General features: G+C 40.2%; 31 protein-coding genes. 22 read left to right on the forward strand and 9 right to left on the reverse strand.

Annotated features, from left to right (window positions below):
• Positions 1–99: 99 nt before the first annotated feature.
• A complete protein-coding gene (locus H7T93_RS07635) occupies positions 100–2907 on the reverse strand; it encodes a KxYKxGKxW signal peptide domain-containing protein (RefSeq protein ID WP_048790898.1) in 2808 nt (935 codons plus the stop codon).
• A gap of 258 nt (positions 2908–3165) precedes the next feature.
• Positions 3166–6438, reverse strand: coding sequence for a KxYKxGKxW signal peptide domain-containing protein (locus H7T93_RS07640; RefSeq protein ID WP_201041731.1), 3273 nt, complete (start codon positions 6436–6438; stop codon positions 3166–3168).
• 329 nt (positions 6439–6767) lie between these two features.
• On the opposite strand from H7T93_RS07640, the gene pdxS reads away from it, so the two are divergent.
• Both pdxS and pdxT read left to right on the forward strand, forming a co-directional pair.
• Complete coding sequence (pdxS, locus tag H7T93_RS07645; RefSeq protein ID WP_002883851.1) at positions 6768–7640, forward strand: pyridoxal 5'-phosphate synthase lyase subunit PdxS; 873 nt, start codon at positions 6768–6770, stop codon at positions 7638–7640.
• A complete protein-coding gene (gene pdxT / locus H7T93_RS07650; RefSeq protein ID WP_201041732.1) occupies positions 7641–8234 on the forward strand; it encodes a pyridoxal 5'-phosphate synthase glutaminase subunit PdxT in 594 nt (197 codons plus the stop codon).
• A 165-nt stretch (positions 8235–8399) separates the two neighbouring features.
• On the opposite strand, the gene H7T93_RS07655 is transcribed toward pdxT, so the two are convergent.
• From H7T93_RS07655 to H7T93_RS07670, 4 genes are all read right to left on the reverse strand, one after another.
• Positions 8400–9599: a hypothetical protein gene (locus H7T93_RS07655; RefSeq protein ID WP_048790901.1), complete on the reverse strand. Its 1200-nt coding sequence runs from the start codon at positions 9597–9599 to the stop codon at positions 8400–8402.
• A 365-nt stretch (positions 9600–9964) separates the two neighbouring features.
• Positions 9965–12412: a glucosyl transferase gene (locus H7T93_RS07660; RefSeq protein ID WP_201041733.1), complete on the reverse strand. Its 2448-nt coding sequence runs from the start codon at positions 12410–12412 to the stop codon at positions 9965–9967.
• A 724-nt stretch (positions 12413–13136) separates the two neighbouring features.
• Positions 13137–16829: a KxYKxGKxW signal peptide domain-containing protein gene (locus H7T93_RS07665; RefSeq protein ID WP_201041734.1), complete on the reverse strand. Its 3693-nt coding sequence runs from the start codon at positions 16827–16829 to the stop codon at positions 13137–13139.
• A 57-nt stretch (positions 16830–16886) separates the two neighbouring features.
• Entirely contained in the window at positions 16887–18752 is a 1866-nt protein-coding gene (locus H7T93_RS07670; protein ID WP_201041735.1) for a KxYKxGKxW signal peptide domain-containing protein, read from the reverse strand.
• A 1012-nt stretch (positions 18753–19764) separates the two neighbouring features.
• Between H7T93_RS07670 and H7T93_RS07675 the strand changes: the two genes are divergently transcribed.
• The 9 genes from H7T93_RS07675 to H7T93_RS07715 all read left to right on the forward strand — a co-directional run bounded on the left by H7T93_RS07675 (position 19765) and on the right by H7T93_RS07715 (position 37543).
• Positions 19765–24462: a glycoside hydrolase family 70 protein gene (locus tag H7T93_RS07675; RefSeq protein WP_201041736.1), complete on the forward strand. Its 4698-nt coding sequence runs from the start codon at positions 19765–19767 to the stop codon at positions 24460–24462.
• A gap of 481 nt (positions 24463–24943) precedes the next feature.
• Entirely contained in the window at positions 24944–26929 is a 1986-nt protein-coding gene (locus H7T93_RS07680; RefSeq protein WP_201041737.1) for a KxYKxGKxW signal peptide domain-containing protein, read from the forward strand.
• 820 nt (positions 26930–27749) lie between these two features.
• Positions 27750–32483, forward strand: coding sequence for a glycoside hydrolase family 70 protein (locus tag H7T93_RS07685; RefSeq protein ID WP_201041738.1), 4734 nt, complete (start codon positions 27750–27752; stop codon positions 32481–32483).
• 230 nt (positions 32484–32713) lie between these two features.
• Positions 32714–33451, forward strand: a complete 738-nt coding sequence (locus H7T93_RS07690) for a YhfC family glutamic-type intramembrane protease (RefSeq protein ID WP_145517234.1) — start codon at positions 32714–32716, stop codon at positions 33449–33451.
• A complete protein-coding gene (locus H7T93_RS07695) occupies positions 33438–33713 on the forward strand; it encodes an autorepressor SdpR family transcription factor (RefSeq protein ID WP_045768468.1) in 276 nt (91 codons plus the stop codon). The genes H7T93_RS07690 and H7T93_RS07695 overlap by 14 nt, the downstream gene beginning before the upstream one ends.
• A complete protein-coding gene (locus H7T93_RS07700; protein ID WP_070847240.1) occupies positions 33703–34290 on the forward strand; it encodes a DUF1648 domain-containing protein in 588 nt (195 codons plus the stop codon). Before H7T93_RS07695 ends, H7T93_RS07700 begins: the two co-directional genes overlap by 11 nt.
• A gap of 211 nt (positions 34291–34501) precedes the next feature.
• Positions 34502–34831: a bacteriocin immunity protein gene (locus H7T93_RS07705; RefSeq protein WP_014632901.1), complete on the forward strand. Its 330-nt coding sequence runs from the start codon at positions 34502–34504 to the stop codon at positions 34829–34831.
• A 242-nt stretch (positions 34832–35073) separates the two neighbouring features.
• Positions 35074–37089: a M13 family metallopeptidase gene (locus tag H7T93_RS07710; RefSeq protein WP_201041739.1), complete on the forward strand. Its 2016-nt coding sequence runs from the start codon at positions 35074–35076 to the stop codon at positions 37087–37089.
• A 133-nt stretch (positions 37090–37222) separates the two neighbouring features.
• Entirely contained in the window at positions 37223–37543 is a 321-nt protein-coding gene (locus tag H7T93_RS07715) for a hypothetical protein (RefSeq protein WP_037602257.1), read from the forward strand.
• Positions 37544–37782: 239 nt separating this feature from the next.
• Here H7T93_RS07715 and H7T93_RS07720 read toward each other — a convergent pair whose 3' ends face one another.
• Complete coding sequence (locus H7T93_RS07720) at positions 37783–41289, reverse strand: KxYKxGKxW signal peptide domain-containing protein (RefSeq protein ID WP_201041740.1); 3507 nt, start codon at positions 41287–41289, stop codon at positions 37783–37785.
• A 366-nt stretch (positions 41290–41655) separates the two neighbouring features.
• Positions 41656–42921 carry a threonine/serine ThrE exporter family protein gene (locus H7T93_RS07725; RefSeq protein ID WP_002891300.1) on the reverse strand — a complete coding sequence of 422 codons (1266 nt, stop codon included), beginning with the start codon at positions 42919–42921 and terminating at the stop codon, positions 41656–41658.
• A 327-nt stretch (positions 42922–43248) separates the two neighbouring features.
• Between H7T93_RS07725 and dhaK the strand changes: the two genes are divergently transcribed.
• The 6 genes from dhaK (at position 43249) to H7T93_RS07755 (ending at position 48111) form a co-directional block, all read left to right on the forward strand.
• The gene (dhaK, locus tag H7T93_RS07730; RefSeq protein WP_002891299.1) at positions 43249–44238 is read left to right on the forward strand and encodes a dihydroxyacetone kinase subunit DhaK; all 990 of its coding nucleotides are present in this window, start codon (positions 43249–43251) and stop codon (positions 44236–44238) included.
• 31 nt (positions 44239–44269) lie between these two features.
• On the forward strand, positions 44270–44845 hold the full coding sequence (gene dhaL / locus H7T93_RS07735; RefSeq protein WP_004182241.1) for a dihydroxyacetone kinase subunit DhaL: 576 nt from the start codon (positions 44270–44272) through the stop codon (positions 44843–44845).
• A 3-nt stretch (positions 44846–44848) separates the two neighbouring features.
• Positions 44849–45223 (forward strand): dihydroxyacetone kinase phosphoryl donor subunit DhaM, encoded by a 375-nt coding sequence (gene dhaM, locus H7T93_RS07740; protein ID WP_049545759.1) that lies wholly within the window; start codon positions 44849–44851, stop codon positions 45221–45223.
• Between the two features lie 13 nt (positions 45224–45236).
• Positions 45237–46220, forward strand: coding sequence for a Gfo/Idh/MocA family protein (locus tag H7T93_RS07745; RefSeq protein WP_201041741.1), 984 nt, complete (start codon positions 45237–45239; stop codon positions 46218–46220).
• A 152-nt stretch (positions 46221–46372) separates the two neighbouring features.
• Positions 46373–47464: a glycerol dehydrogenase gene (locus H7T93_RS07750; RefSeq protein WP_004182244.1), complete on the forward strand. Its 1092-nt coding sequence runs from the start codon at positions 46373–46375 to the stop codon at positions 47462–47464.
• A gap of 302 nt (positions 47465–47766) precedes the next feature.
• Positions 47767–48111, forward strand: a complete 345-nt coding sequence (locus H7T93_RS07755; RefSeq protein WP_201036507.1) for a hypothetical protein — start codon at positions 47767–47769, stop codon at positions 48109–48111.
• Between the two features lie 221 nt (positions 48112–48332).
• Here the strand turns inward: H7T93_RS07755 and H7T93_RS07760 are convergent, their stop codons facing one another.
• Complete coding sequence (locus H7T93_RS07760) at positions 48333–49817, reverse strand: DUF1846 domain-containing protein (protein ID WP_201036508.1); 1485 nt, start codon at positions 49815–49817, stop codon at positions 48333–48335.
• Between the two features lie 221 nt (positions 49818–50038).
• On the opposite strand from H7T93_RS07760, the gene H7T93_RS07765 reads away from it, so the two are divergent.
• The 5 genes from H7T93_RS07765 (at position 50039) to H7T93_RS07785 (ending at position 55362) form a co-directional block, all read left to right on the forward strand.
• A complete protein-coding gene (locus H7T93_RS07765) occupies positions 50039–51298 on the forward strand; it encodes an ABC transporter permease (protein ID WP_201036509.1) in 1260 nt (419 codons plus the stop codon).
• 15 nt (positions 51299–51313) lie between these two features.
• Positions 51314–51946, forward strand: coding sequence for an ABC transporter ATP-binding protein (locus H7T93_RS07770; protein WP_175062974.1), 633 nt, complete (start codon positions 51314–51316; stop codon positions 51944–51946).
• Between the two features lie 13 nt (positions 51947–51959).
• A complete protein-coding gene (locus H7T93_RS07775) occupies positions 51960–53336 on the forward strand; it encodes an ABC transporter permease (protein WP_048790035.1) in 1377 nt (458 codons plus the stop codon).
• A gap of 71 nt (positions 53337–53407) precedes the next feature.
• Positions 53408–54061 carry a response regulator transcription factor gene (locus tag H7T93_RS07780; protein WP_175062973.1) on the forward strand — a complete coding sequence of 218 codons (654 nt, stop codon included), beginning with the start codon at positions 53408–53410 and terminating at the stop codon, positions 54059–54061.
• The gene (locus H7T93_RS07785) at positions 54058–55362 is read left to right on the forward strand and encodes a sensor histidine kinase (RefSeq protein WP_175062972.1); all 1305 of its coding nucleotides are present in this window, start codon (positions 54058–54060) and stop codon (positions 55360–55362) included. Before H7T93_RS07780 ends, H7T93_RS07785 begins: the two co-directional genes overlap by 4 nt.
• Positions 55363–55478 lie beyond the last annotated feature (116 nt).

A 55478-nucleotide genomic window follows, 5' to 3' on the forward strand; every position in this document is an offset into this window, starting at 1 on the left:
TTTAGGAGATTATGAAAAAGAAAAGTTTTAGGATGGTTATAGTATATAAAGCAAAGCCTAAAGTTTTCTTAAAGTAGAAGAAATATCTTGTTCTTCACTTTAATTCATTTTCTCAGTCGCTACACCATTTTCATCAATGACATAAGTTTTGCCATCTTTTTCTAGTGTTGCTTTGGTTGTGATTGGAGAACCGTACAAATCTTTCCCTAATGAGGTTGATTTTTCAAAGTGATAGAGCTTACCGTCAATTTCCTTCCAAGTTGGTTGGTAGGAAGATATTATCTGAGGCTCAAGATAGCAGAGATAGCCTTTATCAGTGCGGTAGAATCCTGTTCGAACGATTCCATTTTCGTCTGAAATGTAACCGGATTTAGTTTCATTACGTAATAATTCTGCGTAAGAACCGAAAAGATAGGTCTTTCCATCTATGGTTTCTGTTTTATTGATATAGCGATATTGGTTGCTTGGATCTAGGTAATAAGTCTTACCGTCAATTTCTCTCCACCCGGTTAATAGTTTTCCTTCTGAATCGGCAAGATATATTTCACCAAATAATTTAGCTGAACCATCAACTAGGAGTTGCCCATCTCGAGTGAAGTAATAATAATTTCCGTCGATTAGAAGCAACTCTTCTTTAGCTTGAAGACCATTTTCCTTAAAGTAAACACGGTGATTATCTAGTGTATACCAGCCAAAAACTTGAGCTCCATCATTGCCAAAGTAGAGCTTAGAATAGTAATTGTACGGATAGAATGCATTACGGAGGAGTTCACCATTGTTTTCAGCGAAATAGTAGTACTTCCCATCTATAAGGATACGCTTACCTTTTATTTGCTTACCACTGCCATCAAAGTAGAGTTGGACACCGTTAATGGTTTGCCAGCCAGTAGCTAATTGGCCCTTATCTTTGAGATAAGTCCAATCGCCATCCTTGTCCTGAACAAAGGTGTTGCGTAGAGATGATGTGACATGTCCTTCTTCATCAATGTTATAGGTAACACCACCAAGCTCAATGGTACGGTTAGTCCATAAAGCTCCGCTATCTTTATCGAAGTAGTAGGTATCCCCATCGATGTCAACCAAAGTTCCTTTGGCTTGCTTGCCATCTTTATCAAAGTAGAGTTGGACACCATCAATGGTTTGACGACCTGTTAGGAGTTTCCCATCTTTGTCGTAGTAGTACCAGTTCCAAAAGTCGTCGCGAATAAACTGATTTTTAGGTGTAACTTCAGTTGAGATTCCCTTGTCATCAAAGGAATAGACTTTGTCATCAACTTTCAAAGTTGTATTAGAGACAATAATTGTAGGACGCATACCAGCAGTAGGTTCGACGTAATCTCCATCTGTCAATCGGTAACGTTGCCCATTGATTTCCTCCCATGAAGGCTTAGTGACACTTTTTACTTCTGGTTGAAAGTAGTGGAGTTGACCATCAATACCTCGTTGGAATCCTTTTAAGACAATTCCGTTTTCATCAGTGCCATAGATTCCATTAAAAATACCTTCATTGTTATAGACAACAGGTGCAAAGTAGGCTTTAAGGCTATTTTTTTGGACTACACTATTAATGACAAAATAATCTTTATTTTCAAAAGTGATAATACCGTTTAGGACAACTCCATTTTCAGAAAAAATGTATTCCTTACCATCAATTATATGTCTACCGGTTTGAATGACGCCGTCAGCATCAGTGTGGTAAGTTGTTTTACTAGAGAAAAACATAGAAGGTCTTTCAACGATGCCATACGTGTTCTTAACCAATTGACCGTCATAATCAAACAAATATTTCTTCCCATCAATGGTTACGACATCGTTTTGAGCTCTCAGGCCGTCTGATTGGAAGTAGTAGCGTTTGTTATCGATTGTATGCCAACCTGTAACGGGAGCACCGTCCTCTCCTAGATATTCAAAGAGGTGCGTATACATTGGATTGGTCCTATAACCATTAAAGATGATATGTTCATACCATTGATTAGTCATTAAGGCACCATTATGATAGGCAAAATAGTAGTGCTTGCCGTCGATTTCTTGTTTTTGTCCTTTGACTTGTTTACCATCTTTATCAAAATAAAGGATGACACCATCAACATTTTGCCAACCCGTCAATTTTTCACCATTGGCAGTGTAGTAATACCAGTCTTGTTGGTTATCAGATTGGAAATGACCACCAGTTACAACCTGGGTTGGTAGTTGCGTTTTTTCGGTAAGGATGCCATCAGCATCTGCTAAATAGGTTTTACCGTCTACCTCAATGCTTGTATCAGTTACTTTACGCCCATTATCTTTGTCGTAGTAGTAGTCTTTGCCATCAATGGTCACCTTTTCACCTTTTGCCTGGATGCCATTGTCATGGAAGTAGAGGTTAAAGCTGTCGATGGTTTGTGGGCCTGTTAGTTTGTGGCCTTCGCTGTCTAGGTAATACCAGTTGCCTTGGTCATCAGAAGTGAACTTGCCACCTTGGGAAGGTGTTTCTTGTGAAGGAGTTACGTTATCGCTTTTTTCAGATGTGGTTTCAACACTTCTATCGGTTGTAGCTGTCTCACCAGATTGAGCGGGTTTAAGCTTTTTATCAGTCTCGTCAGCAGGCTGTGTAGCAGTTGTTTCTGTTGGCTGAGTAGCGACATTCGTAGATGTAGTGTCAGAAGATACTGCTTCACTAGAAGCTTTCTCAACAGTAGTGCTTGTTGGAGCTACTTCGGTTCTTGTTATAAGGCTAGCACTTGTCTCAAGATTGATGTCAGAGACGACATTTTCAGGACTGTTAACAGCAGTCGTTTCTGGTTTGACTTCATCAGCTCCGACCTGTCCTAGTCCAATTAGTGAAGCTCCGATAGCCAAACTTGAAGCAGCGATTGTAATCCAATGTTTCTTAACTTTATGAAGCTTGAAACGAACTTTGTTTTCCATAAATTTCCCCCTTATTATGGTGACTTGGCATACTCACATCGTGAAAGAATCAACGAGATTAATACCAAAGATTAATTTATGATTATATCTTACCCTTATTTTCTAACAAACTCAATAGAAAACGCATACATAATTATAGTTTCAATAAATAGTGCAATAGAGACGTTTGAGAGAAGTAGATGTTTACACAAAAAAATCCAGGACCTGAGCCCTGGATTTAGGAGATTATGAAAAAGAAAAGTTTTAGGCTTTTACCCTTTAATTCACTTTCTCAGTTGCCACACCATTTTCATCAATGACATAAGTTTTGCCATCTTTTTCAAGGGTTGCATTGGTTGTGATTGGAGAACCGTTAAGGTCTTTACCTAATGAAGTTGATTTTTCGAAGTGATAGAGCTTACCGTCAATTTCCTTCCAAGTTGGTTGGTAGTAAGAGATTACTCTTGGCTCAAGATAGCAGAGGTAGCCTTTATCAGTACGGTAGAATCCTGTTCGAACGATTCCATTTTCATCCGAAGCGTGTCCGTAGTTAGTGTCATTTCGTAACAATTCTCCGTAAGAACCGAAAAGATAAGTCTTTCCGTCTATGGTTTCTGTTGTGTTAGAGTAGCGATATTGTTTGCTTGGATTTAGGTAATAGGTCTTACCGTCAATCTCTCTCCAACCGGTTAATAATTTTCCTTCTGAATCTGCAAGATATAAACTATTATATGATTTAGCGGAACCATTAACAAGAAGTTGGCCATCTTGATTGAAATAATAATAATTTCCGTCAATTAAAAGGACATTATCTTTAGCTTGTAGACCGTCTTCCTTAAAGTAAACACGGTAATCGTTTATTGTGTACCAGCCAAAAACTTGTGCTCCATCATTGCCAAAGTAGTGAATATATGAATTAAAGGAATGGAATGCATTACGGAGAAGTTCGCCACTGTTCTTATCGAAATAGTAGTATTTTCCATCTATAAGGATACGTTCACCTTTGATTTGTTTTCCAGTGCCATCAAAGTAGAGTTGGACACCGTCAATAGTCTGCCATCCAGTAGCTACTTGCCCTTTATCCTTGAGGTAGGTCCAGTCACCATCCTTATCTTGAACAAAGGTATTTCGAAGTGACGATGTCACACGTCCTTGATCATCAATTTCGTAGGTCATTCCATTGAGAGTTAGACTACGATTGGTCCACATAGCCCCACTATCCTTGTCAAAGTAGTAAGTGTCACCATCAATGTCAATCAAAGTACCTTTAGCTTGTTTACCGTTAGCATCAAAGTAAAGTTGAACACCATCAATGATTTGACGACCAGTTAGGAGCTTGCCATCAGCATCGTAATAGTACCAGTTCCAATTGTCATCACGAACAAATTGGTTTTTGGTCGTAAACTCAGTTGCAACTCCCTCATTATCAATTGTGTAGGTCTTGTCATCGACTTTCAAAGTATCATTAGTGAGGATAATAGTGGTGTACATACCAGCATGGTGTTCAGGAAGATACCATTTTGTTAGACGATAGCGCTTACCATCGATTTCTTTCCATGTAGGTTTATTAACACTTTTTACCTCAGGTTGGAAGTAGTGCAGTTGACCATCTAAGCCTCGTTGGACACCCTCTAGGAGGACACCGTTTTCATCAGTTCCATAGATTCCAGTGAAATTAATTCCACCCAAAATTTCGTTTTTAGAAAAGAAGGCTCCAAAATAGTTTTTTTCTATTTTACTATCTTTGACTAGATAAAGTTTGCCGTTATAACCTATGACACCATCGACAACATGACCATCTGAAGCAAAGACATACTCTGTTCCATCGATAATTTGTTTACCAGTTAGGACTTCGCCATCTGCATTAGTTCGGTAGGTATATTTAAACCTCACTTTAGACCCTGGCTTAACAACATCGCCATAAGCATCCTTGACTAATTGTCCCTTAGGATCAAATAGATAATTCTTACCATTGATTGAATAGATACCATTATGTGCATAGAGACCGGTCTCAGTGAAGTACAAGTGTTTTCCATCAATATCTTGCCATCCAGTCACAGCAGCGCCATCATTTCCGAGATAGTATGAACGGTAGTCCTTTGATGCAGGACTAATTCCACCAACATTGACTGAGGCCCATTGATTTTTAACCATACGTCCGTTGGTTTTATCAAAGTAATAGGTTTTACCATCAATCTGAACAATTTCATCTTTTGCTTGACGACCGTTTTTATCGAAGTAAAGTTGGTAACCATCAATGGTTTGAAGTCCTTTAACAGCGTGGCCCTTTTCATCACCATAATAAAAATTAACCCTTTCAGGGAAGATGAGATCTACTTTATCCCAAATAAAGGAGTTTCGAGCTAGTCGTCCTCTCTCACCAAAGACATAGGTTGTGTCTCCTACATTAACCGCTACATTCTTAAGCAGTTCGCCATTTTCATCAAAATAGTGAATGAAACCAGCTGCTGTTTTAACGAGACCTGTGGCACGTATGCCATCTCGGTTGAAGTAACTAGTATGGTAAATGTAGTTTGTTTTATACCGTGAGATAATCTGTTTTTCAGACCAATTACGGTAAGAATTTTTGAGAAGGGCACCGGTGTTTTGATCTAAGTAATATGTTTTACCATCAACTGTGATTTCTTGACCTTTGAGTTGTTTCCCATCATTGTCAAAATAGAGTTCAACACCGTCCACATATTGGAAACCAGTCAATTTTTCACCTTGTGAAGTGATATAAGACCATTCCCCCTTATCATTGGCTTCAAAATGTCCACCAGTAATGTTTGTAGGCAGTTTAGTTCTCTCTGTCACAACCCCATTCTCATCTATTTGATAATGTTTTCCATCTTTATCGAGGTAGCAATTGACTAAGAGCATACCAGTATGGTCATCTAAATAATAGTTCTTTCCATTTACCTCAACAAATTGGCCTTTGACCTGTTTTCCATCTTCTTGGAAATAGTATTCGCGATCTTCTACATTATTCCATCCAGTGAGTTTTTTTCCGTCCTTGGTGTAGTACCAATTGCCTTGATCGTCGGATGTGAATTTTCCTTGAGTGATAGAGATTTCTTGTCCTGATAATGGATGCTCACTAACCTCAGTAATCTCTGACTTATTTTCATTTGTATTTTGCTTGTCGGTGACAGGTTCCGCGCTCCTATCAGCAATAGTTGTTTCACTAGATTGAGCGGTTTCAACCTTTTTATCAGTCTCGTTAGCAGGCTGTGTAGCAGTTGCTTCTGCAGGCTGACTAGCCACATTAGTAGATGTAGTGTCAGTAGAGACTGCTTCACTAGAAGTATTCCCGACAACAGTACTCGTTGGAGCCACTTCGGTTCTTGTAATGAGGCTAGCACTTGTCTCAAGATTGCTGTCAGAGACGACATTTTCAGGACTGTTAACGGCAGTTGTTTCAGGCTTGACTTCATCAGCTCCGACCTGTCCTAGTCCAATTAGTGAAGCCCCAATAGCCAAACTTGAGGCAGCGATTGTGATCCAATGTTTCTTAACTTTATGAAGTTTGAAACGAACTTTGTTTTCCATAATTTTCCCCCTTATATGGTGACTTGGTAAATTCATGTTGTGACATTTAAAACAACATGAAAACCAAAATTAATTTACAGTTATATTTTAATCTTATTTTCTAATAAACTCAATAGAAAACGGATACAAAAACGCCATGATTTTATAAAAAGATTCTTATATTCGTGATAGTTATAGCCTATAAAAGAGTTTTCCTAATTTATTTATTTTTTCGTCTATAGATATGCTTGAAATGGTAATTGTCCCCATACAGTTTGGGAAATAGAGTCTTTTTTTCAAAAATCATCCTGTGTAAAATAAAGGGCATAAAAACATGAGAGGTGATTGCAATGACAAATCGTTACGACTTAAATAAAAATTTGGCACAGATGCTTAAGGGGGGCGTCATCATGGACGTTCAAAATCCTGAGCAGGCACGTATTGCTGAAGCGGCGGGAGCAGCTGCGGTCATGGCCTTGGAACGCATTCCGGCTGATATCCGTGCAGTAGGTGGTGTGTCACGTATGAGTGATCCTAAGATGATTAAGGAAATTCAGGACGCCGTTAGTATTCCGGTGATGGCTAAGGTGCGTATTGGTCATTTCGTTGAAGCACAGATTTTGCAGGCGATTGAGATTGATTATATCGACGAGAGTGAGGTTTTGACACCGGCTGATGATCTTATTCATGTGGACAAAACCAAATTTGATGTGCCTTTCGTCTGTGGGGCCAAGGATCTTGGTGAGGCTCTTCGTCGTATCTCTGAAGGGGCATCAATGATTCGTACCAAGGGTGAACCTGGTACTGGTGATATTGTTCAGGCTGTTCACCACTTGCGACTCATGAATCAAGAAATTCGCCGTATTCAAAATCTTAGAGAAGATGAACTCTATATTACTGCTAAAGACTTGCAGGTGCCAATTGATTTGGTTCGTTATGTCCATGAACATGGCAAGTTGCCTGTTGTCAATTTTGCGGCAGGTGGTGTAGCGACACCAGCGGATGCTGCCCTAATGATGCAGTTGGGGGCTGAAGGTGTCTTTGTTGGTTCAGGGATTTTCAAGTCAGGAGATCCGAAAAAACGTGCGGAAGCCATCGTCAAGGCAGTGACTAACTATAATCGTCCCGATATTTTGGCGCAAGTGTCAGAAGATTTGGGTGAAGCCATGGTTGGTATCAACAAGGATGAAATTGACATCTTAATGGCAGAGCGAGGAAAATAGATGACAAAAATTGGAATACTGGCTTTGCAAGGTGCTTTTGCAGAACATGAGCAGGTCTTGAAAGCACTTGGGGTTGAAACGGTTCAAATCAGAAATCGACAGGATTGGGAAGCTCACGCTGATTTGGACGGGCTCATTCTACCAGGGGGAGAGTCGACAGTCATGGGGAAACTCTTGCATGATTTAGACTTGTTTGAGCCGATTAAGACGAAAATTGATACGGGGTTACCTGTATTTGGAACCTGTGCAGGTCTGATTTTGTTGGCCAAAACCATAGTGGGAGACCAAACAAAACATTTGGCAAGTATGGACATCACTGTAGCCAGAAATGCCTATGGTCGCCAATTGGGCAGTTTTGTCACAGATGCTGAATTTAAAGGAATAGGCGAGATTCCAATGGTCTTTATTCGTGGGCCAATTATTGAAGCTGTTGGACCAGAAGTGGAGATTCTAGCACAAGTCAATGGGGCTATCGTGGCAGCTAGAGAAAAGCAGATGATAGTGACATCTTTTCATCCAGAATTAACGGGTGACGAAAGGGTACATGCTTATTTCCTAGATATGATCCATCAGGCAAAAGAAGAAAAGCAATAGCTCAAAACCTATGACATCGTTTATTTCTTGACCGCACAAAAAAATCCAGGACCCGAGCCCTGGATTTAGGAGATTATGAAAAAGAAAAGTTTTAGGATGGTTATAGTATATAAAGCAAAGCCTAAAGTTTTCTTAAAGTAGTAGGTGAGTATTTTTAAGAATTAACTATTGACCGTCTGACCATCCTATGCCAGTGGAACTATCATTGGGTACAACGTAATCATTAAGATTCATACCTGTTTGACTGTTATAGCCATTTCTATCAAAGAAACTGTGGTACTCAGGACCATCTTCAGGATTTCCGGATTTTTTCTCAAAGATATTTTCTCCAGTAAGCTTGTTATAGCCATTTGCATCAATATTACTGAGGTATTCAGATTGTTTTTCGCTAGAAGCAGTATTTGTAGTATTTTCGGTGGTAGAACTAGAGACAGTACCTGAATTCTTTTGAGTAGATTGTGTTGTTACGTTAGTTTGAGTACTAGTTTCAGAGCTATTATTGGTTTCAGTTTTTTGACTAGTTTCGCTTGTATCTCCATCTTTAATCTCAATCAACTTTTGATAAATCTTTTGAGTTAGGTCATTTTGTTGTGTAGCAGTCAATCTTCCAGAAGTTCGGATGATAATCGTACCATAAACATAATGAGATCCAGGATTTAACATAGCTGGGAGTCCGTCGAAAGCACTCAAATACTCATTTCGTTTTTGTGCATCTTCAACTGTTTTGTAGACTTCGATATTGCCACCAGCATCAGTTCCTTTAGTTACAATATCCTTTCCTTCAATAGTGTCAGTAACTAAACTATCAGTAAAATACACGGATGCTGTGTAACTACCTTGTTTATTCAATCCCTTATTTGGATCATTATCTTCGGTTGCTGACTGAACTCCTGTAATGGTATCAATTTCTTTAAGTCTACTTTCGATAAAGCTACTAGAAGGGTTGGTTATTTGTTTTAGTTGTTTAACACTTGTTGAATACTTTTGATTTAGCTCATCGAGTTTCTTTATTTCAGTTGTATAATCTAACGGTTTTTTAAGTACTTCTACCTGTTTGTTAATGTCACTTGTTGACTTTTTGATCTTAGGAATTTTTCGTTTTGCTTTCTCAGCAGAAGTGATTTCATTTTTTAATTCAGAGGAAAGATTTTCATCTAAAGGTTTGTCTTTATTACTTAGGAGTTGATTTGCTGTCTTTATTTTATCTTCTAAGAGATTATTCTTATTTTTTACCTTTTGAGCAATATTATTGAAGGAGTCGACTGCCTTTTGATGGGGAGCAAAGGCTAGAAAATAATAAGCAGCAATAAGACAGAGAATTGGAATAAGTCCCCAGAGAGCATTTTTCTTGAGTTTATTTTTCAATTAATTACCTCCAAATATATGTTTTATAAATAAAAAAACAATTTTTTAATTATTCTAAATACTATACGATTTATTATACTTGAATTTTAGTATAATAGGAACCTTTTTTTGCTTTCCGAGTTAGTACTTTTTAAGTTAAACACAAAAAAATCCAGGACCTAGGCCCTGGATTTAGGAGATTATGAAAAAGAAAAGTTTTAGGATGGTTATAGTATATAAAGCAAATCCTAAAGTTTTCTTAAAGGGGAAGAAAAAGTTTACTTGTGATATAAAAAAGGAAGTTGACAGTTGGTCGACTTCCTTTTTAGTGATTCCTAAATGAGAGTAATCATGCGATATCAATAGTTGTTATTTGAATTATATTCCTAAACTTCACCAGGTCCCATCAAATGTCCATTACCGTCAGCATCGAATTTGAAGGCACCAGTGTTTGTTCTAACAATGGTATTTTCAGCGCGTGCCCCATTCTTAGCATCGTAATAGTGGACAGTTCCGTCATCGTCAAATTTGAATTCACCTCTAAGTTGTCTACCATTTTGGTCGAAGTAAACATGGATGCCGTTTAAGGTTTGAGGTCCTGTCAGTTTATCCCCTTTAGCATCAACATAGTAGTAGAAATCTTCACGATCTAAATCTTTACTTTCTCTTGGGTACTGTCCATCCTGACCTACGATATCATTTCCAGGAATGGTAATAGTGAAGTGGAAGATGCGGTCACCATCGAGATTTCGGTAATTCCAATTGTAGACGTGGACAAAGCTATTAGTGACGAGAGCACCAGAGTCTTTATCATAATAGTGTCCATCAGGGGCGAAGCGTCCCTTGACTTGTGCCCCATTAGGAAGGAAGTAAAAGCGACTATTTCCAAAGGTTTGAGGTCCTGTTAATGGCTTACCATCAGCATCGAGATAGTACCAAGCAGTAGTATAGACATTTTGATTGTTGATATCATCACGACCAATATAAGTCAAGATTTCTTTAAAAGCATTTGTTACGAGAGCACCAGAATCTTTGTCATAGTATTTACCATTTGGTGCAAAATGTCCCTTGACTTGTGTACCAGTGAAATCATCAAAGTAGACTTTAACACCATCGATAGTTTGTTCTCCCTTGAGTTTATCACCTTTATCATTGACGTAAACCCAGTTGCCATCTTCAGTTTCAAGATAGCGTTTTGTTACAAGTGCACCAGAGTTTTTATCGTAATAGCGACCATCCTCTGCAAAACGTCCTTTGACTTGTTTGCCATCCTTGTCAAAGTAGACTGGAATGTTGTCAACGAAGTTGAGACCGATGAGGTTTTTACCGTTTGCATCCTTGTAGTACCAGTTGCCCTGGTTATCACTATAATAGTAACCACCAAAAACTCGTGGTGCCTTGTCTAGGGAGACGGTAGGTGTAGGAGTGACGGGGGTATCTATTTCTTCACCAGGTTTCATCAAATGTCCATTACCATTTGCATCGAATTTGAAGGCACCAGTATTTGTTCTAACAATGGTATTTTCAGCGCGTGCACCGTTTTTCGCATCGTAGTAATGAACAGTACCATCTTCGTCAAATTCAAACTCACCTCTAAGTTGTCTACCATTTTGGTCGAAATAGACATGGATGCCGTTTAGGGTTTGAGGTCCTGTCAGTTTATCCCCCTTGTCATCTACGTAATAGTAGAAATCTTCGCGATTCAAATCATTGCTAGAAAGTGGGTAATGACTCATATCCAAAAATTGGTTTTCACCGTTAGGTCCAACGACTGAATTATTAGGAATGGTGATGACAAAGTGATTCACACGATTTCCGTCTTGATTTTGATAATTCCAGTTGTAGACATGGACAAAGCTGTTAGTTACAAGCGCACCAGAGTCCTTATCATAGTAATGTCCGTCAGGTGCGAAACGTCCCTTAACTTGTGCCCCATTAGGGAAGAAGTACATGTTTGTTCCACCAAGATTTTGAGGACCTTTAAGAGGTCTTCCATCGGCATCGAGGTAGTACCAATCAGTAGTATAGATATTTTGATTGTTGATATCATCACGACCAATATAAGTTAAGAGTTCTTTAAATGCCTTGGTTACGAGAGCCCCAGAATCTTTGTCATAGTATCGGCCATCCTCTGCAAAACCACCTTTGATTTGAATACCGTCTTGACTAAAATAAACAGGAACATTATCCACATAGTTCAGCCCGACAAGATTTTTGCCATTTGCATCCTTGTAATACCAGTTACCATTATCATCACTATAATAATGTCCACCAGAAATATGAGGTGCATTTTCAAGTGTTACAGAAGGTGTGACTGGCTTTTCATTTTCATCGATTGGGGCAGGTTGTTCACTGTTTTTTGTAGGTGTTTTTGTTTCTTCAACAGTAATAGGTTCATTGACTTTTTCTACCGAAGTTTTTGTAGTAGAGGCTTCTGAAGTTGCCGTTTTAATAGGTATAGCTTTATTGGCCTCATTATCTTGATTGCTATTACCTTGTTCAGAAGTGATTTCTACTGGTGATTCGCTTGCTAATTCAGATGATGCGGCTTCACTGCTAGGAGCTTCACTAAGAACCGTACTTGTACTAGTAGGTAGCTCAGTATTAGTTGAGATAGGATTTGTAGTAGGTGCTTTGACCTCTACATTAGTTACTACAGTCTCTTGTGCAGGTGCAAGAATCTCAGTTGGTTGACCTGTAGCTTCAGGTATTTTTACTTCATCCGCAAATGTAGGGCGTGCGACTAAAGTAAAAGTAGCTAGAGCAGTTGCGCAGGAAAGTGCTACGACGTGTTTCTTGGACATTTGCCAATGATAATTCATTTCAGTATTCATAATAGACTCCCTTCAAAAATGAACACCGATGTTTAGGTGTGTAACATAAAGGAGCTAGGCCGTCAGAAGAATGTTAAAAGTGAGCAAATCCATTAAAACGACTGAGCCCCATATCTAAATCTCTCAGGGTATGGCCATAAGACGATTTTATAGGCGAGCACGTCAAATGTGTGGCAAGGAGAATATGCTTATGCTGTGTAATTTATATCTAGAAATAAGTGATTTTACTTATTTATCCTAATACTTTTATTTCTCTCCTTTCGTTTAATTATTGAATCCAACCTATGGCATATGTAAAAAACTAGAGCTTTTAGATTGAAGCATTCTCTCTAGAGCTCTAGTTTTGTATTATAGACAGATGTGTGTATGAAAAGAGCCTTAGATTATCATGCCAAAGTGCCTAAGGACCAGTTTTCATGCATAAAAAATTATTTTGACGTTAGAAGTCTAAAGCCAAGTTCCTAATCCTAATCCCCTGTAGTACACTTTCAACGTTTTTAGTAAAACGCTTACATGCTCACCTATCTTTATTATAATACTTTTTTTATGACAAACAAGTTTTTTTACAAGATAATCGTAATTGTTTAAGAATAGTTCATATTTGGATTCTATTTGTAAGACAGTTATTGATGATATAAAAAAGGAAGTTGACAGTTGGTCGACTTCCTTTTGTATTTTTTTAAAAAACATTTAGACAAACATACTTACTATAATAAGATAAATCTCACAATTGAGTAGGACGTCCGTTTTCATCAAAGTGATAGGTTACGCCGTTAATGGTACGTGTCTGATTAGTAACTAGCTCGCCAGAATTTTCATCATAATAGCGAGTTCCTTTATAATCTGAGATAAATTGTCCTTTGACTTGTTTACCATTATTTCTGAAGTAGAGATGTTGTCCGTTTATAACCTGATCGAAAATAAGCGCTTTTCCGTCAGGACCAAAGTAGTACCAATCTCCCCCCCAGTTAAAGAATTGGTTAGTTAAAGCAGCACCTGTCTCAGCATCAAAGAAGTATGTAGGTGCAGCTTTTGAAGTGCTATTATAGTAATTTTCATTATAAGGGTTAACTAATAAGCCACGGACTTGATCATAATAATGCCCATATCTTGATTCTGGTCCATCAGAGAAATAATAGATCTTACCATTAATCTCTCGTAGCCCTTTGACTTTTCGACCGTTTTCATCAAGGTAAAACCAATTATTGCCTGATTTTATGAGACCGGTTTTGTGGATAGCAGCACCTGTTTCTTCATCATAATATGGAAGAGTGTTGTAGGGTCCTAATCCACCTCGAATAACTTCACCCCAAGAATAAACACAATAGTCTTTTCCATCTATTGTCATTCTACCGAAATCCCCATTACTATCAAAGTAGTATAATTTGTTTCCGGCCTTGAAAAATGTATTTTTAGGGATTTCTTGCCGAGCACCAGTGTCTTTATCATAGTAATAGCCGTCCAAAACAAGGTCCTTAGCTTGACCACCGAAGTAGTAAGGGTGGAAATAGACATTTACACCATCGATGGTCTGAGACCCTTTTAGTAAGATTCCCTGATCATTAGCATAATACCACTTGCCTTTATGGGTAAAGTAACGACCTTTGACTAGGGCGCCAGAATCTTTATCGAAGAATTTTTCAGCCGGAGTATAGCTAGCATGATCCTTTTCAGTAATTAATCGTCCATCTTTAGTAATGAAGTTACCTTTAACTTGAACACCAGTAATAGTGTCGAAATGGACTTGTACACCATCAATAGTTTGCTCTCCTTTTAGGATTTTACCTTCAGAACCAATATAATACCAAGCATCGTTGATTTGCACATAGTGATTCTTTCCTAAATCAGTCTTGGCACCGGAGTCTTTGTCGTAGAAGTAACCGTCTTCGTCAAATCCACCTTTAAGTTGTTTACCATTTTGAGGGTTGAAGTAAACGGCTACATTATTAATGATTTGAGCTCCTTTGAGGCGTTTACCTTTACTATTTACATAGTACCAATCTGATCCGACTCGTACATAGCTATTGGTTACAAGAGCTCCAGTGATACCATCATAGTATTTGCCATTCACAGCGAAGTCACCTTTTATCTGAGCTCCCTTTTGTTTGTCAAAGAAGTACTCGGTATTTTTGATAACGGCTAACCCTTTAACGGGCCTACCCTCATCGTCGATATAGTACGTTTTATCTTTGACTGTAATGAATTGATTATAAATTAATCCTCCAGTATCTTTATCGTGGAACCTGCCATTAGAGTCAAATGTTCCTTTTGCTTGTACACCATTGTTATCAAAATAGACATCAACACCATCAATTGTATGGTATCCTGTTAAGATTTTTCCGTCATTACCAACATAGTACCAATTTTCTTTGATTTGGACGTAACGGTTTTTACCAAGGTCAACGAGATTACCATCTTGATCATAGTACCGTCCTTCAGCAAAATTATCGAATATTTGCCAACCACCGTAATTGTTAGAGTAATTTCCTAATTCGTGGAAGTACACTTGCTTTCCATCAATGGTTTGAGGTCCGGTTAATGGTTGTCCTTGATTATCCAGATAATATCTCTCGTTTTGACCAGTAGTACCATTATAGGCAATAACGTATTGATTTTTGACTAAGGCACCGGAATCCTTATCATAATAGCGGAAATTCTTACCTGAATAATCAGATATGAATCTGCCTTTGACTTGGACACCAGTGTTCTCGAAGTAAACATCCATACCATTAATCGTTTGTCTGCCTGTTAAAATTGTGCCGTCATCTCCAGCATAGTAACAATATCCATTTAAGTGGAAGAAGCGGTTTGTTCCGAAATCAACTTGTTTACCTTTATCATCATAATAACGACCATTTTCGGCAAATTTATTAAAAACTTGTTCAGGTTCAAAATAATACAATGCACCATTGATTTCTTTGACACCAGTAAACTTATAGCCGTTTTCATCAATGTAATAGGTTTTATCACCATACATATTCACAACATGATTGGTGACGAGCCAACCATTATTTTTGTCGTAAAAACGGTTATCAGCTGCAAAGTGCCCTTTAACTTGTTTGCCATCAGTGTCAAAATATACATTCACGCCATCAATGGTTTGAGGTCCTTTTAAAATCTTGCCATCTTTACCAATGTAATACCAGTGTGTGTGAAGTTGGTAATAGCGATTGGTACCTAAATCAGTTCGTTTGCCTTCTTTATCATAATAATAGCCATCAGGACCAAATGCGTCTTTGATTTGTGCAGGTGAAAAGTAATACCAAGCACCTCCAATGTTTTTTTGACCTGTAACTCTATTACCATTTTCATCTACATAGAAGTCGTATATTGAATGAACAAAGCGATTAGTCACCAAGGCACCAGAATCCTTGTCATAATAATGCTCATCACTAGCAAAGTCACCCTTTACTTGGATACCATCATAATTACCAAAATAGACTTTAACACCGTCGATAGTTTGAGCACCTTTTAAAATCTTGCCATCATTTCCGATGTAGTACCACTTATTATGTAATTGAAAATAGTGATTAGTACCGAGGTCAGTCCGTCGACCATTTTCGTCATAATAACGACCTTCAGGGTCGAATGACTCTTTTAACTGGGCGCCAGAATCGTTAAAGTAAGTCCACTCTCCATTAATTTTTTGATGACCGATAAGCCTATACCCTTCTTTGTTTACATAGTAGGTGTTATAGCCATCATTGACATAACTGGACGTAACTAGAGCACCAGAATCTTTATCGTAAAAGTGTTGATCTAAGCCAAATCTTCCTTTTACTTGTCTACCTTTATAATCAAAATAAACCTTAACACCATCGATAGTATGACCACCAATGTAGTCATCGCCATTTTCATTTCTATAATGCCAAAAACCATCATCGTCAGTGTAATACTCACCACCTGTAACATTTTCCACTCGAGAAGACCATGGTGGAGGTGGGTAAATACCTCTGTCGGTAACATCTATAGTACGGTCTTCATGGGATTCAGTGTCCGAAGTTTTTTCTGTCACACTTGTTGCGACAGATGATTTAGATTCTGAATTATGTGTTTCAGAGGCTGAAACAAATGTGCTTGTGACTTCAGAGCTTGGTTTTTCAGAGACTGTTTCTGTTGAAGCCGCTTCAGAGCTGGCCACTGGTGCTTCTGATACTGTGGCAGCCTCACTCGAAGCGGTAGCAGGTGTGTTTTCTGTAGGTTCGACTGTGGCTTCACTAGTCGCTGGAGCATCGACGTCAATAGCACCTTCTTTGATGATAGCTTCAACAGTTGCTTCATTAACAGGGGTAGGTTGTTCCTCAGCTGAGGCATAGTTAAGGCCAGCAAAACTCAATCCCAAAGCAAGTCCAGTCACTGCAATAGTTACCCAATGTTTTTTAACTTTGTGAAGTTTAAAATGTACTTTCTTTTCCATGATAATTCTCCTTTCATTTTAAATCTGTCATTTTAAGAAGGAGTATTTATAACTTCATTAACTAATGAGTGTTCCGTTTCCGTCCGCATCAAAATGATAGGTTTCCCCTTTTATAGTAATGTCAATATTTGACAAACGGGCACCTGAGTTGGCATCGTAGTAGTGAATTTTACCATCGACGGTGACTAGCTCTCCCTTGGCTTGTTTACCGTTACTATGGAAGTAGACTGGGACATTGTCAATAGTTTGTTCACCGGTCAAGGCGTACCAGTTTGGACCAAAGTAATACCAACTACCTTCCCATTCATGGTACTGATTTTTAAGAGCAGCGCCGGTTGATTCGTTTAGATAGTAAATGTGGGTCCTGTAAGGGGTAATATCACTGTAATGCGCATAGATGAGCTCACCTCTACTTTGCATTCCGTAGTAGTATTTACGAGTAGGGAGTCCAAAATAGTAGAGTTCGCCATCGATAACTTGAACTGAGACTAATTTACCTCCCTTACCGTCTAGATAGTACCAGTGATTATCTTTGGTTTTGACGAAACCAGCTTTTGTGACCTTTTTACCATCAAATCCGATATAGTCTCCACTATCTCCGTGGCCTGTGAATTCTCCGAAGGCCTGATGACCATCTCCAACGATAAGATTCACTTCTTCACCATGAACAATATGTGTTCCTGAGTAAACTTTTCTACCATCTGGACCAACATAATAGCGTTTGCCATCGACTTCGACGATTTGATCACGGACAGCAGCACCAGTGTCTTTGTCATAAAAATGATCAGCATTAGCAAAAATACCTTTGGCTTGGACACCGTCTTTATCAAAATAGACCTCTACACCATCTATAGTTTGAGCACCAATTAATTTATCGCCCTTATCATTGACATAGTACCACTTGCCATCTTTTTCGACATAACGGTTGGTAACGAGGGCACCAGTGTCTTTATCATAATAATGGCCGTTTGGCGCAAAGTCACCTTTAACTTGGACACCATCATCATAGAAGTAGACATTTACAAAATCAACAGTTTGAGCACCGATTAAGAGGCGACCATCTTTATCGCTGTAGTACCAGTTGCCTTCGTCATCAGACCAATAACGATTGCTAACCAGTTGACCACTGTCTTTTTGGAAATAATAGGTATTGCCATCAAGAATGACAAAGGCATCCTTGGCTTGAACCCCATTAGGGTAGAAGTAGAGTGTGAAGTTGTCAACAATTTGTTTACCAGTAAGTGCTTTACCATCTTGACCAAAGTAGTACCAATTACCCATTTTGTCAGAGGCAAAGGCATTGCGCGTGATTTGACCACTATCCTTAGCAAAATGATAGGTACTACCATCAATCTGACGGGTATCGTCTTTGACTTGTTTACCATCAGCATCAAAGTAAACGTCTACATAGTCAATAGTTTGTAGACCAGTAAGCGCCTTGCCATCCTTAACATAGTACCAGTTACCTTGGTCATCGCTAGTGTATTGACCGCCTGTAACTACTGTTTTTTCGACTACTTCAGGGCTAGCACTCACCTCAGAATGTGCAGTTTCAGAACTAGCTGCTTCCGAACTAGCTGTGCTTGTCACTTCAGAGCTTAGTTTTTCAGAGACTGTTTCTGTTGAAGCAACTTCTGAGGCAGCTACTGGTGCTTCTGATACTGTGGCAGCCTCGTTTGAAGCGGTAGCAGGTGTGTTTTCTGTAGGTTTAGCTGTGGCTTCATTAGTTGCTGGAGCCTCGACGTCAATGGCGCCTTCTTTGATGATGGCTTCAACAGTCGCTTCATTAACAGGGGTAGGGTGTTCTTCAGCTGAAGCGTAGTTAAGGCCTGCAAAACTCAATCCTAAAGTGAGTCCTGTCACTGCAATAGTTACCCAATGTTTTTTAACTTTGTGAAGTTTAAAATGTACTTTCTTTTCCATGATAATTCTCCTTTCATTTTAAACTTTTTACATATCAAAAAATAAGGGCTGTCATAAGAGTTTATGAAAAGTGAGCATTGGGTAGAGTCCCTAAAGTTGTGGGGCAATTTTTTAATGACAATCCTTATTTTTCCAAGTCTCCTCATTTTTTGTATTGTGAGGCTGTTCAAGGCAAACATGAGTCCTGATGAAATGATTCTAGAAAAACGAGAGCCGTTCGAAATTTTCCTCCTTTCTAAGCATGGAAAATCTCGTTTATTTTGGGTTTCTAAGACACAAAAAACTAGAGCTTACTAGTATGAGGCGTCCTTCTAGAGCTCTAGTTTGAAATAATGCTGTATTTTTTAGAAATGAGCCCTAGTTTGATGGTTCAAAGTGACTCAGGAATGGTCATCCTACTATGATTCTTATTTAGGCACTAGGCAACTAATGCCAATCTTTTAGATAATCCCCAAGTGTCCTTTGAAGCAAAATTAAAACGCTTACACGTCCACCTAGTTTCATTATAATCCTTTTTTAAGAATAAACAATAGAAACTAATAGAATTATCAAAAATGTTAAAGAAGTGACATAAAAGATTCTATATTTAGTTTCGTTAGTCAAATAAGAATTCACCTGTGTAAATCATTTATATTTTTAATTTTTGCTCCTCATAGATAGATCATGGTCTTAGTCAGATGAAAAAAAGTAGTCTTTCTATCTAAAAATTTCTTTTCAGAATTATCTTTTTAAGGGTTACTTCTCTCATAGTTTTGCTATCTCTTAAGGTTAATTGAAGCTTACTTTAATGTTCAAAAGCCTTTAAGGATAAGCATTTGAAGGTGTTTGAAAATCGAAAACTTTCTATTTAGGACCTCACATGCGGTGTAAGGTCTCATTTTCAGTAATCAAAGTTAATAAAACTGAGCGCGTGGCAGAGATTTATGAAGAAAAGATGACTTTTTCCTTTTTGTAATTTATCTGAATATATCATAGAGTAGAGACAACAACAGAAAAAGGATGATTGATATAGATGGAAAATAAGGTACGTTTTAAACTACACAAGGTTAAGAAAAGCTGGGTGACTATCGGGGTGACGACCCTCTCAATGGTTGCCTTGGCAGGTGGAAGTCTGCTAGCTCAAGGAAAAGTAGAGGCCGATGAGACAAGTACGCCAAATGGTGATGGTCTGCAGCAACTGAGTGAGGATGGCACTGCCAGTCTAGTGACGACCACAACTGTTACTGAGCAAGCGAGTGCCCAAGCAAGTGTGTCAGCAGTAGCAACAGCCAGCGTAAGTCACGAAACAAGCTCTCAGGTGGTGACAAGTGCGGTTAGTCAAGAGGCAACTGCTCAAGCACAAAACAGTCAAGTTGCCAGTCAGGAAGTGGCAGTTTCTTCACAAACTCAAGTTAGCACCCAAGAAACACAGACCGCTGGACAGGCCTCACAAGGTCAGGCAACTGTTCAAGAAAGAACTCAGTCCACTCCTAGAGTATTGACCAATGCAGCGCCATCAATCGCCACACGAGCTGCTGATAGCACTATTCGTATCAATGCCAACCGCAATACGAACATCACAATTACGGCCAGCGGTACGACACCAAATGTAACCATTATCACAGGGCCAAACACGCCTAAACCAAACGTGACGGTGACAAGTCCAAATGGCACAAGACCAAATGTGACCATTGTAACGCAGCCAAATCAACCCAACAAACCTGTTCAACCAAGTCAACCGTCTCAACCTAACAAGCCGGTCCAACCAAATCCGCCAAGTCTTGACTATAAACCAGTAGCCTCTAACTTGAAGACTATCGATGGCAAGCAGTACTATGTTGAAAATGGCGTTGTGAAAAAGAACACAGCGATTGAACTTGATGGTCGTCTTTATTATTTCGATGAAACTGGAGCGATGGTAGATCAAAGTAAACCTTTGTATCGTGCCGATGCCATTCCAAATAACTCTATCTATGCGGTTTATAACCAGGCCTACGACACGTCAAGCAAGAGTTTTGAACACTTGGACAATTTCTTGACGGCTGATAGCTGGTACCGTCCAAAACAGATTTTGAAGGATGGGAAATATTGGACAGCTTCAACTGAGAAAGATTATCGTCCCCTTTTGATGACTTGGTGGCCAGACAAGGTGACACAGGTCAACTACCTCAACTATATGAGCCAACAAGGGTTTGGTAATAAGACCTATACGACAGATATGATGAGCTATGACTTGGCAGCTGCTGCCGAAACGGTTCAACGAGGAATCGAGGAACGTATTGGTCGTGAGGGCAATATCACATGGCTTCGCCAGTTGATGTCAGACTTCATCAAAACACAGCCTGGCTGGAACTCAGAGAGTGAAGACAATCTCTTAGTTGGTAAAGACCACTTGCAAGGAGGCGCTCTGACCTTCCTCAATAATAGTACGACGAGTCATGCCAACTCAGACTTCCGTCTCATGAACCGCACACCGACTAACCAAACGGGGACACGCAAATATCATATTGACCGTTCAAATGGTGGTTACGAGTTGCTCTTGGCTAACGATATCGACAACTCTAACCCAGCTGTTCAGGCAGAGCAACTAAACTGGCTCCACTACATCATGAACATTGGTTCTATCCTTGGCAATGATCCAAGTGCCAACTTTGACGGTGTTCGTATCGATGCGGTGGACAATGTGGATGCGGACCTCTTGCAGATTGCTTCTGACTACTTCAAGGAAAAATACCGTGTCGCAGACAATGAAGCCAACGCTATTGCCCACTTGTCAATCCTTGAAGCTTGGTCTTACAACGATCATCAATACAACAAGGATACCAAGGGTGCTCAGTTGTCTATCGACAATCCACTACGTGAAACGCTTTTGACGACTTTCTTGCGTAAGAGAAATTACCGTGGCAGCTTGGAGCGCGTGATTACTAACTCTCTTAACAATCGTTCAAGTGAGCAGAAACACACGCCACGTGATGCCAATTATATTTTCGTGCGAGCCCATGATAGTGAAGTGCAAGCTGTTTTGGCTAATATCATCAGCAAGCAGATTAATCCAAAAACAGATGGTTTCACCTTCACTATGGATGAGCTCAAACAGGCTTTTGAAATCTACAATGCGGACATGCGCAAGGCTGATAAAAAGTACACCCAGTACAATATCCCAGCTGCCTATGCCACAATGTTGACCAACAAGGATAGTATCACTCGTGTTTACTACGGTGATCTCTTTACCGACGATGGCCAATACATGGCTGAAAAATCACCATACTATAATGCCATCGATGCCCTGCTCCGTGCTCGCATCAAATATGTAGCAGGTGGTCAAGACATGAAGGTTACTAAGCTTAATGGCTATGAAATCATGTCATCTGTGCGTTATGGTAAAGGAGCAGAAGAAGCCAACCAGCTTGGTACTGCCGAAACACGCAACCAAGGAATGCTCGTCCTTACAGCCAACCGTCCAGATATGAAGTTGGGAGCAAATGATCATTTGGTGGTCAATATGGGAGCTGCCCACAAAAATCAGGCTTACCGTCCATTACTTCTCAGCAAATCGACAGGTCTTGCGACCTACCTCAAGGATTCTGATGTGCCAGCTGGATTGGTTCGCTATACGGACAATCAAGGGAACTTGACTTTCACAGCAGACGATATTGCTGGTCATTCAACCGTTGAAGTTTCAGGTTATTTGGCAGTTTGGGTGCCAGTAGGTGCTTCTGAAAACCAAGATGCCCGCACCAAGGCTTCGACAACTAAGAAGGGTGAGCAGGTCTTTGAATCATCAGCAGCTCTTGATTCACAAGTCATTTACGAAGGCTTCTCAAACTTCCAAGATTTCGTTAAGACACCAAGTCAGTACACCAACCGTGTCATTGCTCAAAATGCCAAACGCTTCAAAGAGTGGGGAATCACTTCCTTTGAATTTGCGCCACAGTACGTGTCTAGCCAAGACGGCACTTTCTTGGATTCTATCATTGAAAACGGCTACGCCTTCGAGGACCGTTACGATATTGCCATGAGTAAGAACAACAAATACGGTTCACTCAAAGACCTCATGGATGCCCTTCGTGCCCTTCACGCAGAAGGTATCTCAGCCATTGCTGACTGGGTTCCAGATCAAATTTACAACCTTCCTGGAAAAGAAGTGGTAACAGCTTCACGTACCAACAGCTACGGCACACCACGTCCAAATGCCGAAATCTACAATAGTCTCTATGCAGCTAAAACACGTACCTTTGGAAATGACTTCCAAGGCAAGTACGGTGGTGCCTTCCTTGATGAATTGAAGGCAAAATACCCAGCTATCTTTGAGCGCGTGCAGATTTCAAACGGCCGTAAATTGACAACCAATGAGAAAATCACGCAATGGTCAGCCAAGTATTTCAATGGAAGCAATATCCAAGGTACAGGGGCTCGCTATGTCTTGCAAGACAACGCAACAAACCAATACTTCAACCTGAAAGCAGGTCAAACCTTCCTTCCGAAACAAATGACTGAAATCACAGCAACTGGTTTCCGTAGGGTTGGAGATAAGGTCCAATACCTCTCAACGAGTGGCTACCTTGCTAAGAATACCTTCATTCAAATCGGTGCCAACCAGTGGTATTACTTTGATAAGAACGGTAACATGGTCACAGGTGAACAGGTCATTGATGGTAAGAAATACTTCTTCCTAGACAATGGTCTCCAGCTACGTCATGTCCTTCGCCAAGGCAGTGATGGTCACGTCTATTACTACGATCCTAAAGGAGTTCAGGCCTTCAATGGATTCTACGACTTTGCGGGTCCTCGCCAAGATGTTCGCTATTTTGATGGCAACGGTCAAATGTATCGTGGCCTCCACGACATGTATGGCACAACCTTCTATTTCGATGAAAAGACAGGTATTCAAGCCAAAGACAAGTTCATCCGCTTTGCGGACGGTCACACACGTTACTTCATTCCAGATACAGGAAATCTCGCAGTCAACCGTTTTGCGCAAAATCCTGAGAACAAGGCTTGGTATTACCTCGATAGCAACGGTTATGCCGTGACAGGACTCCAAACCATTAACGGTAAGCAGTATTACTTTGACAATGAAGGCCGTCAGGTTAAAGGACACTTTGTCACTATCAATAACCAACGTTACTTCCTTGATGGCGATAGTGGTGAAATTGCCCGTTCACGCTTTGTGACGGAAAACAACAAGTGGTACTATGTCGATGGCAATGGTAAGTTGGTTAAAGGTGCTCAAGTCATTAATGGTAATCACTATTATTTCAACAATGATTATAGCCAAGTCAAGGGTGCCTGGGCCAACGGCCGTTACTATGATGGTGACTCGGGTCAGGCCGTAACCAACCGCTTTGTCCAAGTTGGTGCCAACAAATGGGCTTACCTCAACCAAAATGGTCAAAAGGTAGTTGGTCTCCAGCATATCAATGGTAAACTTTACTACTTTGAAGGCAATGGTGTCCAAGCTAAAGGGAAACTTCTGACTTACAGAGGTAAGAAATACTACTTTGATGCCAATAGTGGTGAAGCTGTAACCAATCGCTTCATCCAAATTTCTCGTGGTGTTTGGTATTACTTTAACGCCTCAGGCCAAGCCGTAACTGGTGAACAAGTCATCAACGGCCAACACCTCTACTTTGACGCTTCTGGCCGTCAGGTCAAAGGCCGTTACGTCTGGGTTAAAGGCCAACGCCGTTACTATGACGCCAATACTGGAGCTTGGGTCAGAAAACGATAAGTAGGTAGAAAAAATGTATTTTTGGGACTATCCCAGAAACTTATAGATTGAAAATCAGTAGCTTTCCACATAATTTCAAAACTTTTAAGTACTTGAAGTATTTTCCTTCAAGTACTTTTCTTTTATCATTTCCCCTCGAAATGTCTAGTGGATTGTAAACAAACAATGAGTTTGATTAATAGATTCCTAAATAAACTACTTACTTTCGCTTTAAACTATACTCAGTCCTCTAATGAAGGGGGAGCTAAAATGGCTAAACATCGGATTTTCTGTGTGAATTTAAGAAAATCCGAACATATTTTTGGTAACGTTTTCTAACATATAAAAGCTATTGGTATCTATCTTAGGCTTGTTTCTTCAAATGGATTATGGGCAGAAGGTTAGTCTTATGAGATTAGGGTTATGTATCTGTAATTGTATTCGTTTCCAAAATCCCTTAACATAGTATAGAGAAATAAAGTTATATTGAAAGGTGTATGTTATGGAAAAGAAAGTTGGATTTAAGTTGCACAAGGTCAAGAAAAACTGGGTGACTATTGGAGTTAGTACGCTGTCGATGGTTGCACTTGCGGGTGGAGCACTTTTAGCAGATCAATCGGCACAAGCAGATGAAGTGTCACTTCCTAATGGAGACGGTTTTGAACAAACAGATGCAGGCATTGAGTCAAGTGCTTCATTGATTAATGAAAGCTATTCGCCAACCTTGACAGAAGATGCTGGCCATTTGTCAGCAGTGTCATCTAGCTATGGCAGCCAAACAAGCTCAAGCTACGAGTCTTCATCATCTGCCTCAACAGGAGGCTCATCACAGACTGTGGTAGGTGGTGGAGCTGGTCAAGTGAGTTCGTCACAATCTTCTCAAGTCGTAGGAACACAAAACTCTAATTCATCACAAACGGGTTCTGCTTACCAATCAAGTAGCAGCTCAGCATCAGTAAGTGCTAGTGCGTCAAGTTCGTCAAGCTCATCAAGTTCAGCTTGGTATTCTTACTCGTCGTCATCTTCATGGTCTTCATCATCGTCAGCTAGCGGTTTTGCGACAATTACGACAAGTTCGTCTGACTCAAACGGCATTCATTGGAATGGTGGTCGAAACACGACAATTACCATCACGGCTTCAGGAACGACGCCAAATGTGACTATCGTTTCGAATTCAAATAAACTCTTTCCGAATGTGACAGTAGGTCAATCAAGCGGTTCAAATGCTAATGTCACTATCATTTCGCAAGGAAATCAACAAAATAACTCAGGTTACCAAATCATCACAGGTGAGACTAAACCAAGTGTTGATTCGAACAATGCCAAGTCATCATTTGTACGTGTAGGCGAAAATCAATGGTATTATTACGATCAATATGGCCAAAAGGTCAAAGGCGAAAAGGTTATCGATGGCAAGGCTTATTACTTCTTTGAAAATGGTCTTCAAGCTCGTGACTCACTTGTTAAAGGTAGCGATGGCTACACTTATTACTACGATAAGAATGGTGTGAAAGCTATCAACGGTTTCTACGATTTTGCAGGTTATCGTAAGGATGTCCGCTATTTCGACTGTTATGGTCACATGGCTACTGGTCTCCTTGAAATGGGTGGCACAACCTTCTACTTTGATACACAAACAGGTATCCAAGCTAAAGACAAGTTTATTCGCTTCTCAGATGGCCGTATCCGTTACTTCATCCCTGATACTGGTAACATGGCTGTAAATACTTTTGTTCAAAATAAAGAAAACCAAGCTTGGTACTACCTAGATGAACATGGTTACGCTGTGACAGGAAAACGTATCATCAATGGTAAAGAATACTGCTTTGACTCAGAAGGCCGTCAAATCAAAGGTCAGATGATGCAACAAGGCAACAAGCAATACTACATTTCAGCTCAAACAGGTGAAATGGCTGTTTCACGCTTTATCTTTGAAAACAACAACTGGTATTATGCGGATGCTTTTGGTTGCCTCGTTCAAGGTGCAAAAGTGATTGATGGTAAACTCTATTACTTCAATAAAGACCATAGCCAATTAAAAGGTGGCTGGGCTGAAGGACGCTATTATGATGCCGTTACTGGCCAATCAGTCATCAACCAATTCATTCAAATCGCGGCTAACCAATGGGCTTACCTTAACCAAGATGGTCACAAAGTAACAGGTCTTCAAAACATTAACAATAAAGTGTACTACTTTGGTAGCAATGGTGCTCAAGTCAAAGGGAAATTGCTCACTGTCCAAGGTAAGAAATGCTACTTTGATGCCCACACTGGCGAGCAAGTGGTGAATCGCTTTGTCGAAGCTGGACGTGGTTGCTGGTATTACTTCAACGCAGCAGGTCAAGCAGTGACTGGACAACAGGTCATCAATGGTAAACACCTATACTTTGACGGTTCAGGTCGTCAAGTTAAGGGACGTTATGTCTATGTTGGTGGTAAACGCCTCTTCTGTGATGCTAAAACTGGTGAATTGAGACAGCGTCGCTAATTAAGATGTACTTTAAAAATCTAGAGCGAATTTTTCCTTTTCCTATATAAATTACTATTATTATTTTCCTATCAGAACTCTAGATGATTAAATAGACGAAAAAGCCAGCATAAGCTGGTTTTTTTAGTGAAGATAAGGTTTTGCTGTTTTTTTAGGTGCTTTTTTCATGCTTAAATCCTAATAATTTTATCCCTCTCATATTCAAAAGAAGGAGCCATAGCCGTGTTATAATGGGTATTATAGTTGTATTTAGGGAAATAGAGATAGGGGGAGTTATGAGAAACTATCTCGTTAAACTCGAGGCGTAACTGACTTTTTAGAGGAGGGAAATCATGCTTATCTTGGCTTGGATTATCATTGTCATATTATTTCTTTTAATTTCGAATTATTACTTTTATAAAACAGATTCCAGAACACGAAAAAAAGCATTCCTCTATGCAATTATTGAGACCATAGGTGCATTTTTCACTAGTAGGTGGTAGTAAATAGAAAGTGAGTAAAAACACCAATCAGAGTTAATCACGCAGGTTTTCACAGTTATATGTCAATACCTCTAGTTAAACCCTTTATTTCATCTTAGAAATGAAGGTTTTTTTATTTAAAAATAAATTAAGATTGTTGGAGTGCAAGGAGTGCTTGGAGGGGCTATAACCTAATGATACCGTTAGTTACCAATTCCTCGTTTACTCTACCATTCATTTGAGCCTGATTTCTTAGAAAACTAGGGGCTATACATTAAGCTGATATTATAGTTGTGTAATTGTATTCTCTTGTCAAATAGCTTATGATAGAAATAATATAAGGGAAAAAGGTATATAATATGGAACAAAAAGTACGCTTTAAAATGCATAAAGTGAAGAAGAATTGGGTGACAATTGGGGTAACAGCACTCTCAATGGTTACTGTTGCTGGTGGAACCTTGTTGGCGGATCAACAGGTTCAGGCCGATGAGCAAAATCCTGCGAATCAGTCGGGTGATAGCAGTCAGGATTTGCTTCAAGAAACACCTGCCACAACTAATGATGCAGCAACTACGGTAGCACCAACTATCGCAGCAGATGCTAATACTGCTAGCGTCAACATTCCCGTTGCAGATACCACTAGCACGACAACAGCTGTCACAGATAGAGCAGCAGCACCTACCACAAACGTAGCAACAGTTGACACCAACTCAGGTCAAGCAGCACCTAGCACAAATGTGCAACCAGCTGCAGCTGATACGAGTGCTACAACTACAGATGCAAATACTAACGCTGCAACTACAGACCGTGCAGCAACAACGGATACGGCAAATACAGAAGCTCATACACGTAGTCGTCGTGTCTTGGCAGAAACTCGTGAAGCCAACACCAACACGTCGACTGGAATCCAATGGATTAACGGCAAACAATACTATGTCAATAGTGACGGTAGTGTGCGTAAGAACTTTGTCTTTGAGCAAGATGGTAAGTCTTATTACTTTGATGCTGAAACAGGGGCTCTTGCAACTAAGTCACAGGATGAATTTTCAACAGAACCTATCAAGGCAACCGTCGATTTTTCATCTGGAAACCAGCTCTACAAAAACGATGACAAATCTTTGGACCAGCTTGACACCTTCATCACAGCCGATGCTTGGTATCGTCCAAAGAGCATTCTCAAGGATGGGAAAACTTGGACAGCTTCAACTGAAGCGGACAAACGTCCTCTATTGATGGTTTGGTGGCCTGATAAGTCTACTCAGGTCAACTACCTTAACTACATGCAAAATCAAGGTCTTGGTGCAGGGTCATTTTCAACCAACTCTAGCCAGGAAAGTCTAGACCAAGCTGCTAAAACGGTTCAGACTAAGATTGAAGAACGTATCGCGCGTGAAGGCAATACTAACTGGTTGCGTACAAGTATTGACCAATTTATCAAGACGCAGCCAGGTTGGAATAGCAGTACTGAAAATAGTTCATATGACCACTTACAAGGCGGACAATTACTCTTTAACAACAGTAAGGGTGATACAGGAAACCGTACTAGCCACGCCAATTCTGATTATCGTCTCCTAAACCGCACACCGACAAACCAGACTGGGACACGTAAGTATTTCAAGGACAATTCTATCGGTGGTCTTGAGTTCTTGCTTGCCAACGATATTGACAACTCAAACCCAGCTGTTCAGGCAGAGCAACTTAACTGGCTCCACTTCATGATGAATATCGGAAGTATCATGGCCAATGACCCAACTGCTAACTTTGACGGTTTGCGTGTCGATGCCTTGGACAATGTGGATGCTGACCTTCTTCAGATTGCGTCAGATTACTTCAAAGCAGCCTATGGTGTTGACAAGTCTGAAGCCAATGCGATCAAACACTTGTCATACTTGGAAGCCTGGTCTGCCAACGACCCATACTACAACAAGGATACTAAAGGGGCGCAACTTCCGATTGATAATGCCCTTCGTAATGCCCTTACCAACCTTTTGATGCGTGATAAAAATACACGTATGCAGCTTGGGGACATGACGGCCTTCATCAACAGTAGTTTGAATCCACGAGGTGCTAACGATAAGAACGGTGAACGTATGGCCAACTATATTTTCACCCGTGCCCACGATACTGAAGCGCAAACCATTATCCAACGTATCATTCGTGATCGTATTAATCCAAATCTGTTTGGTTACAATTTCACCCGTGATGAAATCAAGAAGGCCTTCGAGATTTACAATGCGGATATCAATACAGCTCACAAGACTTATGCGTCATATAACTTGCCATCTGTCTATGCCCTCATGTTGACCAACAAGGACTCTGTAACACGTGTTTATTACGGTGACCTCTACCGTGAGGATGGTCACTACATGGCGAAAAAGACGCCTTACTTTGATGCTATCGACACCCTCTTGCGTGCCCGTATCAAGTATGTAGCTGGTGGTCAAGACATGGAAGTGAAGAAAGTCGGAAATGATGGACTTTTGACTTCTGTTCGTTATGGTAAAGGTGCCAATAACAGAACTGATTGGGGAACTGCTGAAACCCGTACGCAAGGTATGGGTGTCATCATGACTAACAACTATGATTTCCGATTGGGTAGCAATGAAACTGTAACGATGAATATGGGTAGAGCCCATCGCAATCAGCTTTATCGCCCATTGCTTTTGACGACTAAGGATGGTATAGCAACCTACCTCAACGATTCTGATGTGCCTAAAAACCTTCTTAAACGAACTGACTGGAATGGGAACTTGACCTTCAATGCCAATGATATTTTTGGTGTGGAAAATGTGCAAGTATCAGGTTACCTCGGTGTCTGGGTACCAGTCGGGGCTAAGGCTAACCAAGACGCACGTACACAACCAAGTAACCGTGCCAATAGCGATGGTCAAGTTTACAAGTCTTCAGCAGCCCTTGATTCTCAGGTTATGTATGAAGCCTTCTCAAACTTCCAAGCCTTTGCGGATGATCAGCCAGAACTCTATATGAACCGTGTCTTGGCTAAGAACACTGCCTTGCTCAAAGCTTGGGGAATCACGTCGGTTGGACTCCCACCACAGTACGTTTCAAGTAAAGATGGCACTTTCCTTGACTCAACAATTGATAATGGTTATGCCTTTGATGACCGTTACGATATGGCCTTGAGTCAAAATAATAAATACGGCTCACTTGAGGACCTCCTTAATGTCCTTCGTGCCCTCCACAAAGACGGTATTCAAGCCATTGCTGACTGGGTGCCAGACCAAATCTATAACCTCCCAGGAAAAGAAGTGGTTAATGCGACACGTGTTAACGGTTATGGTAACCACCAAGTAGGCTACCAAATCATTGACCAAGCCTATGTGGCTAATACTCGTACAGATGGTACAGACTATCAAGGTAAATATGGTGGTGCCTTCCTTGATGAGCTTAAAGCTAAATACCCATCTATTTTCAACCGTGTGCAAATCTCAAATGGTAAGCAGTTGCCTACGAATGAAAAGATTACTAAATGGTCTGCTAAGTACTTCAACGGAACTAATATCCTTGGACGAGGTATCAACTATGTCCTTCGTGATGACAAGACTAACCAGTACTTTAATACTTCAGCCAACAGCCAACTCTTGCCAACACCACTTCGCGATACAGGTGCCATCACAAGCACTCAAGTCTTCCAACGTCGTGGACAAGATGTTTATTTCCTACGTGATAACCAAGCTGTTAAGAATGAATTTGTTCAAGATGGTAACGGTAACTGGTATTACTTCGGTGGTGACGGTAAGATGACCAAGGGTGCCCAAAACATCAATAACAAGGATTACTATTTCTTTGACAATGGTATCCAATTGCGTAACGCCCTTCGTCGTGCTAGCAACGGCTATACCTACTATTACGGTCTAGACGGTGCCATGGTTAAGAATGCCTTCGTTGATTTTGATGACAAGCATAAGCAGGTTCGTGCCTTTACGACTCAAGGAACAATGGTAGTAGGTAACCTTCATTGGAGTGGCCACCATTTCTACTTTGACCGTGAAACGGGTATCCAGGCTAAGGATCGCGTTGTCCGCACAGATGATGGTAAATTGCATTACTATGTTGCTGAAACTGGAGATATGGGACGTAACGTCTTTGCGACAGACAGCAGCACAGGTAAACGTTATTACTTTGACGCTGACGGTAACACTGTGACTGGTTCACGTGTCATTGATGGTAAGACTTATTACTTTAACCAAGATGGTAGCGTCGGTACGGCCTACAGCAATCGTGCAGATTCTATTATCTTTGAAAATGGTAAGGCTCGCTACATTACACCAGCAGGCGAAATCGGACGCAGCATCTTTGTCTATAATCCAGCAACTAAGGCTTGGAACTACTTTGATAAAGAAGGTAACCGTGTTACAGGACGTCAATACATTGATGGTCACCTCTATTACTTCAAGGAAGATGGTAGCCAAGCTAAGGGTGAAATTATCGAAGAAAATGGTATCAAATATTATTATGAGCCAGAATCAGGTATTCTTGCTAGCGGACGCTACCTCCAAGTAGGTGATGACCAGTGGATGTACTTCAAACATGACGGTTCACTGGCTATAGGCCAAGTTCGTGCTGATCATGGATACCTTAAGTACTTTGATAAAAATGGTATCCAAGTTAAGGGGAAAACTGTTGTCGAAGATGGTAAGACTTATTACTATGATGCCCACAGTGGAGCTCTTGTAACAAGCAGCTTTGCTGAGATTGCACCAAACCAATGGTCTTACTTCAATACTGATGGCCAAGCCCTTAAAGGCAAGTGGACTATCAATGGCAAGGAATACTACTTTGACCAAAATGGTATCCAATACAAGGGCAAAGCTGTTAAGGTCGGTAGTCGTTACAAGTACTATGACGAAAACGATGGCCAACCTGTAACCAACCGCTTCGCTCAAATCGAGCCTAACGTCTGGGCTTATTTCGGAGCTGATGGCTATGCCGTAACAGGCGAACAAGTCATCAATGGCCAACACCTTTACTTTGACCAATCAGGTCGCCAAGTTAAAGGCGCCTACGTCACAGTCAACGGCCAACGCCGTTACTACGATGCTAACACTGGCGAATATGTCCCAGGAAGATAAGCAGTAGTAGCCCATGTGACTGACTAGAGAACACACAGCCGAGAATGAGGGAAAATTCTCAAGAAGAAAGATCGTGAAAACGGTCTTTTTTTGTACTCCTATTTCGATTTTCTTCGAAATACTATTGACAGTGCTTTCAGAAAAGCGTAGAATCTATTTCGAAAAGTATAGAAATAGGTATTATGACTTAAGTCGTACTGATGCTCCGTATCAAGGAAAGGATAAATCAAATGGAAACATTCCTTTTTATGACAATTCTTGCCATGTTAGTTATCGCCATCATAAGTTTTATCGTTCTGAAGAAAAAATGGCAATTTTCAATCAAGCTCTTTTTAGTAGGTCTGATTGGTTTTGCCTTACCTGTCATGATGATTGAAGGACCTATCAATGCTGTGGCTGTTTCTGGTCTTGCTCACTCTTCTAAATGGTTGACCATTATTTATGGAGGACTTATGGCTGGCCTTGTCGAAGAAACAACACGCTATGTGGTGTTTAAGGTCCTTGCTAAGAAAAGAAGGTTGATGACATCTGATATTGTTGCCTACGGTTTTGGACATGGACTTAGTGAATTTATTTTGCTTGGAGTGATGGGGTTATTCACTTACATCATTGCTTTACAGGCCATTCATTCAGGTCAGACCAGTCAATTGCCGCCACTTCTTGTGAGTCAGGTCAACCAACTAACTGGATTTGCAGTGGTTATGTCTCTCTTTGAAAGACTAGTTGCCTTGGTTTTACATGTCTTGCTTACAGCTTGGGATTTTCTAGCAGTCACTAAGCAAAAGCTTTCATTCTATTTTGGGGCGATATTACTTCATGCTACCATCGATTTTTTGGCAGGTGCTTATCAACAAGGGATAGTCAGAAATATCTTATTAATCGAAGTCATGTTAGCTATTTATATGCTAGGTGTCGGACTTGTGACAAGCCAAATTTGGAAAAAGGAGGAAACTCATGGGCTTATCTGAAACCTTAAAAGCCATCTCTGCCCCTGTGAGGAGAGAAATTTTAGACTATCTAAAGTCTGGGCCCAAGTCTGCTGGTGAAATCAGCCAGCAGTTTGACTTGGCTCCTGCAACAGTTTCCCATCATTTGTCTACCTTGAAAAAAGCAGGACTTATTGAAGAAGAAAAACAGAAGAATTTTATCTACTACAGTTTGAACTTGACCGTTTTTGAAGAAATTTTAACTTGGATTCAATCACTTGGAGGAAAAGAAGATGAAAAATAATATGCAAAGAGTCATTGGTAATATAGTGATACTTACACCGGTTATTGTCGGACTAGTCTTTTACAAACAACTACCAAATCAGATTGCAATCCACTTTAATGTGGAAGAGCAAGCCAATGGTTTTATGAATCGCAATTTAGCAATTGTTGCACTTCCTTTTCTTGCGTTAATCATATATAATCTCTGTTTTTCATTCTTTAAACAAATAACGATCCCATTCTTAAAAGAGTTTATGCTATGGTTGGTCCCAATTTCTGCTGTGCTTATTCAAGGTCTTATATTGATTGTTGCCTTAGGAGGCCATGTTCAAGTTCGCTTGACTGTGATTTGGTTAGTGGCACTCATTTTTCTAGTGATTGGAAATTATCTTCCTAAAAGAATAGGTCTGGCTACAAAAAATCATAACCAGAGCAGTAAATCAGTAGTGAGAAAGTTGGGATACCTAATGGTTGCGATGAGTCTTGTCTTGCTAATAAGTCTCTGCTTTAATCCCTATACTACAATTATGATTTTAGGCATTTTTATAGTTCTTATCTTGAGTATCTTGTTACCCAATTTTCGCTGTTTAAGAAAATAAAGAGAAGTAATCGTCTGATTACTTCTTTTTGTCCGTTCGTGCATTCGTGGCAGAAGGATATTTTTGTTCTTGAATTTAATATGCTAGATGTGTATAATGATGTCATAGCGAACTATCAAAAGAGGTCGTTGCTCATGACAACACAAACAATTAACCAATTTAATTCACTTGCTCGACCTAATCTTGCTACAGGTTATAGGAGGTAATCTAGATGACAAAAAGCAATAACACGCAAATTACGGATATCTTAAACAATATCTATAATCTGATTGTAAATCCAGAAACAACTGAAAATGAGAGAGAGTTGCTTGTCAAGTTTAAAAATGAAATAGAAGTTGGGAAGAAGGATAATGATGAACTTCTAGCAGAATTATGTAGAGCTATTCAAGTTCTAGCAGTCCGCAATCTTTCTAAAGGCAAATCACTGAGTTCTGGAGTGAGTGACTTGAGTAAGACGCTCACAGAATTCCAAGAAAAATCAGAGCGTAACTTTAATCTAGCAAGAGGATTAACATCACTCGGCAGTTTGTCTTTTAAATGATTTATCTGCTTGTGATGATTAGTAAAATGACAAAAAAGATCAACTAAACCCATTAAGTTGGATTTAGTTGATCTTTTATTGTTCTTATCTTTGGTGTCGTAATACCTAATTTTCGCTATTTAAGAAAATAAAAAGAAGTAATCGTCTGATTACTTCTTTTTGTCTCCCAAAAACAGCTTGCTAAAATAAGTGTTCTAATGATATAATACAAATATATTAATTTAATTTTATGAGGAGTATTTATGAAAAAGCGTAAGAAAATTATTCTTGGCTCCATAACGGGAGCTTTGGCCTTAGCTCTTGCTGGAGGCGGTTTTTGGGCTTATAAAACCTTTGTTCCGCAAGAAACGCCAATTGATAAGAATGCTACGGTAGCTTCTAATTTTTATCAAGCTGTTAACAAGGACTGGCTCCTAAAAGCCAAAATTCCTGCTGATTCTCCAAGCATTGATAATTTTTATACTCTAGATGAAGATATCAAAGGCAAGCTAAAGAAGGATATCAAAAATTTAGGGGAGGGCAAGGAAACGTCAGATATTACGGGAATGTCTGAGTTTATCACCTTCTACAAGGCTGCTAGTAATTACAAGCAACGTGAGAAAGATGGACTTGAACCTCTCAAACCTTATCTAAAAGAAATTGAGGATATCAAGGATGTAAATGATTTGGCCAGTAAATCTGCTAGCTTGACTGATAAAGGGATTCCTCTTCCATTTGGTTATGACGTAGGAACTAACGCAGAGAATACCAGCCAAAAACAAATCCAATTGAGTCCCCCAAGTATCTTATTGCCAGATGTGTCTATTTATAAAGACGAGGCCAGCAAGAAACAATATTTGACTCCAATTGAAACAGCCACGCAAAAAGCGTTGGAAATGCTTGGATATAGTGAAAAAAATAGTAAACGGATTGTCAAGGAAGCACTGGAGTTCGACGAAATCATTGCTAAGTACAGTCTCAGTAACGAAGAGATATCTGAAAGTAAGAATTTGGTTCACCCTAAAACAGCAGAAGAGATTAATGACTACTCTGGTTCCTTCAAATTATATGATGTCATCAAAGGTATCATGGGCCGTGATTTAAATACTATCAATGTTCCTAATACCAAGTATTTTGAGAACTATAGTAAGATCGTTAATCAGGACAATTTTTCTAAAATAAAATCATGGATATTAGTGCAAGAAGCTATGGCAGCGTCAAATTCTTTGACAGAAGATTACCGTTTGAATTTTGCATCGATTAGCATGGCTATTATGGGCACACAAAAGCCAATTTCTAAAGAAGATACAGTCTATGAGATGAGTGTCAATCTGTTTAGCGATGTCATGAGTGTCTATTATGGACGTAAATACTTTGGTGAAGAAGCCAAGACTGATGTGACAGGTATGATTGATAAAATCAAAAATGTCTATCGTGGCCGTCTCCAACAGAATGATTGGTTGACGGAAGGCACACGCAACAAGGCCATCGAAAAGTTGGATAAAATGAAGGTTTTCGTAGGTTATCAGGAAGATGTCGATCCTGGTACTAAGGAACTACATCTTGACCCTAACAAGTCCTTCTTTGAACTGTCAGAAGATATTGCCCAGTTCGGAAAACGTTATACCATTGATCATTTTGATGATCCTATTGATAAGAATAAATGGTCTGGTTCTGCTTTTGATATCAATGCCTATTACAACCCAGAAAGTAACAGTATCAACTTCCCGGCTGGTATTTTGCAAGCTCCGTTTTATGACAAAAACCAAAGTACTGAAAAGAACTATGGTGGTATCGGTGTCGTGATTGGACATGAAATTACCCATGCCTTTGACTCCAATGGAGCCGATTATGATGAGAATGGTGACATGCATAACTGGTGGACAAAAGCAGATACTAAAGCTTTCGACAAGAGGATCAAAGCCTTTGAAGACCAGTGGAATGGTTTGGAAATTTACGGGACTAAGGTAAATGGAAAACTCACAGTCACTGAGAATGTCGCAGATGCTGGTGGTCTCTCATCCACACTACAAGTTCTCAAAACAGATATGACAAAACCTAACCTCAAGGATTACTTTGAGAACTACGCAGATATCTGGAAACAAAAGGCTAGCCTACAGTACAACAAATATACCATGGTGCAAGACGTCCACGCACCAAATGAGCTACGTGTTAACCAACAACTTAAAAACCTTCCTGAGTTCTATGAGACCTACCCTCAAATCAAAGAAGGGGATGACATGTACTTGGCACCAAGCAAACGCATTAGTTTGTGGTAAGATGTGTTGCTATTTTGTAAATCAACAAGAAGAGAATTTGGAATGGAAACATCCCAGGTTCTCTTTTTATGTTGTCGTTTTGGGGAATCATTTTCTAGTGTTATAATGGTGCTATTAAGGAAAGGATTCAAGAATGAAGCATAAAAGGAATCTGATAGAAGATAATAAAAGAGGTGAGAATCAGAGCTTTCTCTACTTCCTACACGAGGAGAAACAATTTGACGTAAAGGCACTTGATGATTTGTGTCACTACATCATAGAACTGGATACAATCAGTCTCGAGGAGCTGAGAGATATCCATTATATTGAAAATCAAATACTACGCCATCTCGTGTATCATTTTGATGATAATGATTTAAGTAAGATTTCAAATCTTCCTTTTGAGTATTGGGAGCATATAGAACCCTTTGAACGTTTGGTGGAATCTTTGTATGAGGGTGATGGTGAGAAATGACAATTATCCAGGGCATAACAAAGACTTAATCGAGCGTTTAAACCAGCAGTATGGCTATGCTAAAGATGTTAAGGAATATTTTGATTTGAAGTAGATTGATGAAAGAGATTCTGTCAGGTAGCTTTACTATGTTTTAGAAAATAAAAAGAAAACACCAGAAAAATTGATTTCTGGTGTTTTTGAATACATTTTGGCAAAAATGAGGTATTTTTCAAATGCTTACAGTTGTTAGTTTGATGTTAATCCTTTTTCTCTGTAGCTACGCCATTTTCGTCAATAATATAGGTTTTTCCATCTTTTTCAAGCGTAGTGTTAGTGGTAATTGGAGAACCTTTTGAGTATGGACTAACTGATATCGGCATTTCAAAATGATAAAGTTTACCATCAAACTCTGCCCATTCGCCACTAAAAGGAGTAGTCATATAAATTTCAGGGTTGAAATAATAAAGTCTATTATCTTCTAACCGAATGACACCTGTTTTTACAACTCCATTTTCATCAGAGATACAGAAACCATTCCAAGAGGTCGAGGTGTCTGTAGCTGTATTCCTTAGAAGTCGTCCTTTAGGGCCAAAAAGATAGGTCTTTTCATTGATATTTTTTAGATATGTTCGGTTTTCAGCTCCCCATGGTGGGCTGATATAGTAGGTTTCATTATTATGAGTAACCCATCCGAACTGTAGATGACCGTCTTTATCAGCATAATAGTAATTGTAGTTGCCGTCAATATCATTAGAAAGCATACTACCGTCTTTTTTGAAGAAATAATCGAAATCACCTATCTTGTATCTATCATTTCGAACTTGATAGCCATCTTCTTTAAAATAAACACGTTTACCGTCAATAGTTGCCCAACCAAATATCTGGCTTCCATCCTCGCCAAAATAAGTATATTCTTTAGAAAAGTAATCGCCTGTTTCATGGAATTTATTTACGAACATAGCACCAGTATCGTTATCGAAGAAATAGTACTTTCCATCAAGCAGAAGTCGTTTTCCTTTGGCTTGTTTTCCAGTTGGATCAAAGTAGTATTTTTGATGATTAATAATTTGAAGTCCTGTGGCTAACTGTCCGTTTTCTTTAATATAAGCCCAATCACCATCTTTATCTTGAATAAATTGTCCAGGTTTGTTCATAGTTACATAACCATTTTGGTCAATGACATAACGAATACCATTAAGTTCAAGTGTTCGGTTAGTCCACATAGCTCCGCTGTCTCTATCGAAATAATGTGTTTGACCGTCAATTTCGACAAGTCGTCCCTTAGCTTGTTTGCCCTCTTTATCAAAGTATAGAGTGACATTATCTATTGAATGGAGTCCGGTGACAGCTTTTCCCTCGTTATCAAAGTAGTACCAATTCCATGCATCATCGTGTTCGAAACGATTTGTTAGTTTAGTTTCGGTCGCTACTCCTTTATCATCAATGAGGTAGGCTTTTTTATTGTAAACTAAGGTCTTGGAAACTGTAAGAGGGGAAGTTTCGGAAAGCGAACTTGTTCTATTGAAAGCATAGAATTTATTGTCACTTTGAATTACAGTTTCTTCAATCTTGGTTAAATCTGTGTTTTCTGGAAGTAGATGTCCGATGTAAAAATCATTGTTTTCATCAAGATAGTATAGATTACCAAAATCATCATCAATAATACGTTTAATCTTATCGGTCTTTGTTTGTACTCCGTGGTTAATAATGTCTACTTCTTCTCTGACGGTATAGGTTCGGCTTCTTCCAGATTTGTAAGTTCTGTTTATGCTAGGTTCTAAGTGGTATAGCTTACCATCAATCGTTTTCCATGTAGGTGTTGTAACTGTAACCATTTGGGGGATATATCTTTCATGGTAAATATCTCCTTTATTTTCAAAATAATAGAGTTTACCATTATTTGCAGTGCTAACACCAGTAAGTACCCTCCCATCCTTATCTGTACCTACGATGCCATGGTAGTAAGTATAATCATCCATATACTGACGTACGAGTAAAGGTCCGAGATAGTTTTTCAGAAGTTTACCTTCAAAATAATAATAATCCTTACCACCTTTTGTGACAATAGCAGTGACTGCTGAACCAGAATTTGAAAAATAGTAGTCATCACCATTAATATGATGTTCTCCGGTTAGTACTTGACCAAATTTATTGGAGCGATAACTAGTATTTAAAGTTCCAGCAAAGACACGTAATGACTGAATATAAAAGGCATCTTTTACCAATTTTCCATGATTGTCAAAGAGGTATTTTTGTCCTTTGAAGGTAGTAAGAGCATTTTCAACTCGACCAGTATGATCAAAATAATAAAGTTGATCGCCAACTCGATGCCATCCATAGTAACGTCGACCATCAGAACCATAATAGATGTTATACGTTTTTTCAAATGGTTCCCATCTTCTGATTTCAATAGACCAAGTATGCCAATAGTTGGTTTTTACAGCACCTGAATAGTGACTAAAATAGTAATGGAAGCCGTCTATGATTCTTTCGCCATCTTTCGCTTGACGACCTTCTTCATCAAAGTAAAGAGTTACTCCATCTACATTTTGCCATCCTCTTAGTTTCTCTCCTGTTGCGGTGTAATAATACCAGTTGCCTGAGGAATCCTCTTCGAAATGGCCACCAGAAACAAGTGGACGTTGAGGAAGTTTCTGTTCAGTTTCAATCAAAAGTCCATTAGCTTCTGCGTGGTAAGTTTTTCCATTAATAGTGATGTCGGTATTTATGACCTTATGACCACTATCCTTATCAAAGTAATAGGGTTCGATACCTATTGTAACGATTTCACCCTTGGCCTGAACACCGTCTGGGTAGAAATACATGTCGAAGCCATCTATAGTCTGTTCGCCTGTTAGAAGTTTCCCTTCTTTATCACTATAGTACCAGTTGCCGTCGTCATCCGACCAAAAACGGTCACGAACCAATTGGCCAGTATCTTTTTGAAAATAATAGGAATTTCCATCTAGTACGACAAAGGCATCTTTAGCTTGGACACCATTAGGGTAAAAGTAGAGTGGTATATTGTCAATAACTTGTTTACCGATAAGTGCTTTCCCATCTTGGCCTAAGTAGTACCAATTTCCATTCTTATCAGATGCAAAAGCATTACGGGTAAGTTGTCCACTATCTTTCTCAAAGTGATATGTTGATCCATTAACGTGACGGGTGTCTCCTTTGACTTGCTTACCATCGGCATCGAAGTAGACATTCACATTATCAATATTTTGCATACCAGTAAGTGCTTTCCCATCCTTAATATAGTACCAGTTGCCCTGATCATCGCTAGTGTAATGACCGCCGGATATTACGGGACTTTCTTCTACTTCATGGGCTGCATTTGTTTCAGAATGTGATGTTTCAGAGCTTACGACTTCACTGCTAGTAACAGTAGAGACTTCCGAACGAAGAGCTTGTTGAGAGTTAATTTCAGAAGTACCTATGTCTGAAGTAGCTGCATCAGTGACACTTTGTTTAGATTCAGTAGAAGTAGTTTCAGTGATGATTTCTCTTGTGTTTGGTGTGACAAAAGATTTGTCTTCCTCTGCTTTAGTGGTGATTTCATTAGTTGACGAGCTTATGACATCGGTTGCATTTTCTTCTATGCTGTTTTCAACCGTTGGTTCTGAGGTGGGGTGAGTCTGTTCAGCTGCGGACACATAGCCCAAGCTTGCAAAACTAAGTCCTAGAGCTAGACCAGTTACTGCAATGGTTACCCATTGCTTTTTTACTTTGTGAAGTTTAAAGTATACTTTCTTTTCCATGATAATGCTCCTTTCATTAAACTGAACAATGTTAGCAAGGATATGGTTAACTCATGAGTAAAATTAAGGTAATATTATAGTTCTATTGCTTACATATCAAGTTTATCATCACATTTTAATAAAATCAAAGAATTGTGTAAGCGTTTTTATTTTTTGTATAAACTCTTTCCAACTCTACTCTAAACAAAACTGATAGTATATGAATGATAAACTTTCATTAAAGAGAGTTAATGATGTATTTGCTTTAAGTTAGCAGCGGATAGATCCTTGAGTAGGGTATTTTTGATATTCATAATATGCTATCCACTGATTTTAGAACGCCACCAAAAAAGCCACTGGTATACAAAACCAATGGCTTTCAACAATTTATTTCTTCTTCCCTAGTACAAAATAGCGGCTAGGGATTTGTTGTGTCAAACTGACGGCGATGGCGATGGTAAAGGAGGCCAGGAAACAAGCTCGTAGGAAGCTGAGGCCTAGGTCTGCATTTCCGATTAAGAGGAAGTAGACCGCACGGTAGAAGCTCATCCCTGGGATGAGTGGGAACATGCTTGAGGCTAGGAAGACTGTAGCTGGACATCTACGGTAGTGGGCCAAAAAGCGTGAGGTGATAGTGACTAATAGGGCTGGGAAGAGGATGGCGAGGACCTCGTGATGGGTATTGTTCCAAATCAAGAGGTAGAGGAGCCATGAGCCGGCACCTAGGGTCCCAAGGTCTAAGAAGTATTTCTTAGGCACTCGGTAAAGCACGGAGAAGGCTGCTGTCCCAAGTCCTGCCATGAAGGTCTGAATCAAGACCCCCAGCCATGAGGTTGACGGTGTTGAGAATATGCCTGATAACTGTTCCGCAAAGGGGAGGATGGAAATCATGGCAAGAACACCGACAGAGATAGATAGACAAGTGGAGACCCCTGACAACATCAGGGCCAGACCGCTATAGTAGTTGTTCTGGGTGAATTCTCGAATGGCATTTACAAAGTAAGCCCCAGGAATCAAAATCATCAAGGTGCCCAGAATAATCACGCTACGATGTTGCCCGATACCCAAATAATAGAGAATGTTAGCTGATAAAGCGGCAATGGCACTAGAAAGGATAATCTGCAAGAAACTGGTATGAATAAAACGGGAAAAGAGTTGCATGCCAATCCCTACAAAAACTCCCGATATAGCCGCAGCAGTTCCATCAATCCAGCTACTTCCAAGGGCTAGTGAGAAGCTCCCTGCACCAATGACACAGGCTATAATATCCTCTAAAGGACGATAGAAAGTCTTCTGCTCAATGGTTTTCAGCTTTTGGAAAATGCTAGATACAGGCTGATTTGGCTGTTCTGCCAGTTCTCGAGACAGGCGGTTTACTTCCTCTAGTTTACCTAGATGGATAGACGGGACTGAGGTAGCTAGGACACGAGACTCTTTAAGACCTGAGCGGTTGAGTCCAGAAATCATGACTCCTCGATTGACCACATAAGTGGAGAAGTCTCTGATACCAAGAGACTTGGCCATGTGTCCCATGGTGTCCTCGATACGGTAAATCTCAGCACCGCTCTCCATAAGGACACGGCCTGCCTGAAGGACGGCATCCATTTCATTTTTGGTTTCTATTTCTGTCTCTCTTGGAAAATCGATGGTCATTTGAACCTCCTTAGCGCTTAATTCGTCATTCCATTATAAGGCTTGAATGGTGGTTTTTCAATAGCTTTGACGACTAAAATAGGACTTTCTATGAGATTTTTCTTCTACTTAATGATAGGGGGCAGGAAAATGGGGGGGCTTGCCTTTTGCCTTGCTATTGGTAGAGGCAAATGCTACAATTAAATTATAAAATGTATGCGTTTACATATTTTTACGCTACCTTTCTCAAAAAGCGTTTAAGTCCTTTATTTATAGGGGTCTTAGCAATTAAAGAAGGGAACAAATGTAAGTGCAAATAGATGATACCTTTGAAAAGGAGGCAGTTCCATGAAAAAAATTATCAATAAACCTGAAAATGTTGTGACAGAGATGCTAGATGGTTTGGCTTATGTTCACAGTGATTTGGTGCATCGTGTTGACGGCTTTGACATCATTGTAAGAAATGAGCAGGCTGCTGGTCAAGTTGGTCTCATTTCTGGTGGCGGAAGTGGTCATGAGCCAGCTCACGCTGGTTTTGTAGGTGATGGTATGCTTTCAGCAGCCATCGCAGGTGCAGTATTTACGTCACCAACGCCTGATCAAATTTTGGAAGCTATCAAGGAAGCAGATCAAGGGGCTGGTGTCTTCATGGTTGTTAAAAATTATTCTGGGGACATCATGAATTTTGAGATGGCTCAAGAATTGGCTGAAATGGAAGGTATCGAGGTTGCCAGTGTCGTTGTGGACGACGATATTGCTGTGGAAAATAGCCTCTATACTCAAGGTCGTCGTGGGGTTGCAGGTACCATTTTCGTGCATAAGATCCTAGGTCATGCGGCTCGCGAAGGTAAGTCTCTGGCTGAAATCAAAGACTTGGCTGACAAGATTGTTCCTAATATCCACACTATTGGTTTGGCCCTTAGCGGTGCGACAGTTCCTGAGGTCGGCAAGCCTGGTTTTGTCCTAGCAGAGGATGAAATAGAGTACGGTATTGGTATCCATGGTGAACCAGGCTATCGCAAGGAGTCTATGCAACCTTCTCGACAGTTAGCTGAAGAATTGACAGGGAAGCTCCTTGAAGCCTTTGAGGCTAAGTCAGGCGAACGCTATGCCCTTCTCATCAATGGTATGGGTGCGACACCTCTCATGGAGCAGTATGTCTTTGCTAATGATGTAGCAAGCATTCTTGGAGATGCCGGACTAGATGTGGCATATAAAAAATTAGGTAATTACATGACATCTATTGATATGGCAGGCCTCTCATTGACTCTGATGAAGATTGAAGATGAGGCTTGGCTTGAGGCTTTGGAGAGTCCAGTTAAGACTATTGCTTGGTAGTCTGACGTGAGAACTAGAAATTAGGTATATTATGGATAAAACAGTTGCAGTAAAATGGATGCAAGGCTTTAACCAAAAAGTTGAAGCAGAAAAAGACCACTTGTCTGAATTAGACGGTCCTATTGGAGATGGTGATCATGGTGCTAACTTGGCGCGTGGTATGGCGGCAGCCATTGAGGCTATTAAGAGCACGGAACCACAAAGTGCAGCAGAAGTGTTTAAGGCAGTCTCAATGGCCTTGATTAGCAAGGTTGGTGGTGCCTCAGGTCCGCTCTATGGGTCTGCCTTTATGGGCATGATGAAGGCTGAACAAGCTGGTCAAGATTTGGCAGGAGTGCTTGAGGCAGGTCTCGAGATGATTAAAAAACGTGGTCATGCACAAGTTGGTGAAAAGACCATGGTGGATGTTTGGCACCCAGTTGTTGAAGCTGTCAAACAAGGTCAATTAACCAATGACCTTATTGATCAAGCTGTTCTTTCAACCAAGGAAGTTGTGGCTACCAAGGGGCGTGCCTCTTATGTAGGTGAGCGTTCTATTGGTCACATTGATCCAGGCTCTTATTCGTCTGGTCTACTCTTCAAAGCCTTGCTAGAAGCGGAGGGCTAGGATATGCCAGAACTTGGAATTGTGATTGTGTCCCACTCTGCGGATATTGCTAAAGGTTTGGTGAGCCTGATTCGTGAAGTCGCTCCAGATATCCCTTTGACGGCTACAGGTGGTCTGGAAGATGGTGGCTTGGGATCTAGTTTTGACCATGTCCAAGTGGCTGTGGACAGTCAGCCCGCCAACCGACTCTTGGCCTTTTACGACCTAGGCAGTTCCCGTATGAATTTGGAAATGCTTGAGGAATTTTCAGACAAGGAAATCCTTATTCAACAGGTACCTCTCATTGAGGGGGCCTATGCGGCTGCAGCCTTGCTTCAGGCAGGAGCGAGTGAGGTTGAAATCTTATCTCAGATTAATGAATTGACCATTCAAAAATAGAAAAAGGAAAATTATGACAAATCAAATTAAGTATAACTGGGCTAGTCTTGGAACTGGCGTAATTGCCAACGAATTGGCACAAGCCTTGGAAGCTCTTGGTGGGAAACTCTATTCCGTTGCCAATCGTACCTATGACAAGGGTGTAGCCTTCGCTGAAAAATATGGCATTGAAAAGGTTTATGAAGAGATTGACCAAGTATTTGAAGATCCTGAAGTGGATATTATCTATATCTCAACGCCTCATAATACGCATATTAATTACCTTCGCAAGGCCCTCGCAGCTGGCAAGCACGTCCTCTGTGAAAAATCTATCACTCTAAACAGTGAGGAATTGACAGAAGCTATTCAACTCGCCGAAGAAAATCATGTCAAACTGGCAGAAGCCATGACCATTTTCCATATGCCTATTTATCGGAAACTTTCTGAAATCGTGGAAAGTGGTAAGTTGGGACCTCTCAAGGTTATCCAGATGAACTTCGGTTCTTATAAAGAATATGACATGACCAACCGCTTTTTCAATCGTAACTTGGCTGGTGGAGCTTTGCTTGATATCGGTGTCTATGCCCTTTCCTTTGTACGTTGGTTCATGACGTCGCAACCAACTGAGATGGTTTCACAGGTTAAATTAGCTCCAACTGGTGTTGATGAACAAGCGGGTATTCTCCTTACCAATGCAGAAGGGGAAATGGCAACGGTGACGCTAAGTCTTCATGCTAAACAACCTAAACGTGGCACCATCGCTTATGACAAGGGCTATATCGAACTCTATGAATACCCACGTGGACAAAGGGCGGTCATCACCTATACGGAAGATGGCTCACAAGAAGTCATCGAAGCAGGAGAAACCGCTAAAGCCCTCCAGTATGAGGTTCTGGATATGGAAGCAGCCGTTGCAGGAGAGAATGATTATACCTACCTCAATTACAGCCGAGATGTCATGGAACTTATGACACAACTCCGTAAAGACTGGGGTTTGACCTACCCAGAAGAAGAGTAGAAGTTTTGAAAACAGAGTAAAAAATTAGACTTATGTACTGACTCTAAATAGATATACTGTCAATTAAAGTGAGGGTTTAGCTCTGTATCCCATAGAACTAAGATCATTTAATTGATTCTATATAAATACATTTATATCAAAGGAGAAAGACTATGAGAAATTTTGCAAGTCCGTCACGTTACATTCAAGGTGAAAATGCCTTATTTGAAAATGCAAAAACCATTTTGGAACTAGGAAGTCATCCTGTACTATTGTGTGATTCAGTAGTTTATGACATTGTGGGTCAACGTTTCGAAGAATACCTCGTTCAAAATGGACTTACAGTTGTTCCAGTCTTCTTTAATGGTGAAGCTTCAGATAATGAAATTAATCGTGTGGTAAGTTTGGCCAAAGAAAAGGGCTGTAATTTAGTCATTGGTTTAGGTGGTGGTAAGACTATTGATAGTGCTAAAGCCATCGCAGATCTTCTTAAATCACCAGTAGTGATTGCTCCTACCATTGCATCTACAGATGCTCCGGTTTCAGCCTTGTCTGTTATCTATACGGACGAGGGTGCGTTTGAACGCTACATCTTTTATTCTAAGAACCCAGAATTGGTTTTGGTTGATAGTAAGGTTATCTCTCAAGCGCCAAAACGCTTGCTCGCTTCTGGTATCGCAGATGGCTTAGCAACTTGGGTAGAAGCTCGAGCAGTTATGCAGGCTAATGGAAAAACCATGCTAGGCAAACACCAAACACTTGCTGGTGTTGCCATTGCTGAACGCTGTGAAGAAATCCTTTTTGCAGATGGTTTACAAGCCATGGCCGCCTGTGAAGCAAAAGTTGTAACGCCTGCCCTTGAAAACATCATTGAAGCCAATACCCTTCTCAGTGGTATCGGATTTGAAAGTGGTGGCTTGGCTGCGGCTCACGCCATCCATAATGGTTTCACAGCCCTCACTGGCGATATTCACCATTTGACTCATGGTGAAAAAGTAGCTTACGGAACTCTTGTACAATTGTTCCTAGAAAATCGTCCAAAAGAAGTTTTGGATAAATACATTCGTTTCTATCAACAAATTGGCATGCCAACCACTCTTAAAGAAATGCATCTTGAAAATGCAAGTTACGAAGATCTTCTCAAGGTTGGTCAACAAGCAACAATTGAAGGAGAAACTATCCATCAAATGCCATTTGAAGTGAAAGCATCTGATATTGCGCAAGCCATCGTTGCTGTAGATGCTTATGTTCATGGATTAGCCTAAGTAAATTTGGTCTTTTGTAGGGAAAGTGCCACCATTCCCGTATAGGAATATTATCCCCCTCAGGCACTTATCCCAACAGGATAGACAAATTGTTATAGGAAAGGGTTCAGTTCTGTATTAGATAGGACTGAGCCCTTTTTACTATTTAAAAACCAATATTTCCAAAGTCCCTCAAAGCGGTTTAAGAACTTTTGAAAACATAAAACATTTTCAAGAAATCTTGATTTAACAGTCATTTCCCTTGTGTAAGCGTTTCAAAAGGTGTATACTATAAATGAAAAGATAGGAAAAGGAGATGACTAGTGGCTAGTATTACAATAGAAGCGAGCAAGGTAGCTAGAAAGAGTCCTATTCGCGTAGACAGTAGTCTTGTGGGGACAGTTTCTGGAGTGGAAGACGTGAGCGTTTCCCTACCATCGTCGAAAGCTCGTTTGAGTGTCGGAAAGTTGGGTTACAGGTCTAACACCATTACTGTCGAGGACGGACAAACCGTTCGTGTTACTAGCAATTTTCTAAATCGTTTCATAGCGATAGCGCCATTGTTACTCTATCTTGTTGGAGGCCGTTACCTCCCACTTGTTGCTGTCCTATCTACTATAATTTTGCTTTTTAGCTTACCTTTTCTCAAGTTAGAAATCGTAGGCTGATTAGAATCGGGAGTGGCTTAGCCCTCTGTTTGATACCTTTAACTCACTTTTTCATAATAATGCTAGGCCACTCCCTTTTCATTGGGAACGGGTCGAGACGAAAGAGTGGGTTATCAAAAAGGGAACTCGATAGAGCTTCCCTTTTTTCTTTCTCCAGCTAAAGTGATTTCGAAAAGACCCCAGTTGATAAAACTGAGGTCTTTCTTGTTTTAAATCATGAATTACTTACGGTACAATTTGTCGTATTGATAGTAAGGATCGAAGGTCACATTGATACCGAGCTTACGAAGAACATTTTTGTCTTCATCGGTAAGAATGATTGTTGAGTGAGCTTCAGAACCTTTGAGGTTACCAAGTTCCTCCATGGCACGCGCCGCATCCGCATTGTTGGCAGCAGTAATGGCCAAGGCGATAAGGATTTCGTTGGAGTGGAGACGAGGATTACGGCTACCCAGATGGTTAATTTTCAGACCTTGGATAGGTTTAACCACTTCAGGCTCGATAAGTTTAGTATCCTTATCAATACCTGCAGAAGTCTTGATAGCATTAATCAAAGCAGCTGCAGTTGGACCAAAGAGTTCTGAATTCTTACCAGTTACGATTTGACCATTTGGCAATTCGAGGGCAAGAGCAGAACCACCTGTTTCTTCAGCCTTAGCGCGTGCTGCAACAACCACTTGGCGATCTTCAGGAGTAATACCAAGATCATTCATGAGCAACTCAATCTTCTTGACAGCAGTCTCAGGAACACGTTCATTTTTAAAATCAAGAACGGTTTGATAGTAGCGACGGATGATCTCTTGTTTGGAAGCTTCTTTGGCTGCCTCATCATCCGTAATGGCAAAACCAACCATGTTAACACCCATATCTGTAGGTGAAGCGTAAGGTGACTCACCAAGGATGCGTTCAAGCATACGTTTAAGGACTGGGAAAATCTCGATGTCACGGTTGTAGTTTACCGTAGTTTTGCCATAAGTTTCCAAGTGGAATGGGTCAATCATATTGACATCATCAAGGTCGGCAGTGGCAGCTTCATAGGCCAAGTTGACTGGGTGATGAAGTGGCAAATTCCAAACTGGGAAAGTTTCAAATTTTGCATAACCTGATTTGATGCCATTGATTTGGTCGTGGTACATGTTAGACATACATGTTGCCAATTTACCAGAACCAGGACCAGGAGCAGTAACAACGATAAGGTTACGGCTAGTCTTGATATAGTCATTTTTTCCCATACCTTCAGGAGAAATGATATGGTTCATATCCGTTGGATAGCCCTTGATTGGGTAGTGGATGTAAGATGTGATGCCATTTTTTTCCAATTGGTTACGGAAAGCATCGGCTGCAGGTTGACCTGAATACTGCGTAATAACAACAGAACCCACATAGATATTGAGCTCGTTGAATTTATCAATCAGACGAAGGACCTCTTGGTCGTAGGAAATGCCAAGGTCACCACGAGCCTTAGAGTGCTCGATATTGCTAGCATTGATGGCGATAACCACTTCAACCTGATCTTTAAGCTCTTGAAGGAGCTTGATTTTATTGTCAGGCTCATAACCAGGAAGGACACGAGCAGCGTGGAAATCCTCCAACATTTTACCACCAAACTCCAAGTAGAGTTTCCCGTCAAACTGGTTAATACGCTCCAAAATATGGTCGCGTTGCAGATTCAAATACTGTTCAGAACTAAAAGCTTGTTTCTTCATAAATAAAAATACCTCTGAGAAAAATTATATCAAATGCCTGAGGTAAATGCTATTAGCGAAAGTCGATTTGTTGGAGAAAAAGAGTTTAAAGTCAATCATGATTAGAATATTTAATTTCATAAAGGTTTCACATTTGTCGTCTATAATTAGAATAAGAAATTAAAGCATCCTCACTTATCTTTGGTATAGCTGAGGGCTAATGTCTTAAATGGAGGTGGAAGATGGTTCTCTTACAACAGGCAACTGCTTATATTTTTCGCAAAAAAACGCGGAATTTTATACTTTTTCTCATTTTATTTTTGATATTATCTTGCTTGTATTTTTGTTTCTCTCTTATGCAAGTTGGTGGAGGAATGAAAGCACAAATCAGGAAGTCAAGTGGGGCAAGTTTTGCTCTGGTAAGTAAAGAAAGAGGCAGTGCATTTTCCTGGAAAGAGGGGGAAAAGATTAGTCATCTATCTGATGTGATGACAACGATACCTGAATATATAAGCCCAGTGCGACTTATCGATAAGAAGGTCGTTACAGGAAAACAAACGGTGGAACGTGATGATCTTCATAATGAGGCTAATCAAGCCTTGGGAGCCACTTTTACTAAGGAAACAGGCCAAAGTGTTGATTTTAGGAGTGGTGCTTTTCAACTCCTTAAGGGGAAGCACATATCTGCTAAAGGGCAAATTATGATTCATGAATCGCTTGCTAGGAAAAATAAGCTAAGCGTCGGAGACAAGCTGACCTTGTCCAATTTTCAGGTGACTGAAAATAGAGCTAAGAAAATGAGCTTTGATATCGTTGGTATTTTTTCTGGCAAGAAGGAGGAGACATTTACTGGAATGTCCTCAGATTTAAGTGAAAATCAAGTCTTCCTCCATTATGAGGACGCTAGCCAACTGCTTAATTTGACTGATAAGTTAGTGACAAAATTATCCTTTGGTATTAAGAATCCAGATAGAATCGACCAAGTCATTAAACAAGTGAAACAATTAGATATCGATTGGTATCGTCTACGTTTGGACGAGGACCGAAAAGCTTTTGACTCCTTGAAGGAATCGTCTCAAGCGCTACAAGGAATCGTCAGAACGATGTTGATTAGTTTAATTGTTACAGGAGTAGGTATCCTCTCGTTTTTAATGGCACTATGGACGCGTGAGCGAAATCATGAGATAGGTATTCTTTTAGCAATTGGGAAGAGCAAGGGACGCATTTTTGTTCAATTTCTTGTGGAGATATTGTTGGTGTCGCTTATGTCTTTGCTACCGGCCATTGCTATTGGACGGCTACTAAGTCGACTGTTTTTGCAAGAATTTTTAGGACAGCAAGGACAGCAGCAGGCTCTTCAGTTATTAGATCAAATTCCTCAGGGACTACCTTTAGGGCTATCTTATCTCTGTCTTCTAGTCTTGGTAATATCATCGCTCGGTGTGACAACAGGTCTCATTTGGCGCAAAACACCAAAAGAAATCTTATCTAATATGAGTTAAGGAGAAAGGAACACTATGTTAGAACTCAAAGATGTTACGTATAGTTATCAAAGTAAAAGTGAAGCTATCCTCTCGAAGGTGAGTTATCGTTTCGAGAAAGGTAAGTTTTATAGTATTATTGGGCAATCTGGAGCGGGAAAATCGACCTTACTTTCACTTTTGGCAGGTCTTGATTATCCCAAGAAGGGGCAGGTCTTGTTTAACGGAGAAAATATCAAGAAAAAAGGCTCCAGTTATCACTGTAGACACCATGTTGCGCTTGTTTTTCAAAATTACAATCTTATTGATTATCTTACACCTTTAGAGAATGTACGACTTGTAAATAAAAATGCCGATAAGAAGATACTTTCTGAATTGGGATTAGATGAAAAGCAAATTAATCGAAATGTCCTGCAACTTTCAGGTGGGCAACAACAACGTGTAGCTATTGCGAGGGCTTTGGTTTCAGAGGCTCCGATTATCTTGGCAGATGAACCGACAGGAAATCTAGACGAGGAAACTGCCAAGGATATTATTGCTATCCTTAAAAGAATGGCCTTAGATCGCCAAAAATGTGTCATAGTTGTCACGCACAGTAAGGAAGTTGCTCAGGCATCTGATGTGGTTTTAGAGTTGAAGAAGCAACAACTCATAGAAAAGAAAAAATAAAGAAAGGACTCTTATGTTTCGAAACGCTTTTGCATATATTACACGAAAATGGTCAAAGTCACTATTACTGTTAACTATTATTCTTTTGATGAGTACTCTTAGTTTGTTAGGACTTGCTATGCGAAGTGCAACCCAAGAAGCTGCATCCAAGAGTCTAGGGGCAATTACCAATAGTTTTTCAATGCAGATTAATCGTAACACGAATCCTGGAACTCCTCGAGGGGCTGGAAATCTTAAGGGAGAAGATATTAAAAAGATTAGTGAGACTAAAGGAATTGTTTCGACTATTAAACGGATAAATGGTATTGGTGATTTACTAGATTATGAGATTATTGAAACAGAGCAAACGCTACAAAATCAATCGCCAGAACGTGCTAAAAATTTTAAGTCTACCTTGATGTTGACAGGAGTCAATGACTCATCAAAAGAAGATAAATTTGTTTCAGGTGCTTATAAACTAGTTGAAGGAGAACATCTAACCGATAAGGACCATAATCAAATCTTGATGCACGAAGGTTTAGCTAAAAAGAATGGTCTTAATGTAGGAGATAAAGTAAAACTTAAATCTAATCTCTATGATGCTGATAACGAAAAAAGGGCTGATGAAACAGTAGAAGTGACTATCAAAGGTTTATTTTCTGGTCAAAATCAAGCTGCCGTTACCTATGCTCAGGAGTTGTATGAAAACACCCTCATCACTGATCTAGACACAGCTGCAAAACTCTATGGTAATACCGTAGAAACTGCCACTTATGAGGATGCCACTTTCTTTGCTAAAGGTGATCAAAATATTGATTCCTTGATAGCAAAGATTCAAAAGTTGGACATTAACTGGACCCTCTACGATCTTGTTAAGAGTTCATCAAACTACCCTGCTTTACAGGAATCTATTCTTGGGATGTATCGTGTGGCAAATCGTATGTTTATTGGAAGTCTCATTTTTACAAGTTTATTGCTAACCCTTCTGTTGATTTTATGGTTAAATGCTCGTCGTAGAGAAGTTGGTATCTTTTTGGCCTTGGGACTTAAAAAGACACAGGTTGCGGGTCAATTTTTAATGGAATTACTGATGATTGCCTTACCAGCCTTTCTTTTATCATATGGTTTAGCGAGTTTCTTTGCCGAAAAAGTTGGTAAAACAGTCCTTTCCAATGTTACGGAAGGTATCAATAAGCAAATGACAAAAGAATCTCTAGCTGCAAATCTCGGTGGAGGGGCTGAGGCAGAGAGCTTCAGTAAGACTCTGACTCAGATTCATATGACAGTCCAACCTAAGCAACTTTTGGTAGTCATTCTAGTCGGTGGCTTTATCTTAAGCTTGGTATCCTTGATTTCTTCTCGCTGGCTTCTTCACAAGAAACCCAAAGACCTCTTAGTTGATGTTGAATGATAAGTTTGCTGCACCTATAAAAAGCGGTATAATGAAAGAAAGCGACTATATATAGATGAAAAGGATAATGTATGAAGATACTAATCGTAGAAGATGAGGTCCTGATTCGAGAAGGGATGAGTGACTATCTCATGGAATGTGGCTATGAGGTCTTTGAAGCAGGCGATGGGCAGGAGGCCCTGGATCTCTTTCACAGAGAGACGCCAGATCTAGTCTTACTGGATATCCAGCTTCCTATCCTCAATGGCTTGGAAGTCCTCAAGACTATTCGGAAGACTAGCTCAGTCCCTGTCCTCATACTGACGGCCTTCCATGACGAGGACTATAAGTTGACGGCCTTTGGAGAGTTGGCAGATGGCTATCTGGAAAAACCCTTCTCCTTGTCCCTCTTGAAGGTCCGTATCGAAGCTATTTTTAAAAAGCTTCAACCTTCCCGGGTCTTCACCTATGGAGAGGCACGGGTGGATTTTGAGAGTTACACAGCCAGCCTAGCAGGCCAAGCCATTTCCATGAATGCCAAGGAGTTGGAAATTTTGGAATACTTGCTCCAGCATGAAGGCAAGGCCCGGACCCGCTCTCAGATCCTCGATGCCGTCTGGAAGGAGACGGAGGAGATTCCATTTGACCGGGTGATTGATGTCTATATCAAGGAACTACGAAAAAAACTAGAGCTGGACTGTATCGTCACGGTGCGCAATGTCGGCTATAAATTGGAGAGACCATGACCAAACGGAGTATCTTTGCAAAGATCTTTCTGATCACCTTTGCCCTTTTCAGTAGCTTAGTCATCCTTCTACACGCTTCGGTTTACTTTATTTTCCCGTCGACCTATATCGAGTCTCAGCGCCAGACGATTTTGAAGAAATCACAGGCCCTGGCCAAGAGTTTCCAAGGTCAGGAAGAAGGGACCATTGAGTCCGTCATCGACCTTTATTCCAAGACCAATGATATCAAGGTCTCGATCAAGGGCAAGGAAAAACAGAATGCCCTAGAGGTCAAGGATGACCTGCTCGTGAACCCTGACAGCCAGAATAATTCTCTGGTCATTGAAGAGCGAAAGATCCAGACAAAAGAGGGAAAGAACTTGACCTTGCAATTCTTAGCAACCGTCGATTCCCAAAAGGAAGCGCGGGACATCAGTCTGGGCTTTCTCCCCTATAGTCTCCTTGCTTCCTTTGTCCTGTCAGTGATTGCCTCCTATCTCTATGCCCGCCTGATTTCTGCTCCGATCCTTGAGATCAAGCAGATGACCAAGCGGATGAAGCGCTTGGATCGGACAGCCAGTCTTCCTATTCACTCTCAGGATGAGATCGGCGTTCTCAAGCAACAGATCAACGACCTCTATCACCATCTCCTAGAAGTAATCGACAATCTAGAGCAGCAGAAACAGGAAAATCTGAAGTTGGAGCAGATGAAGGTGGAATTCCTACGGGGGGCCTCGCATGAGCTCAAGACACCTCTAGCCAGCTTGAAGATTATTCTAGAAAATATGCGGGATAAGATTGGCCGCTACAAGGATCGGGACCGCTACCTGTCGGTCTCTCTCGATATCGTCGATGAGATGAATCAGATCGTCCTAGAAATCCTGTCCCTGTCCTCTGTCCAGGAATTGGCTGGTGACAAGGAGTGGATTCAGTTAGATGATGTGGTAAATCGCATACTCACTCAAAATCAAGTGTTGATTGAGAATCGCTCCCTATCAATTGACAATTATCTTTCGGCAACTAGTATTTTCATGAATTTACCTATTTTGAAATTGGTTCTCTCAAATATCATCAGTAATGCAGTCAAGCATTCTGATAAGGGTGGAGTGATTCGAATAGGTTTAGAAAATGAAGGAACTGATTTTGTCATTGAAAATACGAGTGTATCTAAAGAAAATATTTCAACTAAAGCTCAGTCTAAGAAAGAAGGAGGATTAGGACTTTTTGTGGTCAAATACCTTCTAGAACATGAGGAACTTAGCTATAGATTTGAGGAAAGTTCTACGGGGAGGCGCTTTGTTATGGTCTTGCCCAAAAAGTAAAAAGCGATGGTTAAGGTATTAACCATCGTTTTTTTTGTATTATGTGACTTTAAGTCCGTTTCGCTCCGAAGGTGCGAAACAGATAAACCACCCGCTATGCGGGTGCGCATCGAAGG

The organism is Streptococcus sp. 9.1 (assembly GCF_016648815.1).
Lineage (GTDB): Bacteria > Bacillota > Bacilli > Lactobacillales > Streptococcaceae > Streptococcus > Streptococcus salivarius_E.

Bases quoted from the DNA above. Each gene is read 5' to 3' on its own strand.
- H7T93_RS07635 (WP_048790898.1), bottom strand. From the start codon at position 2,907: ATGGAAAACAAAGTTCGTTTCAAGCTTCATAAAGTTAAGAAACATTGG.
- H7T93_RS07640 (WP_201041731.1), bottom strand. From the start codon at position 6,438: ATGGAAAACAAAGTTCGTTTCAAACTTCATAAAGTTAAGAAACATTGG.
- pdxS (WP_002883851.1), top strand. From the start codon at position 6,768: ATGACAAATCGTTACGACTTAAATAAAAATTTGGCACAGATGCTTAAG.
- pdxT (WP_201041732.1), top strand. From the start codon at position 7,641: ATGACAAAAATTGGAATACTGGCTTTGCAAGGTGCTTTTGCAGAACAT.
- H7T93_RS07660 (WP_201041733.1), bottom strand. From the start codon at position 12,412: ATGAATACTGAAATGAATTATCATTGGCAAATGTCCAAGAAACACGTC.
- H7T93_RS07665 (WP_201041734.1), bottom strand. From the start codon at position 16,829: ATGGAAAAGAAAGTACATTTTAAACTTCACAAAGTTAAAAAACATTGG.
- H7T93_RS07670 (WP_201041735.1), bottom strand. From the start codon at position 18,752: ATGGAAAAGAAAGTACATTTTAAACTTCACAAAGTTAAAAAACATTGG.
- H7T93_RS07675 (WP_201041736.1), top strand. From the start codon at position 19,765: ATGGAAAATAAGGTACGTTTTAAACTACACAAGGTTAAGAAAAGCTGG.
- H7T93_RS07680 (WP_201041737.1), top strand. From the start codon at position 24,944: ATGGAAAAGAAAGTTGGATTTAAGTTGCACAAGGTCAAGAAAAACTGG.
- H7T93_RS07685 (WP_201041738.1), top strand. From the start codon at position 27,750: ATGGAACAAAAAGTACGCTTTAAAATGCATAAAGTGAAGAAGAATTGG.
- H7T93_RS07690 (WP_145517234.1), top strand. From the start codon at position 32,714: ATGGAAACATTCCTTTTTATGACAATTCTTGCCATGTTAGTTATCGCC.
- H7T93_RS07695 (WP_045768468.1), top strand. From the start codon at position 33,438: ATGGGCTTATCTGAAACCTTAAAAGCCATCTCTGCCCCTGTGAGGAGA.
- H7T93_RS07700 (WP_070847240.1), top strand. From the start codon at position 33,703: ATGAAAAATAATATGCAAAGAGTCATTGGTAATATAGTGATACTTACA.
- H7T93_RS07705 (WP_014632901.1), top strand. From the start codon at position 34,502: ATGACAAAAAGCAATAACACGCAAATTACGGATATCTTAAACAATATC.
- H7T93_RS07710 (WP_201041739.1), top strand. From the start codon at position 35,074: ATGAAAAAGCGTAAGAAAATTATTCTTGGCTCCATAACGGGAGCTTTG.
- H7T93_RS07715 (WP_037602257.1), top strand. From the start codon at position 37,223: ATGAAGCATAAAAGGAATCTGATAGAAGATAATAAAAGAGGTGAGAAT.
- H7T93_RS07720 (WP_201041740.1), bottom strand. From the start codon at position 41,289: ATGGAAAAGAAAGTATACTTTAAACTTCACAAAGTAAAAAAGCAATGG.
- H7T93_RS07725 (WP_002891300.1), bottom strand. From the start codon at position 42,921: ATGACCATCGATTTTCCAAGAGAGACAGAAATAGAAACCAAAAATGAA.
- dhaK (WP_002891299.1), top strand. From the start codon at position 43,249: ATGAAAAAAATTATCAATAAACCTGAAAATGTTGTGACAGAGATGCTA.
- dhaL (WP_004182241.1), top strand. From the start codon at position 44,270: ATGGATAAAACAGTTGCAGTAAAATGGATGCAAGGCTTTAACCAAAAA.
- dhaM (WP_049545759.1), top strand. From the start codon at position 44,849: ATGCCAGAACTTGGAATTGTGATTGTGTCCCACTCTGCGGATATTGCT.
- H7T93_RS07745 (WP_201041741.1), top strand. From the start codon at position 45,237: ATGACAAATCAAATTAAGTATAACTGGGCTAGTCTTGGAACTGGCGTA.
- H7T93_RS07750 (WP_004182244.1), top strand. From the start codon at position 46,373: ATGAGAAATTTTGCAAGTCCGTCACGTTACATTCAAGGTGAAAATGCC.
- H7T93_RS07760 (WP_201036508.1), bottom strand. From the start codon at position 49,817: ATGAAGAAACAAGCTTTTAGTTCTGAACAGTATTTGAATCTGCAACGC.
- H7T93_RS07765 (WP_201036509.1), top strand. From the start codon at position 50,039: ATGGTTCTCTTACAACAGGCAACTGCTTATATTTTTCGCAAAAAAACG.
- H7T93_RS07770 (WP_175062974.1), top strand. From the start codon at position 51,314: ATGTTAGAACTCAAAGATGTTACGTATAGTTATCAAAGTAAAAGTGAA.
- H7T93_RS07775 (WP_048790035.1), top strand. From the start codon at position 51,960: ATGTTTCGAAACGCTTTTGCATATATTACACGAAAATGGTCAAAGTCA.
- H7T93_RS07780 (WP_175062973.1), top strand. From the start codon at position 53,408: ATGAAGATACTAATCGTAGAAGATGAGGTCCTGATTCGAGAAGGGATG.
- H7T93_RS07785 (WP_175062972.1), top strand. From the start codon at position 54,058: ATGACCAAACGGAGTATCTTTGCAAAGATCTTTCTGATCACCTTTGCC.